Source organism: Pectobacterium hainanensis (assembly GCF_046237015.1).
GTDB lineage: Bacteria > Pseudomonadota > Gammaproteobacteria > Enterobacterales > Enterobacteriaceae > JBJYIN01.
Map to the genome: position 1 here is coordinate 57672 of NZ_JBJYIN010000004.1, position 57671 is coordinate 115342.

At 47.6% G+C, this 57671-nt stretch carries 48 protein-coding genes and 1 tRNA gene (2 of these 49 cut by a window edge); 30 read left to right on the plus strand and 19 right to left on the minus strand.

Annotated elements, in window-relative coordinates; translation table 11 throughout:
* The 6 genes from mukF to ACKPVM_RS05225 all read left to right on the plus strand — a co-directional run.
* Window positions 1-331 carry the final stretch of a chromosome partition protein MukF gene (gene mukF / locus ACKPVM_RS05200; RefSeq protein ID WP_409307488.1) on the plus strand. 995 nt of this gene lie to the left of the window's left edge, so only the last 331 of its 1326 coding nucleotides appear in the window; its start codon lies off the left edge, out of view; the stop codon is at window positions 329-331.
* Window positions 312-1040, plus strand: a complete 729-nt coding sequence (mukE, locus tag ACKPVM_RS05205; RefSeq protein ID WP_409307490.1) for a chromosome partition protein MukE — start codon at window positions 312-314, stop codon at window positions 1038-1040. The genes mukF and mukE overlap by 20 nt, the downstream gene beginning before the upstream one ends.
* On the plus strand, window positions 1037-5476 hold the full coding sequence (gene mukB / locus ACKPVM_RS05210; RefSeq protein ID WP_409307492.1) for a chromosome partition protein MukB: 4440 nt from the start codon (window positions 1037-1039) through the stop codon (window positions 5474-5476). The genes mukE and mukB overlap by 4 nt, the downstream gene beginning before the upstream one ends.
* Before the next feature lie 324 nt (window positions 5477-5800).
* Complete coding sequence (ldtD, locus tag ACKPVM_RS05215) at window positions 5801-7510, plus strand: L,D-transpeptidase (protein ID WP_409307493.1); 1710 nt, start codon at window positions 5801-5803, stop codon at window positions 7508-7510.
* A 181-nt stretch (window positions 7511-7691) separates the two neighbouring features.
* The gene (gene mepK, locus ACKPVM_RS05220) at window positions 7692-8240 is read left to right on the plus strand and encodes a peptidoglycan L,D-endopeptidase MepK (RefSeq protein WP_409307495.1); all 549 of its coding nucleotides are present in this window, start codon (window positions 7692-7694) and stop codon (window positions 8238-8240) included.
* A 266-nt stretch (window positions 8241-8506) separates the two neighbouring features.
* Window positions 8507-9154 (plus strand): MBL fold metallo-hydrolase, encoded by a 648-nt coding sequence (locus ACKPVM_RS05225; protein ID WP_409307497.1) that lies wholly within the window; start codon window positions 8507-8509, stop codon window positions 9152-9154.
* Window positions 9155-9237: 83 nt separating this feature from the next.
* On the opposite strand, the gene ACKPVM_RS05230 is transcribed toward ACKPVM_RS05225, so the two are convergent.
* The 4 genes from ACKPVM_RS05230 to pncB all read right to left on the minus strand — a co-directional run bounded on the left by ACKPVM_RS05230 (window position 9238) and on the right by pncB (window position 14962).
* Window positions 9238-10428, minus strand: coding sequence for an amino acid aminotransferase (locus ACKPVM_RS05230; RefSeq protein WP_409307499.1), 1191 nt, complete (start codon window positions 10426-10428; stop codon window positions 9238-9240).
* A gap of 236 nt (window positions 10429-10664) precedes the next feature.
* Window positions 10665-11738: a porin gene (locus ACKPVM_RS05235; protein ID WP_409307500.1), complete on the minus strand. Its 1074-nt coding sequence runs from the start codon at window positions 11736-11738 to the stop codon at window positions 10665-10667.
* 294 nt (window positions 11739-12032) lie between these two features.
* Window positions 12033-13433 (minus strand): asparagine--tRNA ligase, encoded by a 1401-nt coding sequence (gene asnS, locus ACKPVM_RS05240; RefSeq protein ID WP_409307502.1) that lies wholly within the window; start codon window positions 13431-13433, stop codon window positions 12033-12035.
* Window positions 13434-13756: 323 nt separating this feature from the next.
* Window positions 13757-14962, minus strand: coding sequence for a nicotinate phosphoribosyltransferase (gene pncB, locus ACKPVM_RS05245; RefSeq protein WP_409307504.1), 1206 nt, complete (start codon window positions 14960-14962; stop codon window positions 13757-13759).
* A 369-nt stretch (window positions 14963-15331) separates the two neighbouring features.
* Here pncB and pepN point away from each other — a divergent pair, with 369 nt between their 5' ends.
* The 3 genes from pepN (at window position 15332) to ACKPVM_RS05260 (ending at window position 19933) form a co-directional block, all read left to right on the plus strand.
* Window positions 15332-17947 (plus strand): aminopeptidase N, encoded by a 2616-nt coding sequence (gene pepN / locus ACKPVM_RS05250; RefSeq protein ID WP_409307505.1) that lies wholly within the window; start codon window positions 15332-15334, stop codon window positions 17945-17947.
* 185 nt (window positions 17948-18132) lie between these two features.
* Window positions 18133-19143 (plus strand): quinone-dependent dihydroorotate dehydrogenase, encoded by a 1011-nt coding sequence (gene pyrD, locus ACKPVM_RS05255; protein ID WP_409307507.1) that lies wholly within the window; start codon window positions 18133-18135, stop codon window positions 19141-19143.
* Window positions 19144-19345: 202 nt separating this feature from the next.
* Window positions 19346-19933: a cell division protein ZapC gene (locus ACKPVM_RS05260; RefSeq protein ID WP_409307509.1), complete on the plus strand. Its 588-nt coding sequence runs from the start codon at window positions 19346-19348 to the stop codon at window positions 19931-19933.
* Between the two features lie 59 nt (window positions 19934-19992).
* Here ACKPVM_RS05260 and ACKPVM_RS05265 read toward each other — a convergent pair whose 3' ends face one another.
* Window positions 19993-21096: a YcbX family protein gene (locus ACKPVM_RS05265; protein ID WP_409307510.1), complete on the minus strand. Its 1104-nt coding sequence runs from the start codon at window positions 21094-21096 to the stop codon at window positions 19993-19995.
* Between the two features lie 243 nt (window positions 21097-21339).
* On the opposite strand from ACKPVM_RS05265, the gene rlmKL reads away from it, so the two are divergent.
* The 6 genes from rlmKL (at window position 21340) to rmf (ending at window position 29528) form a co-directional block, all read left to right on the plus strand.
* Window positions 21340-23457 (plus strand): bifunctional 23S rRNA (guanine(2069)-N(7))-methyltransferase RlmK/23S rRNA (guanine(2445)-N(2))-methyltransferase RlmL, encoded by a 2118-nt coding sequence (gene rlmKL / locus ACKPVM_RS05270; RefSeq protein WP_409307512.1) that lies wholly within the window; start codon window positions 21340-21342, stop codon window positions 23455-23457.
* Window positions 23458-23460: 3 nt separating this feature from the next.
* Window positions 23461-25374 carry an ABC transporter ATP-binding protein gene (locus ACKPVM_RS05275; RefSeq protein WP_409307513.1) on the plus strand — a complete coding sequence of 638 codons (1914 nt, stop codon included), beginning with the start codon at window positions 23461-23463 and terminating at the stop codon, window positions 25372-25374.
* 156 nt (window positions 25375-25530) lie between these two features.
* A complete protein-coding gene (gene pqiA / locus ACKPVM_RS05280; RefSeq protein WP_409307515.1) occupies window positions 25531-26892 on the plus strand; it encodes a membrane integrity-associated transporter subunit PqiA in 1362 nt (453 codons plus the stop codon).
* Complete coding sequence (gene pqiB / locus ACKPVM_RS05285; protein WP_409307516.1) at window positions 26879-28519, plus strand: intermembrane transport protein PqiB; 1641 nt, start codon at window positions 26879-26881, stop codon at window positions 28517-28519. Before pqiA ends, pqiB begins: the two co-directional genes overlap by 14 nt.
* Window positions 28519-29085 (plus strand): membrane integrity-associated transporter subunit PqiC, encoded by a 567-nt coding sequence (gene pqiC, locus ACKPVM_RS05290; protein WP_409307517.1) that lies wholly within the window; start codon window positions 28519-28521, stop codon window positions 29083-29085. Before pqiB ends, pqiC begins: the two co-directional genes overlap by 1 nt.
* Window positions 29086-29360: 275 nt before the next feature.
* Entirely contained in the window at window positions 29361-29528 is a 168-nt protein-coding gene (gene rmf / locus ACKPVM_RS05295; protein WP_009113168.1) for a ribosome modulation factor, read from the plus strand.
* Window positions 29529-29586: 58 nt separating this feature from the next.
* Here the strand turns inward: rmf and ACKPVM_RS05300 are convergent, their stop codons facing one another.
* Entirely contained in the window at window positions 29587-30939 is a 1353-nt protein-coding gene (locus ACKPVM_RS05300) for a lysozyme inhibitor LprI family protein (protein WP_409307520.1), read from the minus strand.
* Window positions 30940-30954: 15 nt separating this feature from the next.
* Entirely contained in the window at window positions 30955-31737 is a 783-nt protein-coding gene (locus tag ACKPVM_RS05305; protein WP_409307522.1) for a lysozyme inhibitor LprI family protein, read from the minus strand.
* A 426-nt stretch (window positions 31738-32163) separates the two neighbouring features.
* Here ACKPVM_RS05305 and ACKPVM_RS05310 point away from each other — a divergent pair, with 426 nt between their 5' ends.
* Both ACKPVM_RS05310 and ACKPVM_RS05315 read left to right on the plus strand, forming a co-directional pair.
* A complete protein-coding gene (locus ACKPVM_RS05310; RefSeq protein WP_409307524.1) occupies window positions 32164-32706 on the plus strand; it encodes an SMI1/KNR4 family protein in 543 nt (180 codons plus the stop codon).
* 87 nt (window positions 32707-32793) lie between these two features.
* Window positions 32794-33120 (plus strand): hypothetical protein, encoded by a 327-nt coding sequence (locus tag ACKPVM_RS05315; protein ID WP_409307526.1) that lies wholly within the window; start codon window positions 32794-32796, stop codon window positions 33118-33120.
* A 495-nt stretch (window positions 33121-33615) separates the two neighbouring features.
* On the opposite strand, the gene ACKPVM_RS05320 is transcribed toward ACKPVM_RS05315, so the two are convergent.
* Window positions 33616-33705: transfer RNA gene (locus ACKPVM_RS05320), tRNA-Ser, on the minus strand.
* A gap of 274 nt (window positions 33706-33979) precedes the next feature.
* Between ACKPVM_RS05320 and ACKPVM_RS05325 the strand changes: the two genes are divergently transcribed.
* Together ACKPVM_RS05325 and ACKPVM_RS05330 are read left to right on the plus strand one after the other, a co-directional pair.
* A complete protein-coding gene (locus ACKPVM_RS05325) occupies window positions 33980-34717 on the plus strand; it encodes a phosphatase (protein ID WP_409307528.1) in 738 nt (245 codons plus the stop codon).
* Window positions 34718-34744: 27 nt separating this feature from the next.
* Window positions 34745-35314: a TorD/DmsD family molecular chaperone gene (locus ACKPVM_RS05330; protein WP_409307530.1), complete on the plus strand. Its 570-nt coding sequence runs from the start codon at window positions 34745-34747 to the stop codon at window positions 35312-35314.
* Between the two features lie 73 nt (window positions 35315-35387).
* On the opposite strand, the gene ACKPVM_RS05335 is transcribed toward ACKPVM_RS05330, so the two are convergent.
* The 3 genes from ACKPVM_RS05335 to mdtH all read right to left on the minus strand — a co-directional run bounded on the left by ACKPVM_RS05335 (window position 35388) and on the right by mdtH (window position 38320).
* Window positions 35388-35951, minus strand: a complete 564-nt coding sequence (locus ACKPVM_RS05335; protein WP_409307532.1) for a lipoprotein — start codon at window positions 35949-35951, stop codon at window positions 35388-35390.
* Window positions 35952-36137: 186 nt separating this feature from the next.
* Window positions 36138-36785, minus strand: coding sequence for a glutaredoxin 2 (gene grxB / locus ACKPVM_RS05340; protein WP_409307533.1), 648 nt, complete (start codon window positions 36783-36785; stop codon window positions 36138-36140).
* Between the two features lie 329 nt (window positions 36786-37114).
* Window positions 37115-38320, minus strand: coding sequence for a multidrug efflux MFS transporter MdtH (gene mdtH, locus ACKPVM_RS05345; RefSeq protein WP_409307535.1), 1206 nt, complete (start codon window positions 38318-38320; stop codon window positions 37115-37117).
* A 313-nt stretch (window positions 38321-38633) separates the two neighbouring features.
* Between mdtH and rimJ the strand changes: the two genes are divergently transcribed.
* From rimJ to murJ, 4 genes are all read left to right on the plus strand, one after another.
* Entirely contained in the window at window positions 38634-39218 is a 585-nt protein-coding gene (rimJ, locus tag ACKPVM_RS05350; protein WP_409307537.1) for a ribosomal protein S5-alanine N-acetyltransferase, read from the plus strand.
* A 9-nt stretch (window positions 39219-39227) separates the two neighbouring features.
* Window positions 39228-39866 (plus strand): YceH family protein, encoded by a 639-nt coding sequence (locus tag ACKPVM_RS05355; RefSeq protein ID WP_409307839.1) that lies wholly within the window; start codon window positions 39228-39230, stop codon window positions 39864-39866.
* Window positions 39867-39899: 33 nt separating this feature from the next.
* Window positions 39900-40862 (plus strand): Gfo/Idh/MocA family protein, encoded by a 963-nt coding sequence (locus ACKPVM_RS05360; RefSeq protein WP_409307538.1) that lies wholly within the window; start codon window positions 39900-39902, stop codon window positions 40860-40862.
* Window positions 40863-40995: 133 nt separating this feature from the next.
* A complete protein-coding gene (murJ, locus tag ACKPVM_RS05365) occupies window positions 40996-42534 on the plus strand; it encodes a murein biosynthesis integral membrane protein MurJ (RefSeq protein WP_409307540.1) in 1539 nt (512 codons plus the stop codon).
* 116 nt (window positions 42535-42650) lie between these two features.
* On the opposite strand, the gene argS is transcribed toward murJ, so the two are convergent.
* The gene (argS, locus tag ACKPVM_RS05370) at window positions 42651-44381 is read right to left on the minus strand and encodes an arginine--tRNA ligase (protein WP_409307541.1); all 1731 of its coding nucleotides are present in this window, start codon (window positions 44379-44381) and stop codon (window positions 42651-42653) included.
* A gap of 581 nt (window positions 44382-44962) precedes the next feature.
* On the opposite strand from argS, the gene ACKPVM_RS05375 reads away from it, so the two are divergent.
* Both ACKPVM_RS05375 and cutC read left to right on the plus strand, forming a co-directional pair.
* Window positions 44963-45508, plus strand: coding sequence for a VOC family protein (locus tag ACKPVM_RS05375; RefSeq protein WP_409307542.1), 546 nt, complete (start codon window positions 44963-44965; stop codon window positions 45506-45508).
* Between the two features lie 221 nt (window positions 45509-45729).
* Complete coding sequence (cutC, locus tag ACKPVM_RS05380) at window positions 45730-46491, plus strand: copper homeostasis protein CutC (protein ID WP_409307544.1); 762 nt, start codon at window positions 45730-45732, stop codon at window positions 46489-46491.
* 161 nt (window positions 46492-46652) lie between these two features.
* Here cutC and ACKPVM_RS05385 read toward each other — a convergent pair whose 3' ends face one another.
* A complete protein-coding gene (locus tag ACKPVM_RS05385; protein WP_409307546.1) occupies window positions 46653-47543 on the minus strand; it encodes an alpha/beta fold hydrolase in 891 nt (296 codons plus the stop codon).
* Window positions 47544-47628: 85 nt separating this feature from the next.
* Between ACKPVM_RS05385 and ACKPVM_RS05390 the strand changes: the two genes are divergently transcribed.
* Entirely contained in the window at window positions 47629-48213 is a 585-nt protein-coding gene (locus ACKPVM_RS05390; protein ID WP_409307548.1) for a CGNR zinc finger domain-containing protein, read from the plus strand.
* A 20-nt stretch (window positions 48214-48233) separates the two neighbouring features.
* On the opposite strand, the gene ACKPVM_RS05395 is transcribed toward ACKPVM_RS05390, so the two are convergent.
* Entirely contained in the window at window positions 48234-48656 is a 423-nt protein-coding gene (locus ACKPVM_RS05395; protein ID WP_409307550.1) for a winged helix-turn-helix transcriptional regulator, read from the minus strand.
* A 234-nt stretch (window positions 48657-48890) separates the two neighbouring features.
* On the opposite strand from ACKPVM_RS05395, the gene ACKPVM_RS05400 reads away from it, so the two are divergent.
* From ACKPVM_RS05400 to ACKPVM_RS05410, 3 genes are all read left to right on the plus strand, one after another.
* The gene (locus ACKPVM_RS05400; RefSeq protein ID WP_409307552.1) at window positions 48891-49652 is read left to right on the plus strand and encodes an SDR family oxidoreductase; all 762 of its coding nucleotides are present in this window, start codon (window positions 48891-48893) and stop codon (window positions 49650-49652) included.
* A gap of 171 nt (window positions 49653-49823) precedes the next feature.
* A complete protein-coding gene (locus ACKPVM_RS05405; RefSeq protein WP_409307554.1) occupies window positions 49824-50609 on the plus strand; it encodes an SDR family oxidoreductase in 786 nt (261 codons plus the stop codon).
* Between the two features lie 87 nt (window positions 50610-50696).
* Complete coding sequence (locus ACKPVM_RS05410) at window positions 50697-51593, plus strand: SDR family oxidoreductase (protein WP_409307556.1); 897 nt, start codon at window positions 50697-50699, stop codon at window positions 51591-51593.
* A gap of 129 nt (window positions 51594-51722) precedes the next feature.
* Here ACKPVM_RS05410 and cmoB read toward each other — a convergent pair whose 3' ends face one another.
* From cmoB to ACKPVM_RS05435, 5 genes are all read right to left on the minus strand, one after another.
* Window positions 51723-52694 carry a tRNA 5-methoxyuridine(34)/uridine 5-oxyacetic acid(34) synthase CmoB gene (cmoB, locus tag ACKPVM_RS05415; protein WP_409307557.1) on the minus strand — a complete coding sequence of 324 codons (972 nt, stop codon included), beginning with the start codon at window positions 52692-52694 and terminating at the stop codon, window positions 51723-51725.
* Window positions 52691-53434, minus strand: coding sequence for a carboxy-S-adenosyl-L-methionine synthase CmoA (gene cmoA / locus ACKPVM_RS05420; RefSeq protein WP_409307559.1), 744 nt, complete (start codon window positions 53432-53434; stop codon window positions 52691-52693). Before cmoA ends, cmoB begins: the two co-directional genes overlap by 4 nt.
* Before the next feature lie 191 nt (window positions 53435-53625).
* A complete protein-coding gene (locus ACKPVM_RS05425; RefSeq protein WP_409307560.1) occupies window positions 53626-54021 on the minus strand; it encodes an MAPEG family protein in 396 nt (131 codons plus the stop codon).
* 130 nt (window positions 54022-54151) lie between these two features.
* Window positions 54152-54967, minus strand: a complete 816-nt coding sequence (locus tag ACKPVM_RS05430) for a DUF72 domain-containing protein (RefSeq protein WP_409307562.1) — start codon at window positions 54965-54967, stop codon at window positions 54152-54154.
* Between the two features lie 55 nt (window positions 54968-55022).
* On the minus strand, window positions 55023-56240 hold the full coding sequence (locus ACKPVM_RS05435; RefSeq protein WP_409307563.1) for an EAL and HDOD domain-containing protein: 1218 nt from the start codon (window positions 56238-56240) through the stop codon (window positions 55023-55025).
* A 793-nt stretch (window positions 56241-57033) separates the two neighbouring features.
* On the opposite strand from ACKPVM_RS05435, the gene aspS reads away from it, so the two are divergent.
* A protein-coding gene (aspS, locus tag ACKPVM_RS05440) for an aspartate--tRNA ligase (protein ID WP_409307565.1) crosses the window boundary here: on the plus strand, window positions 57034-57671 show its beginning. Its footprint extends 1159 nt past the window's final position; 638 of the gene's 1797 nt are visible here — the first part of the coding sequence; the start codon lies at window positions 57034-57036; its stop codon lies off the right edge, out of view.

Genomic DNA, 57671 nt, shown 5'->3' on the forward strand with positions numbered 1-57671 from the left:
AGCTCTGCGTAGTGAAGAAGTGACGGGGGAATTGCCTCCCGATCTGGAATATGAAGAGTTTAGTGAGATACGCGAGCAGTTAATTGCATTAGTTGAACAGTCGCTACAAAAATACAAAGAGCAGCAAATTCCGCTTAATTTAGGCGATGTGATGCGTGAGTATCTTGCACAGTATCCTCGCTCCCGGCATTTTGACGTTGCACGAATCGTGGTCGACCAGGCTGTGCGCCTGGGCGTAGCCGAAGCAGATTTCACCGGATTGCCTGCATTGTGGCAGGTAATCAATGATTACGGAGCCAAGGTACAGGCCCATGTCATCGACAAATATTGAACATATCATGCCAGCCAAGCTGGTAACGGCGCTGTCTAATTTGCTATTTCCTGCGTTAGACAGCCAATTACGCTCAGGGCGTCATGTCGGCATTGAAGAACTGGAAAATCATGCTTTTCTGATGGATTTTCAGGAAGAGCTGGAATTATTTTATAGCCGTTACAACGTTGAATTGATCCGTGCGCCGGAAGGATTTTTTTATCTGCGTCCGCGTTCTACTACGTTGATTCCGCGTTCGGTTTTGTCTGAACTGGACATGATGGTCGGGAAAATTCTCTGTTACCTGTATCTCAGCCCGGAACGTTTGGCGCATGAAGGCATTTTCAGCCAACAAGAGTTATATGATGAGTTGCTCAGTTTAGCGGATGAAAACAAGCTGCTGAAGCTGGTTAACCAACGTTCCACGGGCTCCGATCTGGATCGCCAGAAATTACAGGAAAAAGTGAGAACATCGCTCAATCGCTTGCGGCGTTTGGGCATGATCTACTTTATGGGGAGTGATAGCAGCAAATTTCGTATTACTGAGTCTGTTTTTCGCTTTGGGGCTGATGTACGTAGCGGCGATGACGCACGTGAAGCGCAATTGCGGATGATTCGCGATGGTGAAGCGATGCCTGTTGACGGTAATCTGTCACTGAAAGATGAAAGTGACGAGAACGATCGTACAGACGATACCCCGCCTGAGAGTGTTGAGGATGAACAGGAATGATTGAACGCGGTAAATTTCGCTCACTGACGCTGGTTAACTGGAATGGTTTTTTCGCTCGCACGTTTGATCTGGATGAATTAGTGACGACGCTGTCGGGTGGCAATGGTGCGGGTAAGTCCACGACCATGGCGGCGTTCATTACGGCGTTGATCCCCGATCTGACGCTCTTGCACTTCAGGAATACGACGGAAGCGGGGGCGACCAGCGGATCTCGTGATAAAGGCCTGCACGGTAAATTACGCGCAGGGGTATGTTATTCGACGCTGGATGTGATCAACTCCCGGCACCAACGTGTGCTCGTTGGGGTGCGCCTCCAGCAGGTTGCCGGGCGAGACCGCAAAGTCGATATTAAACCGTTCACGATTCAGGGGTTGCCAACAGCAATCCAGCCAACGCAGCTGTTGACACAGGTTGTGGGAGAGCGCCAGGCGCGAGTGCTTTCCTTGCAGGAGTTAAAAGAACGTGTAGAAGAGATGGAAGGGGTTCAATTCAAACAGTTCAACTCCATCACGGATTACCATTCTTTAATGTTTGATTTAGGTGTGGTGCCCCGACGACTACGTTCCTCCGCCGATCGCAGTAAGTTTTACCGCCTGATCGAAGCCTCGTTGTATGGCGGTATTTCCAGTGCGATTACGCGCTCGCTACGTGATTATCTTTTGCCGGAAAATAGCGGCGTACGTAAAGCGTTTCAGGATATGGAAGCCGCCTTGCGTGAAAACCGCATGACACTGGAAGCGATTCGCGTTACCCAGTCCGATCGCGATTTATTTAAGCATTTGATATCTGAAGCAACCTCTTACGTGGCGGCAGACTATATGCGCCACGCCAATGAACGCCGTATTCATCTTGATAGCGCACTTGAATTACGTCGCGATCTGCTAGGGAGTCGCAAACAACTCGTCGCTGAACAATACCGTCATGTCGAAATGGCTCGTGAGTTGGAAGAGCAAAGCGGTGCAGAAAACGATCTGGAAACCGATTATCAGGCTGCCAGCGATCACCTTAATCTGGTGCAGACGGCCATGCGTCAGCAGGAAAAGATCGCGCGCTACAATGCCGATCTGGAAGAGCTGAGTTATCGTCTGGAAGAACAGAATGACGTCGTTGAAGAAGCTCGTGAGCTGCAAGCTGAAAACGAAACGCGCGCCGATGCCGCCGAATTAGAAGTGGATGAGCTGAAAAGCCAACTTGCGGACTATCAGCAGGCGCTGGATGTACAACAAACTCGCGCCATCCAATATCAGCAGGCGCAACAGGCGTTGGAGCGGGCCAGAACGCTGTGCCAACTCCCTGAACTGACGACGGAAAATGCCGATGAATGGCTGGACAGTTATCAGGCGAAAGAACAGGAAGCGACAGAAATCCTGTTGATGCTTGAGCAAAAGCTGAGCGTCGCTGATGCGGCGCATGGTCAGTTCGAACAGGCTTATGCGTTAGTTTCTCGTATTGCCGGTAATGTTAGCCGTAGTGATGCCTGGCAAGTTGCGCGTGATTTATTACGTGATAGTTCGTCGCAGCGCTATCAGGCTGAGCGAGTACAACCACTGCGTATGCGTTTATCGGAACTGGAACAGCGCTTGCGTGAGCAGCAGGATGCGGAGCGTTTGTTACAGGATTTCAACAAGCGCAACGGGCAAGATTGCCAGCCAGAAGCGCTGGATTCCCTCCAGCAGGAACTGGAGGCGCGTATTGAAACCCTATCGTCTCTGGTCGCAGAGGCGGGTGAGCGCCGAATGGCATTGCGGCAGGAATTGGAGCAGGTTCAGCAACGTATTCAACAACTGACGTCGCGAGCGCCGGTTTGGTTGGCGGCACAGGAAACACTGACGCAGCTAAGCGAGCAAAGCGGCGAAACATTTGAAGATAGCCGTCAAGTCACCGAGTTCATGCAGCAGTTGCTGGAACGTGAACGAGAAACGACCGTTGAACGTGATGAGATCGCCACGCGGAAACGGCATATCGAAGTGCAGATTGAAAAGCTGAGTCAGCCAGGTGGTTCTGAGGATCCGCGTCTTAATGCGCTGGCCGAACGGTTTGGCGGCGTGTTGTTGTCAGAGATTTATGACGATGTGACGCTGGACGATGCGCCTTACTTCTCTGCGCTCTATGGGCCGTCACGTCATGGGATTGTGGTCGCCGATCTTTCACTGGTTCGTGAGCAATTGGCTGGTTTGGAAGATTGCCCCGAAGATTTGTATTTGATTGAAGGGGATCCTCAGTCCTTTGATGACAGCGTATTTGCTGTAGAAGAATTAGAGCGTGCGGTGGTAGTAAAAGTCGCTGATCGCCAGTGGCGTTACTCTCGTTTTCCCGATGTGCCGCTATTTGGTCGCGCCGCACGTGAAATACGTTTGGAAAGCCTGCGTGATGAACGAGAGGCGCTGGCTGAGCAGTATGCGACGCTTTCTTTTGACGTACAAAAGACCCAGCGTTTACACCAGTCCTTCAGCCGTTTTATTGGTACACATTTGGCCGTGGCGTTTGACGATGATCCCGAGGTGGATATCCGAAGCCTACAGTCTCGCCGTGGTGAGCTCGAACGAGCCATCGCTAATTTTGATGGCGAAAATCAGCAGCAACGTCAGCAGTACGAGCAGGCTAAAGAACTTAGCACCATGCTGAACCGTTTGATCCCACGTGTAAGTTTACTGTGTGATGACAGTCTGTATGACCGGGTTGAAGAGATTAGAGCGGAACTGGATGAGACCGAAGAGTCAGCTCGTTTTATCCAACAGCATGGCGTTACGTTGGCCGCGTTGGAACCAATCGTGCCGGTACTACAAAGCGATCCGCAGCAGCATGAGCAATTACAGGAAGATTATACACAGGCGCAACATACGCAGCGTCATGCTAAGCAACAGGCGTTTGCGCTAACCGAAGTTGTTCAGCGCCGAGCGCACTTTAGCTATACGGACTCCGCCGGTATGTTGGGCGAAAATACCGATCTGAATGACAAGCTTCGTCAGCGTCTGGAACAGGCTGAAGTTGAGCGAACAAAAGCGCGCGAGCAATTGCGTCAACATCAGTCACAGTTGACGCAATATAGCCAATTACAAGCGTCGCTGAAAAGTGCCTACGATGCTAAACGCGATATGCTGAAAGAGTTGACACAAGAGCTTCAGGATATTGGTGTGCGCGCCGATGCTGATGCGGAATCTCGGGCTCGCCAGCGTCGTGATGAGCTACATGCCGCATTAAGTACCAATCGCTCTCGTCGAAATCAGTTGGAAAAACAAATTACGTTCTGTGAAGCCGAGATGGATAGCTTGCAAAAGAAATTACGCAAGTTAGAGCGCGATTATCACCAAATGCGCGAGCAGGTGGTGACGGCGAAGGCGGGCTGGTGTGCCGTCATGCGTCTGGTGAAAGATAACGGTGTGGAGCGTCGTTTGCATCGTCGCGAATTGGCTTACATGGATGGTGATGAGCTTCGTTCAATGTCGGATAAAGCCTTGGGGGCATTGCGTTTAGCGGTCGCGGATAACGAGCACCTACGAGATGTGCTGCGTCTGTCGGAAGATCCTAAACGCCCAGAACGTAAAATTCAGTTCTATATTGCTGTCTATCAGCACCTGCGTGAGCGTATTCGTCAGGATATCATCCGTACTGATGATCCGGTTGAAGCGATTGAACAGATGGAAATTGAGCTTAATCGTCTGACTGAAGAGCTGACCGCGCGTGAGCAGATGTTGGCGATAAGCTCGAAGAGTGTGGCGAATATCATTCGTAAGACGATCCAACGTGAGCAAAACCGTATTCGTATGCTGAATCAGGGGTTGCAATCCGTGGCGTTTGGTCAGGTAAAAAGCGTACGTCTGAATGTCAATGTACGTGAAACACACACAACGTTGTTGAATGTGTTGTCTGAACAACAGGAAATGCATCAGGATCTGTTTAATAGCAATCGTCTGACGTTCTCTGAAGCATTGGCAAAACTGTACCAGCGACTGAATCCAGAAATCGATATGGGGCAACGGACGCCGCAGACTATCGGTGAAGAGCTATTGGATTACCGTAACTACCTGGAAATGGAAGTTGAGGTGAACCGTGGTGCGGATGGATGGCTGCGAGCGGAAAGTGGTGCGTTGTCTACCGGAGAGGCGATCGGTACGGGCATGTCTATTCTGGTTATGGTCGTTCAAAGCTGGGAAGAGGAGTCTAAACGGTTACGCGGTAAGGATATTTCACCATGCCGCCTCCTGTTCCTGGATGAAGCGGCACGACTGGATGCTAAGTCAATCGCGACGCTGTTTGAACTCTGCGATCGTCTGGAAATGCAGCTAATTATCGCCGCACCGGAAAATATTAGCCCTGAAAAAGGAACGACCTATAAGCTGGTGCGTAAGGTGCATCAGAATCATGAACATGTCCATGTTGTCGGTTTGCGTGGCTTTGCGAGTGAGTCGCCGGAAATTCAGGAGCAGGCTTCCTAGGAATATTTTGATTTGGATTGAATGATAAAGTCGCTTTTTTAAGCGACTTTATTTTTATGACAATCGTAGAAATCACACCCGAAAATTTAAGGTGATAACGTCAAATAATACATGTGACTTGCCGGACCAGTGAGATTATTGTGTGATGGATAGAGCAAAATTATTTTTCTCTTTATATACTGACAGTCAGGTATAAGACGGTATTTGCATGATCGCAATACGTAAAAAGATAATTTTTCTTAGTCCTATTTGGTAATGTTATTTCCGCTAGCAAAATCGTTTGTAGTGGAAGAAGTGAGTGCTATGTGTACAGGGGATAAATGGATGTTGTTATATAAGCGAAAAATGCAGAGGCTATTGTGGAGTGCTGGGTGTGTCTGGGTATGTAGTCTGTCACCTTCTTTTTCGGTGCAGGCAGCATTGCCCCCAGCGTTGTCTAATGCATCGCAACAAAATGCAGGAGCAATCTCGGTTGAACATAGCAGGGCATCAATATTAGCGGCATTGCCAAAATCAATCACGCTGAAATATCTATCTGATTTATCATCACTTTATGCTACTCATCATATGCAGCCGATGTGGGCTGATAATCTTGCGGTTCAGCAATTTCAACAACAGCTGGCAGAGTTAGCGATTTCAGGTATACAACCACAGTTTACCACTTGGGTCACTTGGCTAACCGATCCGCAAGTTACCGGTCTGGCTCGGGATATTATCCTCTCTGATGCGATGCTCGGTTATTTGCAGTTTGTTTCTGATGTTGAGCGTAATGGCAATAATTGGCTATACAGTAGCGTTCCTTATCGTCTGCAATCTCCGTCACCTAATGTTGTCAGCCAATGGCAGCAATCAGTGGTATCCGGTACGAGCGCAACCTATCTGGCGTCGCTGGTTCCTCAACATTCGCAATATGCCAAGATGCACGATGCATTGAAAAATATGCTGATGGATAACCGTCCCTGGCCGAAATTGAATTTATCGGAAACCCTGCGACCAGGGCAGCAAACGCAGGAATTGGCTGTATTGCGTGAAATGCTGCACCGTACCGGTATGCTCGTCGATGAAAATGTGACGTCGCCACTCGTTGAAGGAAGTACGACTGAACATCCCGTGGTGGATTCAGAGAATCTTTATACCGGGGCGTTGGTTGATGCGGTTAAGCGTTTCCAGCATTGGCAAGGGTTAGAAGCTGATGGCATCATCGGTAAACGGACTCGTGACTGGTTGAATGTTTCGCCACAAACGAGAGCAACGTTGTTGGCGCTAAATATCCAACGGTTACGTATTCTGCCGGATAACGTTAACACGGGTATCATGGTGAATATCCCCAATTATTCACTGATCTATTATCAGGACGGCGCAGAGCGTTTGTCATCGCGGGTCATTGTGGGGCAACCTCGGCGTAAAACACCGCTAATGAGCAGTTCATTGAATAATGTAGTGGTTAATCCGCCATGGAATGTGCCCACCACACTGACGAGACAGGACATTATTCCGAAGGTTGTACGCGATCCAGGGTATTTGCAGCGTCATGGTTATACCGTGCTGTCTGGCTGGAGCCAAGATTCTGAAGCCATTGATCCTGCTATGATAGATTGGCCGCTGGTCGCGCCAGAGCGTTTCCCATATCGGTTGCGTCAGGCACCGGGAGCCAATAACTCTTTGGGGCGTTATAAGTTCAATATGCCAAATTCGGAAGCCATCTATCTGCATGACACGCCGAATCATAACTTGTTCCAGCGAGACATTCGCGCACTGAGCTCTGGTTGTGTTCGCGTGAATAAAGCATCTGAATTGGCGGGGATGTTGCTACAAGACGCGGGCTGGAATAATGCGCGTATCTCTTCAACGTTAGATCAGGGGAATACCACGTATGTATCAATGAAGCACCGGATTCCCGTCAGCCTGTATTACCTGACGGCCTGGGTGGCTGAAGATGGTAAACCTCAGTTCAGAACAGATATTTACAATTATGATGATTCGGCAGGATTGGGAACGCATATCTTGCCTAAAGCGGGATTATTACTGCTGTAAGTCTTGAAAATAGCGCGACTTAGCGAAACTAACCAAGATTCTTATCCTGAGGGGATCATTGCGATCCCCTTCAAACCCATGAGTAAAGCGGGTTGACTCACTTTTCATAGGCGGTTAAGGTTCAATACGGTGCAATTTATGTATCCCGTCGACACCGTTTTTATCCAGGATAACCCGTTCTATGGATCACATTGACAATCATCGCCGCAAATGGCTTGCGCTAGGTGGCGTCGCATTAGGAATGGCGCTGCTCCCCGGTCAAGCGTTTGCGACATTATCAACACCGCGTCCACGTATTTTAACGCTTGATAACCTGAATACTGGGGAACGCCTTAAAACAGAATTTTTTGATGGTAGGCGTTATAACAAAGAAGAGCTGTCTCGCCTTAATCATTTTTTCCGTGATTACCGCGCAAATAAAATCAAAACGATTGATCCGCTCTTGTTTGATCAATTGTTCCGTTTGCAGGTGATGCTGGGAACGAATAAACCGATACAGCTTATTTCTGGGTATCGGGCGGTTGACACGAATAATGAACTTCGAGCACATCGTAAAGGCGTCGCCAAACAAAGCTATCATACTAAAGGTCAGGCGATGGATTTTCATATTGATGGTGTTCAACTGGCTAACCTGAGAAAAGCAGCCGTAAAGATGCGGGCAGGTGGGGTCGGTTATTATCCCCGTAGTAACTTTGTTCATATTGATACTGGCCCGGTTCGAACCTGGTAATTTTTTTAGATATTGGTATATACACTAAATAATTCGAGTTGCGTGAAGGCGGCAAGCGAAGGACAAATTCGTCGGGAACGAATTTGACCAGCCAACGGCTGGCCTTTGGTGAGAGACAGGATGTCTCTCATTTAATCCCGATGAGCTTACTTGAGTAAGTGATTCGGGTGACTGAACGTAGCCAACGCACAGGCGACTTGAAGTATGACGGGTATACCTGTTTTTATGGCAGTGAAACTGTCAGGATGCTTTAAAAATGGAGCAGTATGAAATATCAAATAGTCCCTGTTACGGCGTTTAGCCAAAATTGTACGTTGTTGTGGTGTGAGGTCACGAACGAAGCCGCCATTATCGATCCTGGTGGTGATGTGGATAAAATTAAACGTGCAGTAACGAGTGCGGGGATTACGGTAAAGCAAATCTTACTGACCCATGGGCATTTAGATCATGTCGGCGCGGCCACGGAGGTTGCTGAGTTTTATCACGCCCCGATTATTGGCCCGCATAATCAAGATGCTTTCTGGTTGGATGGACTACCTGCACAAAGCCGGATGTTCGGGCTAGATGAATGTAAACCGCTAGTTCCATCGCGTTGGTTGCAGGAAGGCGATAAGGTTAACGTCGGGAAGAGCGTACTGACGGTGTTTCACTGTCCTGGTCATACTCCGGGCCATGTTGTTTTCTTTGATAATGTTGCCCGCTTGGCGTTAGTTGGGGATGTTATTTTTAATGGTGGAGTAGGGCGTACTGATTTCCCACAGGGCGATCATCAGGCATTGATTGATTCGATCAAAAATAAACTTTTTCCGCTGGGGGATGATGTCACATTTATTCCCGGACATGGGCCGATATCAACATTTGGTCAGGAGCGGAAAACGAATCCTTTTGTGCGTGATGAGCCGGCGATCTGGTAGTTTATCTCTTATTACTCTTCTCGTTTCAGCCTGTCATGCCCGCTTAGGGCAGGCATGACGGAATCATCTAACTGATATTAACTCTACAGAACGGCAACGATGGCTTCACACAGGGGAGCCATATTTTCTGGCGTCATACCTGCAACATTGATACGACCAGAATTAACGGCATACACGCCAAATTCACTGCGTAAGCGTAGCACCTGATCTTTATTCAGCCCGCTGAATGAGAACATACCATTCTGGTTGATAATAAAAGAAAAGTCCTGTTGGGCACCTTTTTCCTGCAACGTATTGACGAACAATTGGCGCATGCGTTGGATGCGTTCACGCATTGAGGTCAGTTCTTGTTCCCAAATTGCTCGCAGGGCATCGTTGCCTAAAATGGTTGCAACGACAGTCGCGCCATGTGCTGGCGGATTCGAATAGTTGGCACGAATAGCAGCTTTCACCTGACTGAACGCGTTATCAGCGGTTTCTTTATCGGCTGCAACCACCGTACATGCGCCAACGCGCTCGTTATACAGACCGAAGTTCTTAGAGTAAGAACTGCAAACGATCAGTTCTTTATGTTTGGCGGCAAAAATGCGTAATCCTTCAGCATCTTCTTCCAAACCACGGGCAAACCCCTGATAGGCAAAATCAAACAATGGTAACCAACCTTTTTGTACAGAAAGATCGGCTAGTTTGGCCCACTGTTCCGCCGTAGGGTCGATACCAGTAGGGTTATGACAGCAACCATGAAAGAGAACGACATCGCCAGCCTGAGCGGCGTTGAGGCTGTTCAGCAAGCCATCGAAATCTAATGAGTGGTTGGCTGAATCGTAGTAATCATATTCGCTAACTTCCAGACCGACGGCTGAAAATACATTTTTATGATTTGGCCAGGTTGGGTTACTGATCCAGATGCGCTTTGCCGACGTTTGGTTGGCAATAAAATCGGCAGCAACACGCAGCCCACCAGTACCACCCGGTGTTTGTGCGGTGCGTGCACGCTTGTCAGCAATAATACTATTTTGTTTACCAAACAACAGTTCTTGTGTGCACTGAGCAAAAGCAGGTAGCCCATCAATACCTAAATAGTTTTTTGTCGTTTCATTTTCTAACAGAAACTGCTCAGCTTTTTTAACGCTGGTAAGTACGGGGGTTTTACCTGTTTCATCTTTATAAACCCCAATGCCTAAATTGATTTTACTCGGACGATCATCGGCACGAAAAAGATCGGTAAGACCAAGAATAGGATCGGCTGGTGCGGCGGAGATATGTTCAAACATTGATAGGGCATTCCATAACAGAGAGATTAAGCAAGAATTTCAGATTACCGCCAGTAAAAGGCTTTGCCAACCATTGAAGTCAAAAAGAAAGGGAAATAATAAAGGGTGTAGAGGAAACAAAATAAAAGACTGGTTGGAAAGCGATAATTAAGATTTAAACATAAAAAAGACAGAGCCTTGGCTCTGCCTTTTCTGCACGATAAACGGTGTTAAACCGTCATACGATGCGTATCAACTTAGAACTGGTAAGTCAGACCAACAGCAACGGTATCGTCATCGTTGATGCCGTATACGTTGTCATCTTTGATCAGGTTGATCTGATAATCAACATAGGTAGACATGTTCTTGTTGAATGCATAAGTTGCACCAACGCTGACATATTTGGTCAGGTAATCGTTCTCTGAAACACCGTTAGAAGACAATTTACCTTTAGATTGAACATAAGCCAGTGATGGAGTCAAACCGAAATCAAAGTTGTATTGAGCAACAGCTTCGAAGAATTTGGTCTTATCAACAAAACCAGCATAAGTTTCATCAACATAGCTCAAATTACGGTATTCACCGTAAGTAGTTGCTAAATAAACGTTATTTGCTTCGTATTTAGCAGTGGTTGCCCAAGCTTCAGCTTTTTGACCTAAACCATCAGCCTGTTGGCTATCAGTACGATCAGACGCGCTATAAGCAGCGGCAAAACCTAAACCGATGTCAGATTCATAAGATGCTGACAAGCCCCAGCCATCGCCGTTTGACTTCTTCATTTCACGTTTATTGATGGAGTTACTGTCGTTTTTGCCTTGATATTGCAAAGCAAAGTTCAAACCATCAACCAAACCAAAGAAATCACTGTTACGGTAGGTAGCAACACCAGAGGTACGCTGAGTCATGAACCCATCGGTATAAGCGGAATCACCACCAAATTCTGGCAACACGTCGGTCCATGCCAGTGCATCGTAAACAACACCATAGTTACGGCCGTAGTCAAAAGAACCTGCATCACCGAATTTCAGACCAGCGAAAGCCAAACGAGTTTTACCATTCGCGCCATCTGATTCAGCTTTGTTACCGGAAAATTCATATTCAAAACGACCAAAACCAGTTAATTCGCTATTGATCTGAGTTTCGCCTTTGAAGCCCAGACGAGCATAAGTTTTATCACCGTCATCGCCACCATCAGAGAAATAGTGCAGACCGTTTAATTTACCGTACAGGTCCAGCTTGTTGCCGTCTTTGTTATAAACTTCTGCAGCGTTGGCTGCGCCAGCGACTAACAGAGCTGGGATTACTACTGCAAGAATATTGCGTTTCATCATTATTACCCTCATTGGTGTTATGTAGACACCTGCCACTGCCATAAATAATTCTTTGGGGAACTATTCCTGAAAGTTTGGTGTCTTCCTGTGTCTGAACGCAGTTTTCCATTCACTCGCCCGTTAATCCACCCTAAAGATGCTACTAACTTCGTAATCGAGTAACAAATGGAAAATATGTATTTCAAAATGTAAATTTTAGGGAACTTTGTGAAGCATAACCAAAATTAAAAAAAAAGAGCCGGAAAGCCCGACTCTTTTTTCTACATATTTGTTTTACTTATATTAAATTTTTATTTAAAAGCTCGCGTTCCTTGGAGTGCGTGGGAAGGGGATGACATCGCGCACGTTTTGTACACCGGTAACATAGGCAATCAGGCGTTCAAATCCCAAACCGAAACCAGAATGTGGGATCGTGCCGTAGCGACGCAAATCGCGATACCACCAATAGTCTTCCTTGCTTAGCCCCATTTCTTCCAGACGAATATCCAACTGGTCAAGACGCTCTTCACGCTGGGAACCACCGATAATTTCACCAATACCCGGTGCTAATACATCCATTGCAGCAACGGTTTTACCATCGCTGTTCATGCGCATATAAAATGCTTTGATGTCTTTCGGGTAGTTTTTAACGACAACCGGTGCTTTGAAGTGTTGCTCTGCAAGGTAACGTTCATGTTCAGAAGAGAGGTCAACACCCCAGTAAACCGGGTTCTCAAACTGCTTCCCGCAGTTCAGCAGGATTTCAACGGCATCGGTGTAATCCACCTGAGCGAAATCGGAATTGACGAATTTCTCCAGTCGAGTGATCGCCTCTTTATCGACGCGCTCAGCAAAGAATGCCATATCATCGGCACGTTCGTTCAGTACGGCTTGGAAAACATATTTCAGAAGATTTTCAGCCAGACCAGCAATATCATCCAGCGAAGCGAAAGCAACTTCTGGTTCAATCATCCAGAACTCGGCCAAATGGCGGCTGGTATTGGAGTTCTCAGCGCGGAATGTAGGCCCGAAAGTGTACACTTTCGACAGGGCACAGGCGTAAGTTTCACCGTTCAATTGTCCGGATACGGTCAGAAACGCTTCTTTGCCGAAAAAGTCTTCACTGAAATCGACCTTACCCTGTTCAGTTCGCGGTAAGTTTTCCAGATCGAGGGTAGAAACACGGAACATTTCACCAGCGCCTTCCGTATCAGAAGCGGTGATCAGCGGTGTTGATACCCAGAAGTAACCATTTTCATGGAAGAAACGGTGGATAGCCTGCGCCAGAGTGTGGCGAACACGGGCAACGGCGCCAATCAAATTGGTACGTGGCCGCAAATGCGCAACTTCTCGCAGGTATTCAATACTGTGCCGTTTGGCCGCCATCGGGTAAGTATCAGGATCGTCTACCCAGCCAACCACCTTAATTTCAGAGGCTTGTAATTCGAAGCTCTGTCCCTCGCCTGGTGAGGCGACGACTTTACCTGTGACTTCCACGGAACAGCCGGTAGTCAAGTGCAACACGTCATTCTGGTAATTGGAAAGATTATTATTGATGACGGCCTGTAATGGATTAAAGCAGGAACCGTCATAAACGGCGATAAAAGAAATACCGGCTTTAGAATCTCTCCGGGTCCGTACCCAGCCGCGCACGGTGACTTCGCTGTCAACGGCAACACGGCCTTGCAGTACGTCGACTACAGGCACTACGCTCATAAAATTCTCTCTTCAATTAATCTGTTTAAAAGTAATGGATATACCCAATAGATTTCGAGTGAGCAAGGGTTGATCGCCAGCGAGCGACGGGATGTCGCTCATTTCATCCCGATTGGCTTACCAAAGTAAGTGAGTCGGGTAACCGAACGTAACCAACGTGCCTGCAACTTGAAAGGTGAAGGGTACAACCCTGAAATGGGTAATTTGCTATGTTACTTGCCGCCCGGCAGGACACAAGCAGAAATCACCGGAATGCAATAAGTTTTCTGCATTCCGGCTTATCTGGGCTAAAAGTTAGTCAGCGAGGAGCCTAACGAACGATATTAACTGGCTTTTCTGATGCGGGGCAGATCGAAGGCTTTACGTAACTCGGATACAAACGCCTGATCCTGACAAATTGTTTTACCTGGGCTATCGGACAATTTCGCAACAGGTTTACCATTGCACTCCACCAGCTTGATAACAATATTCAACGGTGTTACACCCGGAATATCGCAGGTTAAGCGTGTGCCAATACCAAATACCAGATTAATCCGTTGCCAGAAATGCCGATAAAGCCTGAGCGCTTTGTCAAGATTCAGGTTATCGGAAAACACCAACGTTTTACTCATCGGATCAATATTCAAACGTTGATAATGCGCAATGGCCTTTTCTCCCCAATCAACCGGATCGCCTGAATCATGACGCAACCCCTGATAAGATTCGGCAAATTGGCTATCGAAATCGCGCAGGAAAGCATCCATGGTAATGCAATCGGTAAGCGCAATACCCAATTGATTGGGATATTCGTTTAACCACATTTGCAATGCTGCCCGCTGGCTATTAGCAAGCACCGGACTAATCTGCTGATGAGCCTGAAACCATTCATGCGCCTGCGTTCCCACGGGTGTCAGTTTTAAGCGGCGAGCCAGATCGTAATTGCTGGTGCCGATTAAGCAGGGAAACTCGGATTGCAATGTGCTCACGATCGTAGATTGGACGTCACGAGAAAAGCGGCGACGGGTTCCGAAATCCATGAGTTTAAACTGGCTGATGTCCACATCGGTGCTGATCTGCCGGAAATGGGCCAGCGTTTCATTAAGCCGTTCAACCGCCTGCCCTGCATCAATCTGCGGGGTACGGTTACGGTGAACCACTTCGCTGATAACTGCCAGCAAGGGAACTTCCCACAGAATGACTTCGCGCCATGGTCCAGTAATCCGAATATCCAGCTTACCCTGGTTGTTTTTAATGCTGACTTGCTGTGGGTTAAAGCGAAACGCTTTTAGCCAGTTCAAGTAATCCTGCTTGAAGAAGGGTAGCGCAGACAGATAGGCAAACTCTTCGTCACTCAGCGACAAAAAATGCATAAGAGCAACCTGCTCGGTTATCTCTTCAGCGTAGATTCCCAACAACTCATCACCGCGACAGCGGAACTCGGCCGCAACATCGACATCGTAATAATGATGATACACCGCTTGCTGCATATGCAGCTTGTAAGCATCCGTATCCAGTAATGACGTTAGAATCGGGGAAGTGTGTAAAGTCATAATGCGTTACAGCATCCTCGTTAGACGCATATCCACTTTCAGGACAATCGGCAAGGTTCGGTCAGTATACATTGATTCCCATTGCTTTACTCTATACCCGTCATACTTCAAGTTGTCTGTGCGTTGGCTGCGTTCAGTCACCCGAATCACTTACCTGGGTAAGTTCATCGGGATTCCCTCACTTGCCGCCTTCATCCAACTCGAATTATTTAGGGTATATCAGAGCACAATGGGGTGTTAGACACGAGATTCAAATGTGCTATACCAGAATTTATCATACTATTGCTTGAGTAACAGATTATCTTGATAACATTGGTGTAACAGGAATAGGCTTCATTTCTGACGCCTACGAGGAGATGGAAACGTTATATGAATCAACAGCCGCAAGTAAAATATCGCCATGACTATCGTGCACCGGATTATACCATTACGGATATTGCCCTGGATTTTGATCTGCATGCGGAGAAAACGCGTGTAAAAGCGGTAAGTCAGGTTGTATTACAAGGGGATGTAGGCGCGCCACTCTGGTTGGATGGGGAAGGTCTGACGCTGGTAAGCCTCCATGTAGATGGCGTGGCATGGCCGCATTACGAACAACAGGATAATGGTTTGTTGCTGACAATGTTGCCAGCAACATTCACGCTTAGTATTGAAACAGACATTCATCCGGCAGCGAATAGTGCGCTGGAAGGCTTGTATCAGTCAGGTGACGCACTGTGTACCCAATGTGAAGCTGAAGGTTTCCGTCATATTACGTACTACCTCGATCGCCCAGACGTATTAGCTAAATTTACGACGCGCATTACCGCCGATAAAACCCGCTACCCTTACTTGTTATCCAATGGTAATCGCCTTGCTCAAGGTGAATTGGAAGGCGGGCGACACTGGATTGAGTGGCAGGATCCGTTCCCCAAACCCTGTTATCTTTTTGCACTGGTCGCCGGTGATTTTGATGTGTTGCAAGACAGCTTTACGACACGTTCTGGTCGGGATGTTGCGCTGGAGTTGTATGTTGACCGTGGCAATCTCGATCGTGCGGATTGGGCGATGACGTCGCTGAAAAATGCGATGAAGTGGGACGAAGAACGCTTTGGTCTGGAATACGATCTCGACATCTATATGATCGTCGCCGTTGATTTCTTCAACATGGGGGCGATGGAAAATAAAGGGCTGAACGTTTTCAACTCCAAATATGTCCTGGCGAAAGCGGAAACCGCCACAGATAAAGATTACCTGAATATTGAAGCCGTTATTGGTCACGAATATTTCCACAACTGGACCGGCAATCGCGTGACCTGTCGTGACTGGTTCCAGCTTAGCCTGAAAGAAGGATTAACGGTGTTCCGCGATCAGGAGTTTAGTTCTGATTTGGGGTCGCGCCCGGTGAACCGTATTGATAATGTTCGTGTGATGCGCGGTGCCCAATTTGCCGAAGATGCTGGCCCGATGTCTCATCCGATTCGTCCCGATCAGGTCATAGAGATGAACAATTTCTATACCCTGACCGTGTATGAAAAAGGATCAGAAGTGATCAGGATGATGCATACCTTATTGGGTGAAGAAAAATTTCAGAGCGGAATGCGGCTTTATTTTGAGCGCCATGATGGCAGCGCGGCAACCTGTGATGACTTTGTGCAGGCGATGGAAGACGCGTCTGGTGTTGATCTCACGCAGTTCCGCCGCTGGTATAGCCAATCGGGTACGCCAGTGTTAACCGTCCATGATGATTATGATCCGCAAACGCAGCAATATTTATTGAGCGTTAGCCAGGCAACGCCAGTCGGTGCCGATAAGCAACCTAAGTTGCCGTTGCATATTCCATTGGATATTGAGCTGTACGATCAGCAAGGGCAGGTGATTCCGTTACAGAAAGAGGAGCAGTTGCTTTCCTCGGTATTAAATATCACGGAATCTGAGCAGACGTTCATTTTCGATCAGGTGCCTTGCCGTCCCGTTCCTTCTTTATTACGCGAGTTTTCTGCGCCGGTAAAATTGAATTATGTCTGGAGTGATGCTCAACTGACATTCCTTATGCGTCACGCCAGTAATGCATTTTCGCGTTGGGATGCGGCACAAAGCCTTTTAGCGAATTACATTCGTCTGAATGTTTCTCGCTATCAGCAAAAACAGCCGCTTTCTGTACCGATGCATGTTGTGGATGCGTTTAGGGGAATTGTGTTGGATGAAACACTGGATCCAATGCTGGCATCCCAAATTCTGACATTGCCTAGTGAAAATGAGATCGCGGAATGGTTCGATATTATCGATCCTACGGCAATCGCTGCGGTACGGGATGGTATCGTGCGAGCGATGGCGAAAGAAATGGCGGATGAATGGCTAGCGGTTTATCACGCGAATCATGCAACTCACTATCAGATCGAACATGCAGATATGGGAAAACGTGCGCTGCGTAATGTGTGCTTATACTATCTGGCATTTGGCGATGAGGTCCAGGCCAATAAGCTGGTGACTACGCAGTTCGCTCAGGCTGATAACATGACCGACTCTTTGGCGGCGCTGTCTGCGGCGGTGAGTGCCCAGTTAACGTGTTATGAAGCACTGTTATCTGAATTTGACGAGCGATGGCATCAGGATGGGCTGGTGATGGACAAGTGGTTTATGTTGCAGGCGACCAGTCCGGCAGTGGATGTCATGGAGCGCGTTCGTTCTCTCCTACACCACCGTTCGTTTAGTCTCAATAACCCTAATCGCCTGCGTGCGCTAGTAGGGGCGTTTGCGTCATCGAACCCTTCGGCTTTTCATGCAGAAGACGGAAGTGGTTACCGTTTCTTGACGGAGATCCTAATCGATCTGAATACGCGCAATCCACAGGTTGCCGCCCGGTTGATCGAACCATTAATTCGTCTGAAACGTTATGATGTGAAGCGTCAGGGATTGATGCGAGAAGCATTGGAACAGTTAAAGGCACTGAAGGACCTATCTGGCGATCTATTCGAAAAGATCGGTAAAGCGTTGCAAGATTAAAGAAACGTTTAACTGTTTTCTTACATTAAGCACAATGCTCGCTTGCGGGCATTGTGCTTATTTACCTTGTGATTTCAGGCGCAGACAAACGTTTTACTTTCCGTCGCGATAGAATTACCATCACCGCCGTGCGCGAAACCGTATTCTGACTTTGTTTATTTGCGATTGGGATCCCAGGAGACGATATGTTCTATCCCGTTATCAGGAAGGCGTTATTTCAGCTCGATCCAGAACGAGCACATGAATTCACTTTTCAGCAATTACGCCGCATCACCAACACGCCATTTGAATTCCTCGTTCGTCAGTCTGTTCCTACCAAACCCGTCAACTGCATGGGGTTGTCATTTAAAAATCCACTTGGGTTAGCTGCCGGTCTTGATAAAGATGGTGAATGCATCGATGCCCTTGGCGCAATGGGTTTTGGATTTATAGAAGTAGGGACCGTTACGCCGCGCCCGCAACCAGGCAATGACCAACCAAGGCTATTTAGGATTGTTGAAGCTGAAGGGCTAATTAACCGAATGGGTTTCAATAATAAGGGTGTGGATTACCTGGTTGAGAATGTCAAAAAGACGCGTTTCGGTGGCGTATTAGGGATTAATATTGGTAAGAATAAAGATACGCCAGTCGAACAAGGCAAGGACGATTATTTGATCTGTATGGACAAGGTTTATCCACACGCCGGTTATATTGCGATCAATATATCTTCACCCAATACGCCAGGATTACGTAGCCTGCAATATGGGGATGCGCTGGACGATCTTTTACAATCAATAAAGAATAAACAAACTGAATTACAGAATAAGTATCAGAAGTATGTGCCTGTTGCCGTGAAGATCGCGCCGGATCTTACCGAGGCTGAATTGATCCAGATTGCTGATAGTTTAGTTCGCCATCATATTGATGGTGTGATTGCGACGAATACCACGCTCGATAGAAAATTGATCCAGGGATTAAATCATTGTGGGCAAACTGGTGGATTAAGCGGTCGACCTTTACAACTGCACAGCACGGAAATTATTCGTCGTTTATCTCAGGAATTGTCCGGTCGTCTGCCTATTATTGGTGTCGGTGGTATTGATTCGTTGATGGCGGCTCGTGAAAAATTAGATGCAGGTGCAACGTTGATTCAGATCTATTCCGGTTTCATTTTTCGTGGACCGGGTCTGATAAAGGATATCGTTACACATATTTAATCTTTTCTGCCTTTCATTTATCTCCGGGGGTTTATTTATTCCCCCGGCTAGTCTATATTTTATTCGTTTGCATAAATAATCTATCAATAGACAGCCTTACTTTGATGGTGTCTAAGTTTATACCGATACGCATTATCGCAATATGCGAAAACACAATCAACCATTTCTGATATTTCTATGATGAAAGCGAAGGGTAAATAATATGAAGTTAAAACCTGACGATAACTGGCGCTGGTATTTTGATACCGAACACGATCGCCTGATGTTAGATCTGGCTAATGGCATGTTATTCCGTTCTCGCTTTCCGTCTAAAATGTTAACGCCGGATGCGTTCAATGAATGTGCATTTTGTGTTGATGACGCCGCGTTATTTTTTACCTATAACGATAAATGCCAGAAGGTAGCATTACATCGTGACCTTCAAGGCGAATTGGTGTTGAACGCATTAGTAGCGAGTCGCTTCCTTAAACCGTTGATGCCGAAAAGCTGGCATTTCATCCAACAGCCGAACGCCGTGGCGTATTTACCTCAGACGGGAGATATCGTTCAGGTGCAGTTAACCGAAACCCATGAAACGGCCTGTTTTCTGGTAGCGGAAGCAGGGGATAAAGCCTGTCTCTGTCTGCTGGCGCAAGAACAGCTTTCACTGAGCGGGAAAACGATGGTGCTGGGTGACGCCATAAAAATCATGCACGACAGGTTAATGCCTGCTGCTATTCAGAATAGCGCTGAGTGGGAAAATGCATTAGGTGAAGGCACGTCGGCATTTGAGTATGCCAAGGTCGTCTAAATCCCAATATATACCCGTCATACATCAAGTCGCACGTGTGTGTGGTGGCTTGTTTTCGACTACTGCAAATGAAGATCACTCTGCGGAATACAGCTACAGCTAAGAATTTCACCGTTTTCTCTGATAGCACTTTGCTTCAATGCGGAAACCTCTCCGCTGACTAGCGTCAACTTACAGCAACCACACAGTCCTGCACGACAAGAGTAGGGGACGCGAATGCCTTGTTGCTCCAACTGTTCTAGTAAAATCTGCTGATTGTTCCCTTGTAATACTTTTCCCTGATAGTGGAGGGTGACGGCCTGTTCGCTTTTTTCGGGAACGGTAAGACTTTCGACTACCTGACCAGAACCGTAAGGGCGTGGCGGTTTGGTTGCCAACACTTCCAGTGTATCGCCTACGCGAATGATGCCCGTATTTCTGGCGACCAGATTTTGCCCAAAATCAACGTCGCCGTTTTCGGCAGTACGGAACGATTGCAGCGTTGCCAGTGGCTCCCCTGACGGATGTTTACGGCCACGTTCGATGCTGACCGTGGTGAAAATACAGCGACTACAAGGTTTGACGACGTCAAAAATAATCTCGCCAATACGAATGGTCTTCCAGCTATCTTCGGCAAAGGCTTCCGCCCCCGTCACCACTAGATTGGGGCGAAACTGTTCGATTTTAATGCCGGCAGGGCAGCGCTGGCGTAATGCCTGAAATGACGCGTCATTAATTAACAGGAACGGATAGCCGTCAGCAAATGCCAAAGGCACGTCTGGATAATGCTTCACCCGTCGAGATGGTTCATTGCTCACCCAGCGCAGTTGGACGGTGCGCTGAAAATAGTGGCTCAGCCAGATATTGATAGCATCTGGGGCGACAAGCGCCGTAAAATGTGTTCCCCACACTTCTGTCGGCTGCGGTGCTGCGGTGAAGTCGGCAAAACGAATGGTGGTGGTTTGGCCATCCGGTGCGGCAATAAACAATCCATCCGGTAGCAATGCCGGTGTAAACAGCACCATTTGAGGGTACTGGCGAGCGGTAATAAAGGTTCCATCAGGTTCGGTAACCATGAAGGCGCGATCGTTCGCCAAACCGCTGGCAGATGCCATAGCATAGGACAATTGCAAACCCCGCATCGATTTTATCGGATGAATATAAAGCCGCGTTACGCCAATCACTGACCTGTTTCTCGCCAAAGTAAAACGGCAACTTTATGACAAGCGTCTGGGATTAGCTATAATGCGCCTCAATTTCTTTTTCTATACCCGTCATACTTCAAGTTGCTTGTGCGTTGACTGCCCTTACTCACCCCAGTCACTTACTTATGTAAGCTCCTGGGGATTCCTGCGGTTGTCGCCTTCACGCAACGTGAATTATTTAGGGTATAGTCCGTTTTTACATTTTTTGGTGATAGTGACAACATGAATGCTTTGTTTGCCAGCACGGCGCGGGGACTGGAAGAGTTATTAAAAAGCGAACTCGAATCATTGGGTGCGCAGTCCTGTACAGTGGTGCAGGGTGGTGTCCATTTTGAGGGTGATAACCGCCTGATGTACCAGAGCCTGCTGTGGAGCCGTCTGGCGTCGCGCATTCTGCTGCCGTTGAATGAATTCAAGGTACACAGCGATCTGGATTTGTATCTGGGCGTGCAGGCGATTGACTGGTCGACGGTCTTCAGCACCGATAAAACCTTTGCCGTGCATTTTACCGGCACCAATGAAGATATCCGCAACAGCCAGTACGGCGCGTTAAAAGTCAAAGATGCGATTGTGGATAGCTTCACGCGCAAAACCGGACAGCGGCCCGATGTGGCAAAGCAGCAGCCGGATATTCGTATTAACGTCTTTTTACAGCGTGACACGGCGAGTGTCTCGCTGGATTTAAGCGGCGAAGGGTTGCATCAACGCGGTTACCGCGATCTGGCAGGGTTGGCACCGCTGAAAGAAAATCTGGCGGCAGCGATTGTATTACGCTCCGGCTGGCAAAACGGCACGCCGCTGGTCGATCCTATGTGTGGTTCCGGAACGTTGCTGATCGAAGCGGCGATGATGGCAGCCGATCGCGCACCCGGTTTGCATCGTACGCACTGGGGATTTAACGCCTGGTTAAAACACGACGCCGAACTGTGGCGCGAGGTGACGGCGGAAGCACAAGTGCGTGCCCGTCAAGGCTTGCAGGCAACGACCTCTCGCTTCTTCGGATCGGATAATGACCGCCGGGTGATTGACATTGCCAAAGCCAACGCACGTCGTGCAGGCGTGGCCGAACTGATTTCTTTCGGCGTAAAGGATGCGGCACAGCTCCAGAATCCCTTGCCGGAAGGTCCGAAAGGTACGGTCATCAGCAACCCGCCTTATGGCGAACGTTTGGAAAGCGAGCCTGCGCTGATTGCCCTGCATAATATGCTGGGGCGCAAGATGAAAAGTGATTTTGGCGGCTGGCAACTCTCCCTGTTTAGTGCGTCGCCGGAACTGCTGAGCTGTCTGCAATTGCGTGCTGAACGTCAATTTAAGGCGAAAAATGGCCCATTGGACTGCGTCCAGAAGAATTACCAACTGGCAGAAACGCAGAGTGAATCCGCAGGACAAATCGCGGAAGACTTTGCTAACCGACTGCGTAAAAACTTACGCAAGCTGGAGAAATGGGCGAAGCAGCAAGGCATTGAATGTTACCGCCTCTATGATGCCGATCTGCCTGAATATAATGTCGCGGTCGATCGCTACGGCAGTTGGGTGGTTGTACAAGAGTACGCACCGCCGAAAACCGTCGATGCCCAGAAGGCGCGTCAGCGCTTGTTTGATGTGATTAATGCGACGCTGAGCGTGCTGGAATTACCCTCGAATCGCTTGGTGCTGAAAACGCGCGAGCGTCAGAAAGGCAAAAACCAGTATGAAAAACTGGCGCAGAAAGGCGACTTCCTGCTGATGGAAGAGTTTGGCGCCAAGCTGTGGGTCAACCTGACCGACTACCTCGATACCGGTTTGTTCCTCGATCACCGTATCGCCCGTAAAATGCTAGGTGAGATGAGCCGTGGCAAAGATTTTCTCAATCTGTTTGCCTATACCGGTACAGCGAGTGTTCATGCCGGGTTGGGTGGCGCACGTTCTACGACCACCGTTGATATGTCACGTACCTATCTGGAATGGGCGGAGAAAAACCTGCGGGTGAATGGCCTGACCGGACGTCAACATCGTCTGATTCAAGCGGATTGCCTGTCATGGATGCATAATGCGAATGAACAGTTCGATGTGATCTTCATCGACCCACCGACCTTCTCTAACTCAAAACGGATGGAAGACTCGTTTGATGTCCAGCGCGATCATCTGGCGCTGATGAAAGATCTTAAGCGTCTGCTGCGTCGTGGCGGCACCATCATGTTCTCGAATAACAAACGCGGCTTCCAGATGGATAGCGCTGGTCTGGCCGCGCTGGGGCTGAACACGAAAGAAGTTACCGCACAGACTCAATCACAGGATTTTGCTCGTAATCGTCAAATTCATAACTGCTGGCTGCTGACACATGCCGGTGAGGAAAAGTAACCGATGTCTTTAATCAGTGTTTCAGGTGCGTGGCTGTCGTTCAGCGACGCGCCGCTGTTGGATAACACCGAACTTCATATCGAAGAGAATGAACGCGTTTGTTTGGTTGGACGTAACGGCGCGGGTAAATCGACCCTGCTGAAAATTTTGGCCAAAGAGATCCCGCTGGATGATGGCCGCATTACCTATGAACAGGATCTGATTGTTGCTCGTTTACAACAGGATCCTCCCCGTGACGTGGCGGGCAGCGTCTTTGATTTTGTCGCCGAAGGGGTCGCCGCACAAGCGGGTTATCTGAAGGATTACCATGCCATGTTGCGTCTGGTAGAGAGTGATCCCTGTGAAAAGAATCTGAACCAGTTAGCTAAGTTGCAGGATGTTCTGGAGCATCAGGGGTTGTGGCAACTGGAGAGTCGCATTCACGAAGTGCTGGAACAGCTTGAATTGAATGCCGACGCGCCGCTGGCTTCATTATCGGGTGGCTGGTTACGTAAGGCTGCCTTGGGGCGCGCATTGGTTAGCGCCCCGAAAGTCTTACTGCTGGATGAACCGACCAACCATCTGGATATTGAGACGATCGACTGGCTGGAAACCTTCCTGAAAACTTTTCAGGGCAGCATTGTCTTTATTTCTCATGACCGTTCATTTATTCGCAACATGGCGACGCGTATTGTCGATCTCGACCGCGGAAAGCTCGTGTCCTGGCCTGGAAATTACGATAAATATTTGGAAGGAAAAGAAGAGGCTTTACGAGTAGAAGAATTACAAAATGCGGAGTTTGACCGGAAACTGGCGCAGGAGGAAGTTTGGATCCGTCAAGGGATCAAGGCGCGTCGAACCCGTAATGAAGGTCGAGTGCGGGCACTAAAAGCGATGCGGCATGAACGTTCGCAGCGTCGTGAGGTCATGGGATCGGCCAAAATGCAGGTAGAAGAAGCCGCCCGATCCGGCAAGATCGTATTCGAACTGGAAGAGGTTAACTATCAGATCGATAATAAGGTGCTGGCACGCAATTTCTCTGCTCAAGTACAGCGTGGCGATAAAATCGCATTAGTCGGGCCGAATGGCTGTGGTAAGACCACGTTATTGAAATTGATGCTGGGTGAGCTGACGCCAACAAGTGGACGAGTACACTGCGGGACGAAGCTGGAAGTCGCCTATTTCGATCAGCATCGTGCCGAACTCGATCCAGAACGCACGGTGATGGATAACCTGGCGGAAGGCAAACAGGAAGTCATGGTGAATGGTCGTCCACGCCATGTGCTTGGCTATCTGCAAGATTTTCTGTTTCATCCGAAACGCGCCATGACACCGGTGAAGGCGTTATCGGGAGGAGAACGTAACCGTTTATTGTTGGCTCGATTATTCCTGAAACCCAGTAACCTGTTGATTCTTGATGAGCCAACTAACGATCTGGATGTAGAAACGCTGGAATTACTGGAAGAACTCATTGATGGTTACCAGGGAACGGTGCTGCTGGTCAGTCACGATCGTCAATTTGTTGATAATTCAGTCACCGAGTGCTGGATTTTTTCTGGCAACGGTGAAATAACCCGTTATGTCGGTGGGTATTATGATGCGCAGCAGCAACGGGCGGAATCCATACCGTTACGCACGTCATCTTCCTCTGCAACGACGGTGGCAGCGGCACCATCGGCTCACACCGCACAGCACGCTAAAAAGAATACAGGTAAACTAAGCTATAACCAGCAGCGCGAATTGGAACAGTTGCCGTTAAAGATCGAGCAATTGGAGCAGGAGATCAATAACCTGCAAGCGCAAATGAGTGACGCCGGGTTTTTCAGTCGCCCACATGAAGAGACACAGCGAGTTTTGAATGCGTTAGCAGAAGCGGAAAAAACGTTGGAATCTGATTTTGAACGCTGGGAAGCACTGGAAGCACAGAGGAATGGCTGATTATATGCCGCTTCCTATTTAAGGGAAAAATTGACGGTAACGTGCAGGTGTTTTTTATATCGGCATGTTACCTCGGTTTTAAACCACGATGAGTATCGTCTAGATGGCCCGGTGTTGCCATTGATGTAGCGTCAGATGCGCTCTACAAGGAGGCTGTTGGTGTGTGCTCATAACGATATTCATAAAGGCCATGCTCATAACCATCATGCTCATAACCATCATGCTCATAAACAACAGAGTTGTGGCGCTGAGTGTCGTGAGCATCAGCATGATGATTACATGCTCTGTCCGCAGTGTGACCTGTTGGTGGCGTTACCTACATTGTCGCGTGGACAAAAAGCGGTGTGCCCACAATGCAAAACGACACTAACCAGTCACCAGACTGAACCCCGTAAGCGTCCTATTGGATATGCGCTGAGTGCATTATTTATGCTGGTGCTATCGAATTTGTTTCCATTCGTATACATGCGCGTTGCGGGTATTACCAGTGAGATCAGTCTGTCTGAAATCCCTAAAGTGATGGTAACGGATAATTACGTCAGCGTTGCCAGTCTGTTTATGTTATTCGTCCAACTTGTTCCCGCTTTCTGCATGGTGACAGTGGTTCTGCTGTGTTGGCCTATTTCTCTGCCACTCGCGCTGAAGAAAGCGATGGGAAAAATGCTTTTCCACCTTAAAAGCTGGGGAATGGCTGAGATTTTCCTGGCTGGCGTTCTCGTTAGTTTTGTTAAACTCATGGCGTATGGCGACATTGGTATTGGCAGTAGTTTTGTCCCGTTTGTGTTGTTCTGTCTCTTACAGCTACTGACATTTCAAAGCCTTGAACGTCGTTGGTTATGGAATGATATTGTCTCTCCACCAGTGTTACCGGCAGTGCCTCAACCCGGGATTAGTGGGTTGTCGCAAGGTTTTCGATCATGCTCGTGCTGCACCGCCATTTTGCCTGAGCATCAACGAATCTGCCCACGCTGCCATAGCCGTGGGCATGCTCGGCGCAAGCACAGTCTGCAATGGACAATGGCCTTGCTGATTACGTCTATTTTTCTCTATATCCCCTCAAATCTCATGCCAATCATGGTGACGGAAGCGCTGGGCGATCGCATGGGATCGACCATTATGTCTGGCGTTATCCTACTATGGAGTAGTGGTTCGTATCCCGTCGCAATGGTGATTTTCGTTGCCAGTATTATGGTGCCGTCATTGAAAATGTTGGCGTTGGGTTGGTTATGCTGGGAGGCCAATGGTAACGGTAAACGCGATAGCGAACGGATGCATGTCGTATACGAAATTGTCGAATTTGTCGGGCGTTGGTCAATGATTGACGTGTTCGTTATCGCTGTACTTTCTGCGTTAGTCAGAATCGGTCAGTTAATGAGTATTTATCCCGCCGTGGGAGCAGTATTGTTTGCTGCTGTCGTGATCTTGACCATGTTCGCGGCGATGGCTTTCGATCCCCGTTTATTGTGGGATCGTCGTGGTGATGCATTGAATAAGGAGTCTTCCGTTGACGAAAGATAAATACGCCGTAGCGGATGTAGAAACGATTAAACGCTGGTCGCCAGTCTGGATTGTGCCGATCGTGACGGTACTGATTGGCGCATGGATATTATTTTATCATTTCAGTCATCAAGGCCCGCAAATCACACTGGTGACCAGTAATGCAGAGGGCATTGAGGCGGGGAAAACGCTGATAAAGAGCCGCAGTGTTGATGTCGGTATTGTTGAGAGTGTCGTGTTGAGTGACGATCTGCATCAGGTTGAAATCAAAGCTCGAATGCATGATGGCATGGATAAGTTGTTAAAGCAGGATTCGGCTTTCTGGGTTGTGAAACCGCAGATTGGTCGTGAGGGCGTTTCCGGGTTGGGAACGCTGTTATCCGGTGCTTATATTGAGCTTCAACCGGGTTCTCATAAAGAGGAAAAGAGGGAGTTTGCGTTACTGGATTCCCCACCTTTGGCGTCGCCGGATGCAAAGGGAATGCGGGTTATTCTGGATAGTGAACAGTCTGGTCAACTGAATGCGGGTGATCCTGTCTTGTTCCGGGGATATCGGGTGGGGTCGGTTGAAACCAGCGAATTTGATCCGAAAGCGCGCAAAATGCGTTATCAGCTTTTTATCGCCGCACCTTATGACAGTCTGGTTACCTCAAATGTTCGTTTCTGGAAAGATAGCGGTGTTGCGTTTGATATGTCTGCACAGGGAATGCGGGTAGAAATGGGATCGCTGGCGACCTTGTTCAGTGGTGGCGTCAGTTTTGATGTGCCTGCGGGTTGGGAACTGGGGAGTCCGGTGGAGCAACATGCGCAGTATCGACTGTTTGATAGCCAACGTAGTATTCAGGATTCGCTCTATACCGAATACAAGGAATATCTCGTCTTCTTTAGTGAATCAATTCGTGGGTTGCAGGTCGGTGCGCCGGTTGAATTTCGTGGTATTCGTTTAGGGACTGTGGCGGAAGCGCCATTTTTTCCTAAGAACTTACAGCAAGATCTTGATGATGATTACCGCATTCCTGTTTTAATCCGTATTGAGCCCGATCGATTTGAGAAAAAAGTAGGTGGAAATTTCGATTTCGAACAGCATCTAAGAGAAGCGCAACCGCTTGGTTTGAGGGCAGCATTAAAATCGGCCAACTTGTTGACTGGCGCGTTATATATTGACCTCGACTTTTACCCCAAGGAAAAAAGGAACCAAAGATTGGTCAGCGTCGATGGTTATCCGGTTTTGCCTACGATCGATGGTGGCCTTTCTCAGATTCAGCAAAAGTTGATGGCCGTGCTTGATAAGGTTAATGATTTACCGCTCAATCCTATGATAACCGAAGCTACGCAGACGTTGGCAGAAAGTCAGGCGACGTTGCGTGAAATGCAAAAAACACTGGCATCGCTTAATCAGATTACGTCCAGCAAAGCCATGCAGAATTTACCGCAGGATATGCAGCAGACCTTACGTGAGTTAAATCGCAGTATGAAAGGATTCCAGCCTGGATCGCCAGCGTACAATAAAATGGTGGCGGATATGCAGCGTTTGGATCAGGTCTTGCGTGAACTACAGCCTGTGCTCAGAACGTTAAATGAGAAGAGTAATGCATTGATTTTTGAAGCACCGACTGGCAACGATCCCCAGCCGAAGAGGGCGAAATAATGATGAAAATATGGACTTTGAGCATGGTGCTGTTGCTGAGTGCTTGTAGCAGCAGCCCGCAAAAATCTTACTATCAGCTACCGGTCATACCAGCAACGGAAACATCACATACGGCAGTTTCACCCTCGGGGCAATTATGGCTTGAGCATGTTGGTGTCGCGGATTATCTGGGAAATCAAGGCGTGGTTTATCAAACCAGTGATGTTCAATACGCTATTGCCAGCGATAATTTATGGGCAAGCCCGCTTGATCAGCAACTCCAACAAGCGCTGGTCACCGAGTTGGGGAACAACATGGCTGGTTGGATCGTCACAACCCAACCTCATGGCGGCGAACAGGCCGTACTTAATGTGACCATAACCGCGTTTCATGGGCGCTATGATGGAAAAGTAGTAATACGTGGGGAGTGGGTGCTAAGCCGCGCTGATAAGGTGATAAAGCGTCCTTTCAACGTGGTGTTACCGCAAACGGAAGATGGCTATGAAGCGTTAGTGAAAACGTTGGCACAGGGTTGGCAACAGGTGGGCGTCGCTATCGCGCAATCTGTTACTCGGTCCGGTTTGTAGTCGTCTGATTAACCATTAATGGTTTAATCATCATCGCGTTATCGACATTGACCTCTGAAAGTTATGCTTCTTTCAGAGGTTTTTTATTTTTCAAGGCGTTAGTTCTTGCTTCATTTTTTTCTGAAGAAAACTCTCATTTATAGATCACAAATATGACATTGGCGTGAATTTTGCGGCTTGACCTTTGGTTGCAGAATGGTTATTGATAGTCTGTGATTGCTTATAAAGTAATCATTGTTTTCTTTCCACCAGATAAATAATGAGGGAAATAAGGCATGAAGAGACAGAAACGCGATCGCCTCGAAAGAGCCCATTCACGCGGTTATCAAGCAGGTATTTCCGGCAGGCCGAGGGAACTTTGTCCCTATCAATCAATAAACGCCCGGTCCTACTGGTTGGGAGGTTGGCGACAAGCCATGGAGGACAAGGCGGTTACCGCTTAACGCGCTTTGTCACAATGAGGGAACGCCTCCGCGTATGCGGAGGCTTTTGTACTCCTAGTTATTCATCTTCCGACATGCTATCCTCTGTCGCGACATAGATTGTATCTGTTGAATCAAAGAGCATAAAAATATAATCTTTCTCATTCTGGCGAGTTGCCGCTATTTCCTCTATTCGGCTTAGCGATGTAATATGTGTTAACATTTTTTCTTGTTGATTAATTTGCCAAACACCAGCCATACCATGATGATTAATAAAATAACATCCGTTGTTTTCTGTACATGTTGGTTCAGAAAATAAATACCACGTGTTTCTGTTATTGTTATTTTCTTTTAATATGGTATGAACGCCGCCGTCTGGTTTTATATAAAATAAACTGTCTGCAAAGTCAGCACCATAACTAGTGTAGTTATCCTTTGGATTTTTTCTTACCGTCCCCGGATAGTGTAATGCAAAATGCGCCGAACCATTTTTCCCCATTCTGCTTTTGCATTTGACATCCTCACATTCACCTTCCCATGACCATGTTCCTTTTTTGATATTATTGTTCTGGTATTCAGTCAGTTCTTCATCGGAGAGTGTTTCAAGTTTTTGTTGCGTTGCTGACCACCTTTTTAAGGTTGGACGTGCATTCGTGTTGTTGATGAAATGTATATTTCCTTCGGTATCCATATTGAAGGTATTAAGCCGATAGTTAGCCTCCGATCCTTTCGGTTTATTTTCATCATTGCTGCTATCTACAATTTTAACGTCACCTTGTTCTGATATCTGGACTAATTGCCAGGTACGGAAAGATTTTCTCTCTCTGGCGTCATTATAATGAACACCGTTATAATGGAGAAAATAGAAATAAAAAGTATTATTAGCAGAAAAACCGCCGATAAGTTTTTCTATTCGAGTTTCGTTACTGGCTCCCTGATCGATTTCTTTTAGTTTCTTTAGCAGTTTTAGACGTTCTTCTTGTGTATAAAACGGTTTGTATATCCACTCTTTTGCCTGAAGGGAATATTCAGAGCCCGTGACAGAGATAGCATTTCCCTCTGATGAGTATGGCAGGCTCTGCGTCTTTACGACGTATTCTATACTGCTTGCTACCGTTTTGGCACTGCTGTAACGTTCGATCTCCCTTAACTGAGAAAGCCTTAACTTGTATGAAGCGATCAAACAGGATTCGTCAGTACATTGATTTCTTTGTTGCAACCAGATTTTTTCTTCAGAATGAAGTGCACTAGGGATGATTTGTGATTTCTCTACTTCGCTATACCATTTGTTTAATGCCGTATCCAATTGCATCAACGGTGTTGACGAACATATCATTTTCTCAACATTGCTACTCGCTGTTGAGCAAACAATAGCTTGTGCACTATTTGATAGTATAAATAGAAATGACAATATAATTTTATTTATGCTCATTGGTTTTCCAACTCATTAGTATCCTGGTTTCACACAGTCGCTTCTATTTACAAGGAACTGTAATTTGTTTCCTGTATATTGAAAGAAATATATTTCTTCGGCTCTATATTTGGGGAACTTACAGGGAATGGTGAGATATATATTGCCATCTTTCTCTTTATTAAAGATAGCTGTTTGACTATTATTGTATGAATCTGGATTATACCCAACAGACGCTTTGTGTACACTAGTATGATCTGTAGAAACAAAGGCATGTGGCAAGTAAATTACTTGGGTAATTAATTCTGTTACGGGATCTTTAACGATAAGATAACCATCAGACTCACACCACGATCCTGAGTCACAGCCTTTGGTTCTCATATGAACTTCGGTAAGATAGGGCCAATCAGGGTGGGTTATATCCAATCTGAAATAAATCTTTTTAATGTGAGTATTAAACTCGAATTCATTAACATCCACACTTTTGGGTATTTTGTGATATACGTCGATAATATTGAGATAGCTGTCTAATAGGCATTCTGACAGATCTTTGTCACGTACACATGCATTTCTTTTTTTTAGAAACGCTTTTTGCATGACGATAAATTCATCAGTAGCGATAGCGGGATCTTTTTTGAGGTTAAAATATAAACTGCTCATTTCCTCATCTAGCGAGGATAACTCATCATTATTGCATATTGCATTAGTGATTTTATCATTCGCGTTATCACAGTCGAAACTTGCTGCATAACCTGTACCGCTGAAAACAAGACTACATATTAGACAAGCGCAATAACCATAAAACTTAGCATGATGCATGATGTTATCCTTTGATAAGTAGCGCATCGTTAATTAATTCCATTTGTGTTGTATAAAACAAATGCCTTATAACAATATTTATCAATAGATGCAATTAGTTATGAGAGTCATGAATGCTGTTATGACCATCAGGTTCGAGCACTATATGAAGATATCGGTATCTCATCTACGAGTGATGGTGATGGAACAGAGGATTTTCGGTATCGTGACGATGCATTTAGTCGTAGAATTCGCAGGGGCGTGAGGGGCTTCTGTCATCTTCGCAGGCAGTACCGTTCGGAAGGAATAGCGGTGTGGAGAACAGCGTGGAGCAAAACGAAAAAATTTACGACCGCTGGTGCAGTGGGTAGAGACGCACAGAACCCCTATTCTAGGGAAGATGTATTAGTCAGTAGGGCAACTTGGTATACGAATAAGGAAATTACTATGCTACTGGAATTATCAGAAATAGCGTTTAAATTACATGAAAAATTCTCGCCATTTGATGGGGAAATGGAGAGCTTTATCATGAAAAGTGGCGGAGCGTCAGTTGACGAAATTTCTGATTTAGAAAATAAGCTAAATGTTAAATTACATAACAAGTTTAAGGATTTTATTTTAAAGTATAATTTGAATGATTTTTCTCTTGGCAGTTTTGTTTTTGGTAATGGTGGTAGTTATTTAGAAAAGATTTTTGAATTAAACAATGAGAATGATTTAACACAGTGGTGGGGGGCTGGTAAACGGCCTGATAATTTTCTTCTTGTGACGTACAACGATCCCTATTCTATTTTGTTAGACCTGAAAAATGGAAAGGTTTACGCGATGACAAGTGAGTCTGATTTGAACAATATTGAATGCATATCATCGGATTTCTGTCTTTTTTGTAGAGGTGTCGGAACGCTGTTTTTAAATAACCAAAAAACTCGTCCTGGCAATCTGGAACGATTTGTAGGGAGTAAAAATGATGTTTTTTGGTCCAGTTTATAATTGTTATTCGAAAATGGAAAAAATTTTACTGAGGGATTCCAGGGTGAAAAGTAATACTGTATCAACTAAAATATGTAAAATAATAGAATGAAGAGTGACTTTAATTCACAGCTTATTTATTTATCTGACGAACTGAGTTCATCTTATGATAAGCCTACTTTTTCTGATGAAGATAACTATATTGAGAATAAGAGGATAAAATCAAAAATTATTGATTTTATCTTGGATGCTCATTCTTGTGGGGAAATATTATTTGTCGAGAATGCATTAAAGCTTCTTTTGAATAATACTGGATGCCAAGAAGATTTTGAGATTTTGGAAGAAATACTACGTCCGGTTATTGAGAAAGATATCATCGATAAAGAGTTATTAAATAAATATCTAAAAGAGAGCCCGTTATCTCGATGGTTATAGATATACCCAAAATAATTCAAGTTTCAGGAAGGCGGCAAGCGAAGGACAAATTCGTCGGGAACGAATTTGACCAGCCTTTGGCTGGCCTCCGGTGAGAGACAGGATGTCTCTCATCTAATCCCGATGAGCTTACTTGAGTAAGTGATTCGGGTGAGTGAGCGCAGCCAACGCACATGTAACTTGAAGTATGACGGGTATAAACTGAATGATGGTAGAGTATATCAAGGTGATAAGACGAATAAGCATGCACGTAATCATCGTTATTTTGAAAACATGTGAGAATTTCGGAATGCCCTATTCAATTTTTTCTCAACCACTCAGCCAGAAATAGCCGTCGTCACAATCTAGTTGGTTTGGCTACGGTTCAGAAAAAATTAGCTTAATGCAAGAGATGCCGGATTTCACAAAAAAGTCCGCCGAAGCGAACTTTTGATGTATTCCGTTATGCAAGATAAAATCAAAAAACGAACCAGTTGATCGATCTTATCAAAAATATGGCGGTGAGGGAGGGATTCGAACCCTCGATACGTTTTCACGTATACACACTTTCCAGGCGTGCTCCTTCAGCCTCTCGGACACCTCACCGTGGTCGCCAGCATCTTGTGTTGGGACGGCGCTAATGTAGGAAAATTGTGCCACAGCGTCAACAAACTTCTGCCCCGATTTGTACGTTTAGTTAAACTTAATGCAATTTGATGCTTTACTCGCCATTTATCCCTTTTTACGTACTGAAGCATCCTTCTTTTTACGAAAGTAATATTTCTATTTTGTTAACCTTTGATTGTACGTTACGTACGGTTGCTGTGTGCTATTCCCAGAGATGTTATGCTATCGGTTACATGCTGACTCAGGAGAAATTATGTATCCCGTCGATTTACATATGCACACCGTCGCCAGTACTCACGCATACAGCACTCTGCATGACTATATCGCGGAGGCAAAGAAAAAAAGTATCCGTCTGTTTGCCATCACGGATCATGGTCCGGATATGGCGGATGCGCCGCACTATTGGCATTTTATGAATATGCGCGTTTGGCCAAGATTGGTCGATGGCGTGGGGATTTTACGTGGAATTGAAGCGAACATTAAAAACAGACAAGGTGAGATTGATTGCACTGGCCCTATGCTAGATCAGGTCGATTTAATTATCGCTGGATTTCATGAACCGGTTTTTCCACCCCAGGACAAAGATATTCATACTGAAGCGATGATTGCTACGATGGCGAAGGGTGACGCACATATTATTAGCCATCCCGGCAACCCAAAATTCCCTGTTGATATTTGTGCTATCGCTGAAGCGGCTGCTAAATATCATGTTGCGCTGGAACTGAATAACTCATCTTTTATGCATTCTCGTAAAGGGAGTGAGCCAAACTGCCGTGCGATTGCGGAAGCTGTACGTGATGCTGGAGGGATGCTTTCTTTAGGTTCTGATTCGCATATCGCTTTTTCTTTGGGTGATTTTACCCACTGCGAACGTATTCTGCAGGAAGTAAATTTTCCGCCGGAGAGAATTTTAAACGTAACACCTCGACGAGTTCTGGATTTTTTGGAACAAAGAGGAAAGCCCGCCATTACTGAATTGGCTAATTTGTGACGTTGTCACTAATTTAATGAGAGCTAAATGAACGAATTTTCTATCGTATGCCGCATATTAGGCACGTTGTTTTACCGCCATCCGCAAGATCCGGTTTTAGCGCCAGTGTTTACCCTCATCAAAAAGGGAGATTTCCAACAACACTGGCCACTGGAGCAAGATGCGTTGCTGGAAAGATTACAAAAGAATGTTGATCTGTCAGCAATGGAAGCTGACTATCAGTCGTTGTTTGGTGGTGATGATTGTGCGGTATCACCATGGCGTTCAACCTATATCGATGCTGAAGACACAGATATTCGTACTTTTTTGCAAACACGGGGCATGCCGTTGAAGGCGGGGCCAGTAGATCATTTTGGTCTGTTACTGTTGTCGGCTTCCTGGTTGGAGGATCAGTCGCAGGAAGACGAAACCGCTGCACAAATTGCGCTGTTTGATCACTATCTGCTCCCCTGGAGCAATCAGTTTTTAGGCAAAGTTGAAAGCCATGCCACAACGGTGTTTTATCGTACTCTGGCGATCATTTGTCGTGAAGCACTGGAAGCAATGCGTGATGAGTTGGATGAGGGTGCTGATGATATGGCAGATGCAGAAGAATAAAAATAAAGAGAGCTAAACCACATAAGCGTTTGCGATGGCGTTTTTGCACACGCTTATGTGCTGAAAACAGGTATTAATCAGTCAACAAGATGACAATTTGCCCCGGTTTGATCTCAATACCTTTTGCCATTTTCTTCGCCAATGCTTCAGTTTTGCTCTTGTCTGCATTCAGAACATAAACTGGTTTTTGGTTAAAATAACTTTTCAGGGATTGGTCTAGGTAAGGGCTAAGTGTCTTGATCACCGTCTGCATTTTTTCAGGTTGAACGGCGTAATCGATCAGTTCCATGTCTTTTAGGTAGATGGCTCCCTGTGCCTTATCGAACACCGGCTGTGCCTTTAACGTGAGATTCATGTCGGCCGTCTGGTTACCAAGTAGTGAGGTGATGTCTACCTTGGCATGGCCTGATAGGGTGACTTTCCCCGGCTCACTTCTGCCGATCTGGCTGGCAAGTTCGGTCAGAACAATATTGGCATCAACCACGCCCGGTACGCCAAGCTGTTTTTTATAATCGTTATGCTGTTGCAGGTATTCGTTAACTTCTTGTTCACTGAGGGTATATTGCGTCAGTTTATTGCAAGCGCTTAGCGTAAAAACAATCAGCAGGGCTGTGGCTGCCAATCCTAATTTCTTCATTACATTAACCTCAATCGGTTTTTCCACGAGTGTTATCCAATCAGCAATATGCTGGTACAGAGTGTATGCTTGTGCCGATCATCCCAATCAGATAGCACTGAAATAATAGATAAAACATCCCCAGCCGTATGAGCGTTCCGGCAATAACATGCCGCTTCCTTGAGAAGCGGCCGGGGGATCAGTCTATTACTGGGCCAGACTGCTTAACAAGGTAACCTGAGTCTGCTTAGCCATATTGTCACGATAGTTAGCAACACGCGAAGGTGGCGTGACCCCCATGACGATCGACAAGGACCGTAACAACGGGAACAAATGAATGTCATCGGTCGATAATTCTCCATTGCAGGCATTCGGTTGAACGATCAATGAATCCAGTTCCGTCAGGTCATTGTTCAGCTTTTTGATTAGCCCCTGAGAGTGCTTAAGGTGTTCGGCAAAACTGCCTAACTGAGCCTCTTTTTTATTAATGAAATACTGACGGGCCGACGCTAAAGCAAACTCTTCAAATGCCGCTTGTGCAAAGCGTGGAATAATCAAACGAGGGGTATAGTCAGATACTTTGCGTAACCATGCTGCGATGGCAGGGTTGGTTGGGCCAGTCAGGAGCGGTTTCCGATCATAGTTATCAATGAAATGAACGATGTCCATACTTTCTGGCATATGGCTGCCGTCCTCTTTTTGGAGGATGGGGACCATTTTCTGACCGATCAACCGCGTTGGCGTTTCTTCATCATCATTGGCTAAGATTTGCAGTTCAACAGGGATATTCTTCAGGCCAAAAATCATACGTGCTTTCACACAGTAGGGGCAATGATCGTAAATATATAACTTCATACTAGTTATCCTCTGGTTCACTGATTTACCCGCGGTCTGATGTGGTTGGCGCATCCTTATTGCTCATTTACGCTGTCCATTTGGCTTAGATCGGCTATCAGCTAGCGACCCCCATTGTTAGCCACATCATAACGCCGGGTATAGGACAATGGCCGCGTGAGCGGTCCAAGCATACGACAAATAATCGATAACAAAGCAATTGATAACAATCATTTGAATGTATTGGGAAAGTATGAGGCGCTTTGGCGGGGAGATCAACTCAGACACAAACGTGGTACAGAAACGCCAAGCTGCGGGTTGTAATATGCCCGCAGCTTGGATAAGAGCGGTTAATGCCCGCCGAGCATGGCGGGTTCAATACGCCGTTGATTAAACTGCCAATAGAGCGCGGCTAGCGTTAAGAAGCCGATACTGCCTAGCATGAACCAAGGCAGTTCTGGCTGATTTAACGCGTGACCGGTATCGAATAACCAGCCGCCGCCGCTGTAACCAATTGCGCCGCCCAGTGCAAGCCCGAGACGGCTGAATCCCATGTAACTGCCTCTGGCCCGGGCATCCGCTAATGATGCACTGAGTGTTTCACGGGCGGGTTCTGCAATGATGGAACCGATATAAAACAAGCTAATCAGAATCAACAAGGATTGCAGCGTGGTCGTCAGGCCAATCGGGAACATGCTGACCGACATAATAAACAGACCTGCCATCAGCCGTTGTTCCAGCCGGAAACGTTTTTCACTCCAGCGCGCGATGGGATAAAGCAACGTCAGAGACAGCGATGCCTCAATCGCATACATCCATTTAACCGCTGAAGGGGTACCGGCAATTTCATTCACCATGATGGGCAACATCAATAACACCTGAACCGCCAGCATGTAATAACCGGTTAGTGTTAAAACGTAAGTCAGAAAACGACGGTCACGGATCACGCGGGTTAATCCTTCTCGTATCGGTGTTCTCACCGTCGAGATACGGTACGCGGGCAACAACCACATGTTCAGCGCTGCGGCTAAAACGAAGATCACTGCGCCTGCCCAGCAGACGATTTCAAAGTCATATTGCAGCAACCAACTGCCGATAAGGGCACCAATGACGGCACCAGCACTGTCCTGCATCATCAACAATGAATAGAAACGCCCCCGTTCCTGCGGACGAACCAGTTTGATAACCAGCGCGGTTCTTGGGGGATCAAAAAGCGTGCCGCCTAAACCAGAGAGTGCGCAGGAGAGCCATAGAAGCCAGGGTTCATCTGCAATCGCCATGAAAACAAAGCCGGAGGCACGCAACAACATGCCAGTGATAATCATCGGTTTGGCGCCGAAGCGGTCAGCAATCGCACCGCCGAAAATCCCCAACCCTTGCTGAATAAACTGACGTAATCCCAGAGCAATACCAACGAGCAATGCCGCCCAGCCAAGCTGATCGACAAAGCGGATGGAAATAAGAGGGAATACGACGAAAAATCCCAGAACCACCAGCATATTATCTAATAATAAAAAATACTTGCCCAGGCTCCGAGCTTGCGACATCAGAGGCATGCTTCACCACAAAAAAAGAGGAAAAATAACAGACGTTGCTATTTTGTACTCTATTTCCTTTTTGGGATAGCCCGTTAGTGGATAATATTTTTTTATCGACTTAACGTTATCGGCGTAGCATTTTTTGCATAAAAAATAAAATAATTGATTCGATCGGACAATAACTCGGCGAAGTGGATTTTACGCCAGAGAATTTATGCGGTTATAGTAAGTGTTATCGGCAACGTACGGTATTTTCTGCTTACAGAGAATATCTATTTTTTTTACCCCGATGAATTTTACTTATCGAGCAAACAGAAATTTGGGGGGAGGGATGTTTGGTTATCGTTCTACGCCTGCAAAAGTTCATTTAACAACCGATCGGTTAGTGGTGCGTTTGGCCCATGAGCGTGACGCATGGCGTTTGGCGGAATACTATTCGGAAAATCGTGATTTTCTTAAGCCCTGGGAACCTGTGCGGGACGCCAGCCATTGCTATCCTTCGGGTTGGCAGGCGCGATTGAGTGTGATCAGTGATATGCACAAGCAAGGCAGCGCCTACTATTTTTTGCTGCTGGATCACAACGAAAATGAAGTCCTTGGTGTCGCCAATTTCAGTAATGTGCTGCGCGGTGCTTTTCATGCCTGTTACCTTGGTTATTCGCTGGGGGAAAAGTGGCAGGGGCAAGGCCTGATGTATGAAGCATTGCAGCCAGCGTTGCGCTATATGCAACGCCAGCAGCATATGCATCGAATTATGGCTAACCATATGCCGCATAATCATCGCAGCGGGGATTTATTAATGAGATTAGGGTTTGAACGCGAGGGCTATGCGAAAGATTATTTATTGATTGATGGCAAATGGCAGGATCACGTTTTAACGGTATTGACCAACCATGACTGGAAACCACAGCGCTGAGGAATCATGATGAAATATCAGTTAACGGCCCGCGAAGCCAGAGTGATTGGCTGTATGTTGGAAAAACAAATTACCACGCCAGAACAATATCCTATGTCATTAAATGGGGTCACGACTGCGTGTAATCAAAAAACAAATCGTGAACCCGTAATGGATCTGAGCGAAATTGACGTTCAGCAAACGTTGGACCTCTTGGTGAAAAAACACTTTTTACGTACGCTGAGTGGATTTGGCAACCGAGTCGTGAAATATGAGCATCGCTTCTGTAATTCGGAATTTGGCGATCTTAAGTTTTCCCCCGCAGAAGTGGCCGTCGTCGCAACGTTGTTGTTGCGTGGTGCTCAGACACCAGGTGAATTGAGAACGCGCGCCACTCGGTTACATGAGTTTGCCGATGTGGGAGAAGTGGAAAACGTTTTGGCTGGTCTGCAACAGCGGGATGATGGTCCCTTTGTGGCGCGTCTGGCGCGAGAACCAGGCAAACGTGAAAGTCGTTACAGCCATTTGTTCAGCGGTGAGCCTAGTGAACTATTGGCGACGGCGGATGATGCGGTGCCTGACGCCCCACCAGCTTTGGTTGAACGCGTTGCATCGTTAGAAAAAGAGGTTGCGGAGCTAAAGCGTCAGCTAGCTGAATTATTATCATAACTATATTCATCATTCATCGTTGCCGGAGAGGTCATGCAAACGCCCATCGGATTATCAGCAAACGCCATCGAAAAGGATCGTGCGCTATTGCGCGTGGGGATTGTGGGGCTAGGGTCCATCGCCCAGAAGGCCTATTTACCCATATTAAGTCAGGCGGTGCGGTGGCAACTGGTTGGGGCGTATTCACCCGGCAAAGAAAAAGCATTGCGACTTTGCCTGCAATATCGGATACATCACTTTAGTGACATTAACGCACTGGCTGCCCAGTGTGATGCCGTGTTTGTGCACAGCAGTACCGAGACACATTTTTCTGTTGTCAGTGCGTTATTGCAGGCAGGCGTGCATGTTTATGTTGATAAACCGCTGGCTGAAACGATAGAACAGGCCGAGATTCTGATTGCGTTGGCGGAGCAACGACAAAAAAATTTAATGGTGGGCTTTAATCGTCGTTTTGCCCCGTTGTATCAGCGTTTAAAACATCAGGTTACACATCTCGCTTCGCTCCGTATGGATAAACACCGTATGGCGAGTATTGGCCCTCAGCCGATGCGCTTCACGCTGCTGGACGATTATTTACATGTGATCGATACCGCACTGTGGCTGGCTGGGGAAGTGACGCAGTTGAAAGGGGGAATATTGCAATGCAATGCTCAAGGACAGCTACAGTATGCGGAGCATCATTTTCAATCGGCCAATAGTAGTCTGATTACCACCAGTATGCATCGTCATGCGGGAAGCCAATGTGAGCGGATATACGCAATAACGGATGGGGCGCAGTATCAGGTGGATGAGATGCGCGAATGGCGTCAGGAACAGCAGGGGGGTATCACCTGTACTCCGGTCGCTTCTTGGCAAACTACGCTGGAGCAGCGCGGTTTTGTTGGCGCGGTTAATCATTTTATTGATTCCATTGAGCAGCAGAAACCAGCGGAAACATCAGGTAAACAAGCATTACGCGCGCAATATATTATTGAAGAACTCTTGGGAAAAAGCTGAAAAAAACGGCAGTCATGATATTGCCGGGTAGCTATTAAGCGAGCAATGCGTAGACTAGGCGCACCCCGCAATCAGATGGCCAATAATCTCTGATGGTCAATAATCGTCCCTGGACGTTTCAGAATATAATCGGATGAATCTACTTAAATCACTGGCAGCCGTCAGTTCTATGACCATGCTTTCCCGCATTTTGGGTTTTGTTCGTGACGCGATCGTTGCGCGAATTTTTGGTGCCGGTATGGCAACCGATGCGTTTTTCGTGGCGTTTAAATTACCCAATTTGCTGCGTCGTATCTTTGCTGAAGGGGCGTTTTCTCAGGCGTTTGTCCCCATTTTGGCTGAATATAAAAGTCAGCAGGGAGAGGAAGCGACTCGCACTTTTCTGGCCTATGTCTCAGGGATGTTGACGCTGATTCTGGCGTTGGTGACGGTGGCGGGCATGGTCGCGGCACCGTGGGTCATTATGGTGACGGCTCCCGGTTTTGCGGCGACACCAGACCGATTTGAACTGACATCGGCGCTGTTGCGGGTGACGTTTCCCTATATCTTGCTGATTTCGCTGACATCCATGGTGGGATCGGTGTTAAACACCTGGAACCGTTTCTCTGTTCCCGCGTTTGCACCCACGCTGTTAAATGTCAGTATGATCGGTTTTGCCTTATTTGCGGCACCGTATTTTAATCCGCCGGTGATGTCACTGGCCTGGGCGGTTCTGGTTGGCGGTCTGCTTCAACTCGGTTACCAATTACCGCATCTGAAGAAGATTGGTATGTTGGTGTTACCGCGTGTTAAATGGCGTGATCCCAGCGTTTGGCGGGTGATGAAACTGATGGGACCGGCGATTCTTGGTGTGTCCGTTAGCCAAATATCCTTGATCATCAATACTATCTTTGCGTCCTTCCTGAGTGAAGGCGCGGTATCGTGGATGTATTATGCCGATCGCCTGATGGAGTTCCCTTCTGGTGTGTTGGGCGTGGCGTTAGGTACGATCCTTCTGCCTTCATTAGCAAAAAGTTTTGCCAGCGGTAATCATGATGAATATTCGCGTCTGATGGATTGGGGGCTGCGACTGTGTTTCCTGTTGGCCTTACCGAGTGCGGTTGCCTTAGGCATTTTGGCTCAGCCGCTGACTGTTTCTCTATTCCAGTACGGCAAGTTCAGTGCATTTGACGCGGTAATGACACAGCGTGCGTTGATAGCCTATTCGGTGGGATTAATGGGATTGATCGTCGTTAAGGTATTGGTTCCAGGATTCTATTCTCGTCAGGATATTAAAACGCCGGTAAAAATCGCGATAGTCACGCTGATTCTGACACAGATAATGAACCTGATATTCATTGGTCCCTTGCAGCATGCTGGGTTGGCATTATCGATTGGGCTGGCGTCTTGTTTGAATGCCAGTTTGCTGTTTTGGCAACTGCGCAAACAGGATATTTTCCACCCCTTGCCGGGCTGGCGCGTATTTTTGGTAAAATTGCTGGCTGCTGTCATTGTGATGGCGTTGGTTCTGGTCGGCTTATTATGGTGGATGCCCGCCTGGGATGTTGGCAACATGGCGTATCGAATCGGGCGTCTGATGGTGGTGGTAGTGGTAGGGGCCGGAGCCTATTTTGCTATGTTGGCCCTGTTAGGATTTCGTCCGCGAGATTTCGCCCGTCGCATTGCCAATTAGTGTGCTAGCTCAGCGTGGTCGGTGAAGCATCATTCGAATAGCAAACGGATAGCAAAACGCCATGGAGACATCCATGGCGTTTATCTCATTCTCCGATCGTAGATTTCAATACGGGATTACATTTTTTCCACGGTATCGATCCCCAGCGTATCCAAACCTTGCTTCAACGTTTTTGCTGTTAGCAGTGCCAGTTTCAGACGGCTCTGGCGAACATCTTCATTTTCTGCATTCAGAATCGGGCAATGTTCGTAGAACCCGGAGAATGAACCCGCTAAATCGTAAAGGTATGAACACATCACATGTGGCGTACCGTCACGAGCGACAGTGGTAAGCGTTTCTTCAAATTGTAATAGTCGGGTCGCCAGCGCCAATTCACGGTCTTCGGTGAGGTTGATAGGCTGAGTTAGCGAATCCTCCTGAATACCCGCACGTTTGAAGATCGATGCCACGCGGGTATACGCATATTGCATATACGGCGCGGTGTTGCCCTCGAATGCCAACATGTTATCCCAATCAAACACATAATCGGTGGTTCGACTTTTTGACAGGTCGGCATATTTTATTGCGCCGATAGAAACGACCTTTGCCAGTTCGCTCAGTTCATCCGCAGGCATGTCCGGGTTTTTTGCTGCAATAAGGGTGATCGCGCGTTCGTAAGCTTCATCTAAGAGATCGGCGAGTTTAATCGTCCCTCCCGCGCGAGTTTTAAAGGGCTTGCCATCTTTACCCAACATCATGCCGAACATGTGATGTTCCAGACTCACAGAATCGGGGACATAACCGGCTTTGCGAACAATCGTCCATGCCTGCATTAAATGTTGATGCTGTCGGGAATCGATATAATAGAGCACTCGGTCGGCATTCAGCGTTTCATAGCGGTATTTCGCGCAGGCAATATCGGTAGTGGTATAGAGATAGCCGCCATCTTTTTTCTGGATGATGACGCCCATCGGTTCGCCTTCCTTGTTTTTAAATTCGTCAAGGAAAACGACCGTCGCCCCTTCGCTTTCAACTGCCAGTCCCTTTGCCCGAAGATCGGCGACTATGCCGGGCAGCATGCTGTTGTAAAGGCTTTCTCCCATCACGTCATCTTTGCTTAACGTGACGTTCAGACGCTCATAGTTGAGCTGGTTTTGCGCCATGGTGATATCAACGAGTTTGCGCCACATCTGGCGACAATATTCATCCCCGCCTTGAAGTTTCACCACATAACCGCGAGCACGCTCGGCAAATAAGGCATCTTCGTCATAGTGCTTTTTCGCTTCACGATAAAATGCTTCGAGGTCGGATAGCTCCATTTCGCTGGCGCTTTCATTCTGCACTTTTTCAAGGTAGGCGATCAGCATGCCAAACTGTGTGCCCCAATCCCCGACGTGGTTGGCGCGAATCACGTTATGACCGAGAAATGATAAGGTACGGACGGCGGCGTCGCCAATGATGGTGGATCGCAAATGGCCAACGTGCATTTCTTTCGCTACGTTGGGTGCCGAGTAATCGATCACGATGGTCTGTGGATCAACTGGTGCGATCCCCAGTTTGGGGGCGTTCAGTGCTTTCTCTACCTGGTTCGCAACCCATCGATTATCAAGGAAAATATTGATAAAACCTGGGCCCGCAATTTCTGTTTTAGCGGCAATGCCATTCAGATCCAAATGTTGGATGACCTTTTCCGCCAACTGGCGCGGGGGGATGCCAAGATGCTTTGCAACGGCCATAACACCATTTACTTGATAATCGCCAAACTGTATTTTTGCCGACTGACGAACCTGCGCTTCGCTATTAAGTGGCGCACCCGCTGCGGCCAATGCCTGGCTGACTTTTTCGGAGAGAAGAGCCTGAATATTCACCGGTTTACCTTAAATAAAAAATCAAGCCCTGCTTATACCATATTTGCCTTTGTGAGTCAGCAAACAGGCTTGTCGGCAGCAGAAAATGGTGTACTGACATGAAAACAGAAAGGGGAATCGCAAGATGAAAGGAAAATGGTTGTTATTATGAGGATGTTAGGGATACAGAATAATTATTTATTTACCGCTTTTTAGTGCGGTGATTTCCACCAATTTTTAGTTCATTTCTGGTTTTAAAATGGCGAAAAATAGCATACGCCGCGATAATAACGAGCAGAATTGAAATGGCTAATAAGATCATATTATTGGCTCTGTTTGCATATTTACTGAGCAGGTTATACTGTTTTTTTTCGCCATACAATGGGGCGATTTTTATTTAAGACAACTCCCAAACACTGACAATAAGCATCGAAATTGTCTGGTTTAATAATGATGCCAGTTTATTTAATTTACCGTTTGTTTTTTACTTTATTGAATTTAAACGTTATTGTCTTTTCTTAATACAGTACATTTTGGATATAAATCAGACTCGGGTTTCATCAGAGGATCTGATATCGTCGCGATCCAGTGAGGATTTTTACATGTTTTCTGAAGCACTGACTCAGGATTTGCTCCGTTTTGAGCATGATATTACTGCATTGGTCAATACTCTTGAGCTTGATGTGTCACTATTTCGAGCCGATCATATTGCTCTTCGCTGTCATCAGAACAGTACTGCGGAGCGTTGGTATCGGGAACTGTCAGATAAAGGGCAGTTGCTTTGTAATAATATGATCAACGGACGAAACATTAGTCTTTTTATATTAGATACTGTCATCAACATTGGGCAATGGGAAATTGATTGTGTTGAGTTGCCTTGGCCTGGTGAAAGGTATTATCCACATGAAGGTTGGGAGCATATAGAGTTGGTTCTGCCTGGGGAGGTGGACACATTCCATCAGCGGGCGCTAGCGTGTTTATCTGATGAAGCATTGCTTACGCCAGGGGTAAAACTTAAATTCAGTTCTCCGCAAGGAGAGAAAGAACGACTTCCCAATCCGACATTAGCGGTGACCAATGGGAAAGTGACAATAAAATTTCATCCTTATGATATACGAGATGTTGTTGCCAGTGAAAATGACGAATAAATAGCAAGAAGGATGGCGATTTTGTTAATCAGAACTGCCCGCTATTGAGTTGTACGATAAGTTCATTAACAGAATTGTGGTTTATGTCATGTTTATTTTGCTGGAGTGAGTATTCATTGTGACGGTCGTCTCCTCGCAATATGAGCCTGGATGCCATAGTTAGTTATTCCCTTACTTATGGGGATCTATTGGGCGTTCTATTGGAGTGATTGGGAGGGGGTATGCCGAAATTGGAGGTATGTTGTTACAGCGTTGACTGTGCCGTGACAGCGGCTCAATCTGGTGCGGATCGCGTTGAACTTTGCGCCGGACAACGGGAAGGGGGATTAACACCCGGATATGGCGTGCTATGCCTCGCTCGTGACAACGTAACGATTCCCGTTCATCCGATTGTACGGCCTCGGGGCGGTGATTTTTGTTATAGCGACACAGAGTTTAAAATCATTAAATACGAGGTTGAACAAATTAAGGCGATGGGATTCCCCGGTATCGTGGTGGGGATATTAGATGCCGAAGGCCATATTGATTTACCCCGAATGGAGCAAATCATGTCGTTGGCTCAAGGCATGTCGGTGACATTTCATCGGGCTTTTGATATGTGCCTTAATCCCCGTTTAGCGTTAGAGCAATTAACGGATTTGGGCGTGTCACGGATCCTGACTTCCGGGCAGCAACAGACGGCAGAAAATGGATTGATGTTGTTACGTGAACTCACTAAGGCCAGTCGTGGTCCAATCATTATGGCGGGTTCTGGTGTCCGCTTGACTAATCTGCATAAGTTTCAGCAAAGCGGTATTAAGGAACTACATAGCTCTGCCGGACAATGGACGTCATCGGTGATGCGTTATCGGAAAATTGGCGTATCAATGTGCGGCGATAATTCAGAGATGGATGAATTTAGCCAGTATAGCGTCGACGGCGATGTCGTGGCTGCAATGAAACGAGCGTTGAGCCCAGACAGAGAAACGTTATCTGTTTCATAATGCGTGTTTTTGAATCCGATTAATTATTGAATTGATGTTTTGGGGGAGAGATGTCAGAACCTGTACCCCCTTACCGCGCAACATGCCATCTGGTGTGTTTGCGAGTACCAAGCCCCGGGGTGTTGCCGGGGCTTTTTTTATTGCTAACTAAACGCTCTTTTCTAGATATGTCGTCCCAAGAACTCACGGATGACCGCGATTATCTCTGCCCCGTGTGTTTCCAGCGCGAAATGCCCGGTATCGTAGAAGCGGATGTCGGCAGAGGGAATGTCACGTTTCCAAGCCTCGGCACCCGTCGGTAGGAAGAACGGATCATGCTGGCCCCACACAGCCAGCAACGGTGGTTGCTGTTGACTGAAATAGGCTTGGAACTGAGGGTACATCTTCACATTGGACGCGTAGTCGAGCACCAGATCCAACTGAATGTCGGCATTACCCTCACGCGTTACCTGCAGTCCTTCCAGCGTATAGCCGTCGGGCGAGACTAGGCTCGCATCCTTGACGCCTTCCAGATACTGCCATTTGACCGATTCGGGTGTCGGAAAATCCTGCAGCGCAGCCCGATTTTCCGCCGTTGGTGATTGCCAGTACCGTTTGATGGCGTCCCAGCCCTGGCCCAGCCCTTCTTCATACGCATTGCCATTTTGGGAAATGATGGCCGTGACTTGCTCAGGTCTTTCGCTCGCCAAGCGCCACCCCACTGGCGCGCCGTAGTCGTGCACCATCAGCGCGTAGCGATCCAGTTTCAATTGGTCGATGAACAGGCGCATGGTTGCTGCGAGATTGGCGAATGTATAGACGTAATCTGTCCGCGCTGGCGATTGGGTGAAGCCAAAGGAGGGCAGGTCAGGAGCAATGACGTGGTAACGATCGGCCAATGCGGCAATCACGTCGCGGTACATGTACGACGAGGCAGCAAACCCATGCAACAGTAGCACGGTTGGTGCTGTGGGCAAGCCTGCTTCACGGTAGAAGAGATTGACGGGGCCGACGTGCTCATAGCGATAGTGGACGGCGGTTGAAGCATATGCGGAGGTTTGGAGTGAGTTCATATTGATTGGTAACCTTTAAAAGTGGTTATTGAAGGTTACGAATGTTTTTGGTAACCTGTCAATATTATTTTTAAGGGTTACAAAGATGAACGATATACACCAACCTCCTCATTTCGTGGGCAACAATCTCGGGCTGGACTTCATCAACAGTGCTTTTGGTGTTGGCGTACAGCGCCACGACTGCTTTGTGGATGATAAAAGCGTTTTGGCATGGCTGGGTGCTGCAGGTGTGGTGTCTGAAGATGTCGTTTCAGTGCCTGTTGGATTGCTGCAATTGGCCCAGTCGCTGCGCGAGCAAATGTCGCAATGCTTGAGCGCGGCCAAGCAGGGAGAGGCCGCTGATGTGCGTGTAATCAATCAAATTTTTGCGCAAGGCCTGCCAGTTCCACAACTGAGTTGGGACGTTGAGACGGCGCGTTTCACGCAGGTCGATCGCCCGCGCGACGGTAGCGCGGCCAGCCTGCTGTACCCCGTGGTCGCATCTCTGGCTTCGCTGCTGACGCAAGGGACTTTGCAGCATGTTCATCAATGCGAGGCTCACGACTGCACACTGACTTTTCTTGACACCACCAAGTCGAAGCGCCGCCGTTGGTGCAGCATGGCGCTGTGCGGCAACCGGATGAAGGTAGCTTCGTTTCGCCAGCGCAAGCAAGCCGAAAATCCTGAATAAAGGCTGGGTTCAGCCTTGAATTATTTTCCCGTCTGATTGCGCGCGTCATAGACGGCACGCGCCTGCTCGATGCTATCCAGATTTTGCTCGGCCCATACCCACACACCACAAAACGCTGCGCCCAGACCAAGGCCTAGATCCGTGAGCTGGTATTCCACTTTGGGCGGCACCACCGGATAGACGGTACGGGTAACCAGCCCCTCGCGCTCCATGTCACGTAGCGTTTGAGTCAGCATCTTCTGGCTGATGCCAGCGACCTTGTTCGCCAGTTGGGTGAAGCGCAGTGCGCCATGCTCGGCCAGCACGTCGATGACGATCATCGTCCACTTGTCGGCAACACGGGCGATCACCTCGTTGACTAGAACTTGTACTCGGGGGTCTTGAGGAGACTGTACTGACAACTTGGCTTGCACTTGGGCGTGTTTGACTAAATCTACTTTCATGCGGATTCCTGTTGGTGTCTGGCTCGTGCCACGCAACTGGCAGTGATGGCGCGCGCGTGGCGATACATACATTTATTACCAATTGGTTAGTATAGAACTTTTAGGTGCCTTCTTACAAAAAGAGAGTTTAGGTTTTATAGTGCGTTTTGTCCATCGACTAACGGTGTCAACACCCAGTTAATCGCAGGAGATTGCATCCGACATCCGTCTTCTCAATTTTTAGGAGTTAAGAACATGCAAACCACAGCAAACACTATTCTTGTGACCGGCGGCGGCTCCGGTATTGGCCGTGAGCTGGCCCTGCGCTTGCACGCTCAAGGCAACACTGTCATCGTGACCGGGCGCCGTCTGGATGCCCTGCAATCTACTATCGACGCTCACGCTCGCATGCATGCGATGGTGTTGAATGTGGATGATCCACAGGCCATCACGGCATTTGCGCAGCAAGTCCTGGAACAGTTCCCGCAACTGAACGTGTTGATCAATAACGCTGGAATCATGCGCTATGAGGATCTGAGCACGCATGGCGATTTGCACGATGCCGAGGCGCAGATCAGCACCAATCTGCTGGGCACCATCCGTGTAACCAATGCCTTGATTGACCAACTCAAACAACAGCCGCATGCGGCTGTGGTGACGGTGTCATCCGGGTTGGCCTTTGTCCCGCGTGCGGATGCCGCTGTGTACAGCGCCAGCAAAGCCGCCGTGCATGTCTATACGCAGTGTCTGCGTCAGCAGCTGGCAGGTCAGGTGGAAGTGATCGAGTTGGTCCCGCCTGCGGTGCAAACCGAGTTGACGCCCGGCCAATCCGAGCGCGAAGGTTATTTGCCGTTGCACGCCTTCATGGACGAAGTCATGGCGCTGTTCAACCAGCAGCCGACACCTTCTGAGATTGTGGTTGAGCGTGCCTGCCTGCAACGTCTGGCCGAGCGCGAAGGCCGCTTTGAACAAGTTTTCGACCGCATCAATGCCAATGCAGCGCAACAGCGTCGCTGATGGCACCGCAGCAAGGTGCGATCGCAACCTGCACTTTATGTGAGCTCAATCTTTCTGGAGGAATCCATGCCCAATAACGACCTCAATCCACGTGGCTCCGCAAGCCCACAAGATACTGATTTGGTGCGCCGCAAATTGCTGCACGCCGCCTCTTTGGCCGCTCCAGTTGCGTTGCTAGGGAGCACAGTGAATGCCGCAGCACCGAACCCTACAGCCACTGACGTTGGCCAAGCTCGGTCTGCCTTGGTGACCGGTTCTTCACGTGGCATTGGTGCAGCCACCGCCAGGCGTTTGGCGCAAGATGGCTATGCGGTGACGATCAACTACCTTAACAGCCGGGATCTGGCTGAACAGCTGGCTCGCGAGATCACTGAAGCAGGCGGAAAAGCCATCAGCGTGCAGGCTGATGTCAGTGACCCACAGGCGGTGCGTCGTCTGTTCGATGCCCACCACGAGGCCTTCGGATCATTGCATGTCGCAGTGGCGAATGCTGGCATTCAGCGGTTGGGGGCGTTCTCACAGATGAGTGATGCTGATTACGACCGAGTGATCGACGTGAACATGAAAGGCTGCTTTCACACCCTGCGTGAAGCATCTCGGCGGGTGGTCGATGGCGGACGCATCATCGCACTGTCTTCGGGTACGGTGACGTTGCGTCCGCCTACCTACGGCCCTTATGCCGCCAGCAAGGCAGCAGTTGATGTGTTTGTGAACATTCTGGCCAAGGAACTGTCAGGCCGAATGATCTCCGTCAACGCTGTTGCGCCGGGAACCACCAACACCACACTGTTCACCGATGGCAAGACGAACGAACAGATCGCTGGTTTTGCCCGCCAAACTCCGTATCGACGCCTGGGCGAACCGAAGGATATTGCCAACGTTATTTCGATGCTGGTCAGTGGGCGAGGTGCATGGGTCAACGGTCAGGTGGTCAACGCCAATGGCGGCTTGGTCTGAGGCCGCACTAATCAGCGATAGGCCGGCCACGCACCTCTTGAATGATTTTCCAACCCTTTGCAACTACAGAAACGACGAGGAACTGACATGTCCAACGACAAAATCTCTACTCCTGGAATTGATCAAGCTGGTCAATCGCGCCGCAAGCTGCTGTGTGCTGCGGCCTTAGCTACGCCAGCGGTCATGTTGATGGCCGCCGGGCAGACAGCCGTGGCTGCCGAACGGGCCAATGTCACTGGCGCGGGAGCATCGGCCAATGGCAAAGTCGCGATTGTCACCGGCTCTTCGCGCGGCATTGGCGCAGCAACGGCCAAGCGACTGGCGCTGGATGGTTACAGCATCACTGTCAACTACCTGCGCAATCAGGATCTGGCGCAAAAGAATGTTGTGGAGATTGAAAAAGCCGGCGGCAAAGCCATCAGCGTTCAGGCTGATGTCAGTGATCCGGCAGCCGTTCGCAGATTGTTTGACGCCACGCAAGAAGCCTTCGGCGGGGTGGATGTGGTAGTCAGCAATGCGGGTGTCATGCGGCTTTCGCCCTTTTCCAACATGACTGATGAGGATTTTGACCGCATGATGATGGTCAATTTCAAGGGGAGCTTCAATGTATTACGCTTGGCTGCACAGCGCGTGCGCGATGGCGGGCGCATCATCAGCTTGTCCTCCAGTATCACTCAGTTGCGCAGCCCCACGTATGGCCCGTACGCCGCCACCAAAGCTGCCCAAGAGTTGTTTGCAAACGTGCTAGCCAAAGAGTTGGCGGGCCGCCAAATTTCTGTCAATGCGATGGCACCAGGTTTGGTCAACACCACACTCTTCACCGATGGCAAAACACCCGAGCAAATTGCTGGTTTTGCCCAGCGCACGCCACACCAACGGATTGGTGAGCCGGAGGATATTGCCAACGTTATCTCTGCTCTGTGCAGCAGCGACGGTATGTGGATCAACGGGCAAACCGTTTTTGCCAATGGTGGGGTGGTTTGAAGCTAGGCGTACAAGCTAGCCTGGTAAGGCGGCATTAGCAACGTGGGCTTACTTTGGTCAGCCAGAAATCGACCTCGCCCGCCGATGGCGAGGCGGTTGAAACCGCCTTTCAGCTATTTTTCTTGTACGTTAAGGTTTATGGGCGATCAATACCGCGCGACGGGGAGCAGGATAACCCTCTACGGTTTTATCTGGGTCTGAAGAATCGAGAAAATCGGCCAGTGATTCGCTGACCATCCAGTCGGTACGACGTTGTTCCTGAACAGTGGTGGTGCAAACATCGACGACGCGAATGTCAGCAAATCCGCATTTCTCCAACCATTTAGTCAGTGCCGCAACGGAAGGGATAAAATAGACATTACGCATCTGTGCGTAGCGTTCTCCTGGCACCAGAACCTGATGCTCATCGCCTTCAATGACCAGCGTTTCCAATACCAACTCTCCCCCAGAGACCAACTGGTTTTTTAATTGCCACAAATGATCGAGTGGAGATCGACGATGGTATAACACGCCCATGGAAAATACGGTATCAAACGCTGCAAGCTCAGGTAATTGTTCGATACCTAGGGGTAAAACATGTGCCCGCTGATCGTCACCAAGTAGCTTACGAACGGCTTCGAATTGACACAAAAATAGCTGCATAGGGTCGATGCCGACCGCCATGTGAGCACCTTCGCCCACCATGCGCCATAAGTGGTAACCACTACCGCAACCCACATCAAGTATTAACCGATCTTTTAATGGACTGATGTGTGGCAGCACGCGCTCCCATTTCCAATCGGAGCGCCACTCGGTATTGATGTCTACGCCATACAGGGAAAATGGCCCTTTGCGCCAGGGCATCAGGTTACGCAGTAGCATTTCAATGCCTTCACGTTGCCCGATGGAAATATCGGGTTCCATCTGTGCGCTTACACTATGTATAAGATCCAGCGATGTTGGCGTCAGCGAAGGGAGATGTTCGAGAGTGTTAAACCACAGTTTGAATTTCCCATGGAGTGACTCCTGCTGCCAATGGCTCAACTGTGGCGGCAGCGTATTCAGCCAGTGGCTTAACGGACCTTTGGCAATCAGCTGATAAAAGTTACCGAAATCAATCATACTGGGTTCCCCGTTTTGACGGCCAGTAAAGAGCCAAAATTAAAACATTGGAACCAAACTTCACGATGTTCGAAACCGGCTTGCATCAGACGATCCTTGTGTATTTCTACAGAATCAGTCCGCATCACGTTTTCCAACATGCTCCGTTTTTGACTGATTTCCAATTCGCTATAGCCATTGGCGCGTTTGAAATCGAGATGCATGTTGAATAATAGCTCGTCAATTTCTGCATCGGAAAAGCTGAATTTCTCAGAAAGGACCAGGACGCCGCCGGGGTTAAGACCCTGATAGATGCGATTGAGCAATAATTGTCGATTATCCGGCTCTAAAAATTGCAGTGTGAAATTCAATACAACCATTGAAGCATTCTCTATTTCGATATTTAAAATATCGGATTCAATGATGTCTACCGGCGTATCTGAACGAAAAGCATCAATATGGTTACGACAACGTTTGATCATGGCCGGGGAATTATCCACCGCGATAATTTTGCAACCTGATGCACGAATATTGCGTCTTATTGACAGGGTAGCGGCACCCAAAGAGCAGCCCAGATCGTAAATCTGACTTTCAGGCTGAGCAAATCGTTCGGCAAGCATGCCAATCATTGAAATAATGTTGGAATAGCCTGGAACTGAGCGTTGAATCATGTCGGGAAAAACATCGGCAACACGTTCGTCAAAGGTCCAGTCGCCCAGATTCGCTATTGGGGCGGAAAAAAGCATATCGCGATTTGGCATGGCGGAGATAGAACTGCGCTAAATAATTGAAGGGCGATATTCTAGCAGAATGCGTCAAGAAAGCATGTGCTGATATGATGCGTAGCAACGTAAGGCAATTACCATTTACTGGTAATTGCATGCGGAGAAGGGCGTTGAAGCAAGCCGTTACTTTCCTAGAAACCAATGTTCCGTGCGGCGTTAGGCTTTGATTAGTAAAGTGTAAATACGAGTTCCCAGGGCAAATAGTAGAGGTTAAACAATGCCATTAGCACAAGCGATACATATGTTCCTGCCATGCCCGCCCGGCGCCAGCGAAACTCGCGATGGTGCAGGCCATAATAGTGCAATACACGCCCGACAATCAGCATCAGCCCGCAAACATGTACCATAACCATCATTGCGCCATTCATTTCCATCAGAACCAACAGAATGGCACCGATAGGAATGTATTCAACGGCATTACCATGTACGCGAATCGCCGTCTGGAGCTCGTAAAACCCCCCATCTCCGTAGGCAACACGGTATTGCATTCTGAGTTTTACTACATCAAGAGACAGCTTTATCAATAACAATGCGCCGAGCACTACGTAAAGCGCGCTTACCATTTTTAACTCCATAACCTGACCGAAAACGGCTGGCAGAATAATAGCTTCCCCCGGACGAACTGTCGCCTGCCAAGTCAATTATTTTTGTTTGAAATCTATTGGTAGGGCTAAGGAGGGCAAATAACACTCGTTAAAAAAGTGATGCCTGTTGCGGCCAATCCGGCATCGGTGGGAACGAGGGGAGCACGTCCGCCAACAACGGCCAAAGCTGTTGGGCCAGCAAGGGAGCATCACCAATATCTGGCGTATGAATAAATAAAAATGGCTGAGCGGAGGACCATTGCGGTAGCTTTTTCAACCAAGGCTGAAACCAGTGATGGTTTTCCTGCGTATTCTCACAGCCGATAAAACGAATAATAGGCTGTGTTGACGTGAGTACGGCGTGCACGGGCAATCGCGGCTTCTTGCGTTGTGCTTCCCGCATGGCGACGCTGTCGGGCATTGCGTGGTGGACGGGGCGACTATCAAGGATAACGCGATTCATTCCGCGCTGCTGCAATCCCTGGTTCAGATGGCGTTCTTCGTCTCCTTTGGCGAAAAATTGCGGGTGCCTGACTTCAACGCCGTAATTAAAGCCTTGTGGTAGCGCGTCAAGAAACTGCCATAATACGGGAAGTTGTGCGGGACTAAATGCAGCCGGTAGTTGAATCCAAAGTTGCCCAATGCGCTCGGTTAACGGCTCCAGACACTGATAGAAACTTTTAACTTCATTTTCACAGTGTTGCAAAGCAGCTTGATGACTGATCGCTGAAGGAAATTTAAAACAAAACCGGAAATTGTCATCTGTCATATCTCTCCATCGCATCACGATCTCGCGAGCGGGCAACGCGTAGAATGTGGTATTTCCTTCAACACAGTTAAAATAACGCGAATAATCAGCCAGATTATACAACCCTAATCGTCCCCAGGCGGCATGTTGCCACTGTGGTAAACCAACATAAAACATAATCATCCGTCTTTTTCAGGCATATCGGCCAGCGAGGCTGTTAACGGTAAAAGGGCTACAAAATGTCATCTGCCCAACGTGTCGCATCGATTATCATGCGGATAAAATCTGTTTCAGAGAGTTCCATATATAAGAGGTCGATTTCAAGCTTTTCCCAATGATGTTGTTCGTAATCGGAAATGAGCGTGAGGTAGGGGGCGAATTTACCCGTATTATGTACTAGCGTCTGGTTGATACTTTCGGGTAAGACAATCTGAGAAAGTAATAATGGCAATTGTGAATCCAGAACGGCGTCAAGCAGTGACAGCAATCCACATAAGAACGCTTCGGTTGTATCTTCATGACGAGTAAAATGTTCGTGCAACAACTCAAAAAAACGAGCCCGAATTAAACTCATTCGATAAAGTTCACTTGGTTTGTTTGCATTCCCGTTTGTGATGCTGACTAATGAAACGAAACGTTTTAGCTCTTTTTGTCCAAGAAGTATTGCCATGGTCCGAAAAGACATGGTGGATGAATTGATACCAAAACGGGTATGGTATTTAATATTGGTAATATAACGCATCAACTTATAATACAGCGAGAGATCGCCACAGATAAGCTCTTCAATCCGGTTATAGTCTATTTCCGGTTTGTTGACCTCCTTCAGCAATTTAATTGTCGTGCTGGTGTTATTTATCAACTTTTTTGATTTTATAATCTCAGGGACACTGAAAAAATAGCCTTGAAAAAGTGAAATGCCGATTCTCTTCCCTTGCTGATATTGCTCGTGTGTTTCGACTTTTTCCGCGAGGTAAGTCAGGTGCTTGTGAGAGAGGTTATTGATAAAATTTTCGATTTCCTCGAATGTCGACTGCATCAGGTCGAACTTGATGATATCGATATAAGGGAGGAATCGGTTCCACTGTGGTTCCATCATAAAGTCGTCAAGGGCAAATTTAAATCCCTTTCGCTTCATCGCCTTTATGGCATCGAATAGAAGGTCATCGGGGGTCGCGCTTTCCAGAACTTCAATCACCACTTTTTCTGGCGGTAATATTTCTGCATGACCATCAATGAGCATTTGATAAGGGAAATTGACGTAATAAAGTTGTTCCCCATCCAATTTGGCAAGCGAGTTTGTTAAAAACTGATCGGCAATGAGTTGTGCTGTAGCAAATTCAGCACTGACATCTGGAAATTTATTGGTGATATCGTTGCGAAAGAAAAGTTCATAGGCAACTGTCCTGAGATGCAGATTTAAAATGGGCTGGCGGGCAACAAATGAATACATGATGTGACTCCATGCAAAATATGTCTATACCCGTCATACTTCAAGTTGCTTGTGCGTTGGCTACGTTCAGTCACCCGAATCACTTACTCAAGTAAGCTCATCGGGATTAAATGAGAGACATCCTGTCTCTCACCAGAGGCCAGCCAAAGGCTGGTCAAATTCGTTCCCGACGAATTTGTCCTTCGCTTGCCGCCTTCACGCAACTCGAATTATTTAGGGTATACATCAGCTAATAATTTTGTTTTATCCCCGTGATACTTCGAGTTGCATGTGAGTTGGTCTCGCCCTAAAGGCGCTAAGCATCGCGTTGTTTAAAGCGATAACGTTTTGTCACGCAACTCGAATTATTTGGGGTATAAGTATGATTTTAGCAGGTTCCATTCAAAGCGTTATCGCGGTGTTCCGCAAATTTACCCGCTCTTTTTAACATGCGTCCAGACAGGCCATCACTTCGCATAATCTCTTCATTTTTCCCTCAGTGGCACGACGGTATGGTGTGGCGTGTAGAGAAAAAACTGACGGATAACCTTGCTATTCTGGTAACAAATTTACGCCATATTGATGATCATTTCATTAACCAATAAAGAAATTTATCAAAAAGAGTGTGCAGGTGTGCGGTAGCGCGTTACCTTCATACTTATCGTGCGGGCTAATTTCCTTTATAATGCTCGCCTTTTTTCATCGGACACTAATCCAGAAAAACTATGTCGTTTAGCAACAATCTCACTGTTTTTTCGGGTGTTGATCACAGTGAAAAGGTGTGGGCTGTGCGGCTGAGTAAAAGGACATCGTAATGCGTACTATATATTGCGGGCAGTTGAATTCGTCCCATGTGGGCCAGGAAGTGACATTGTGCGGTTGGGTTAACCGCCGCCGCGATCTGGGTGGTTTGATTTTTATTGATATGCGCGACCGAGAAGGGCTGGTTCAGGTGTTCTTTGACCCGGACCGTCAGGACGCGTTTAAACAGGCATCCGAGTTACGCAACGAATTTTGCATTCAGCTTACGGGTGTGGTTCGTGCCCGTCCTGACAGCCAAATCAACAAAGAAATGGCAACAGGTGAAATTGAAGTATTTGCCAGTGGGTTGAACATTATTAATCGATCCGAACCTTTGCCGCTGGATGCTAATCAGACGAATACTGAAGAAGCTCGTCTGAAATACCGTTATCTGGATTTGCGTCGTCCTGAAATGGCGCAGCGTTTGAAAACTCGCGCCCGGATCACCAGTTTTGTTCGCCGCTTTATGGATGAGCACGGTTTTCTGGATATAGAAACGCCGATGCTGACGAAAGCGACGCCGGAAGGGGCGCGAGACTATCTGGTGCCGAGCCGCGTGCACAAAGGCAAATTCTATGCGTTGCCGCAATCACCGCAGCTATTCAAACAGTTGCTCATGATGTCCGGTTTTGATCGCTACTACCAAATTGT

What these genes read in the sequence shown, in the direction of transcription:
- mukE (WP_409307490.1), top strand. Translation starts at nt 312, where the DNA reads ATGTCATCGACAAATATTGAACATATCATGCCAGCCAAGCTGGTAACG.
- mukB (WP_409307492.1), top strand. Translation starts at nt 1,037, where the DNA reads ATGATTGAACGCGGTAAATTTCGCTCACTGACGCTGGTTAACTGGAAT.
- ldtD (WP_409307493.1), top strand. Translation starts at nt 5,801, where the DNA reads ATGTTGTTATATAAGCGAAAAATGCAGAGGCTATTGTGGAGTGCTGGG.
- mepK (WP_409307495.1), top strand. Translation starts at nt 7,692, where the DNA reads ATGGATCACATTGACAATCATCGCCGCAAATGGCTTGCGCTAGGTGGC.
- ACKPVM_RS05225 (WP_409307497.1), top strand. Translation starts at nt 8,507, where the DNA reads ATGAAATATCAAATAGTCCCTGTTACGGCGTTTAGCCAAAATTGTACG.
- ACKPVM_RS05230 (WP_409307499.1), bottom strand. Translation starts at nt 10,428, where the DNA reads ATGTTTGAACATATCTCCGCCGCACCAGCCGATCCTATTCTTGGTCTT.
- ACKPVM_RS05235 (WP_409307500.1), bottom strand. Translation starts at nt 11,738, where the DNA reads ATGATGAAACGCAATATTCTTGCAGTAGTAATCCCAGCTCTGTTAGTC.
- asnS (WP_409307502.1), bottom strand. Translation starts at nt 13,433, where the DNA reads ATGAGCGTAGTGCCTGTAGTCGACGTACTGCAAGGCCGTGTTGCCGTT.
- pncB (WP_409307504.1), bottom strand. Translation starts at nt 14,962, where the DNA reads ATGACTTTACACACTTCCCCGATTCTAACGTCATTACTGGATACGGAT.
- pepN (WP_409307505.1), top strand. Translation starts at nt 15,332, where the DNA reads ATGAATCAACAGCCGCAAGTAAAATATCGCCATGACTATCGTGCACCG.
- pyrD (WP_409307507.1), top strand. Translation starts at nt 18,133, where the DNA reads ATGTTCTATCCCGTTATCAGGAAGGCGTTATTTCAGCTCGATCCAGAA.
- ACKPVM_RS05260 (WP_409307509.1), top strand. Translation starts at nt 19,346, where the DNA reads ATGAAGTTAAAACCTGACGATAACTGGCGCTGGTATTTTGATACCGAA.
- rlmKL (WP_409307512.1), top strand. Translation starts at nt 21,340, where the DNA reads ATGAATGCTTTGTTTGCCAGCACGGCGCGGGGACTGGAAGAGTTATTA.
- ACKPVM_RS05275 (WP_409307513.1), top strand. Translation starts at nt 23,461, where the DNA reads ATGTCTTTAATCAGTGTTTCAGGTGCGTGGCTGTCGTTCAGCGACGCG.
- pqiC (WP_409307517.1), top strand. Translation starts at nt 28,519, where the DNA reads ATGATGAAAATATGGACTTTGAGCATGGTGCTGTTGCTGAGTGCTTGT.
- rmf (WP_009113168.1), top strand. Translation starts at nt 29,361, where the DNA reads ATGAAGAGACAGAAACGCGATCGCCTCGAAAGAGCCCATTCACGCGGT.
- ACKPVM_RS05300 (WP_409307520.1), bottom strand. Translation starts at nt 30,939, where the DNA reads ATGAGCATAAATAAAATTATATTGTCATTTCTATTTATACTATCAAAT.
- ACKPVM_RS05305 (WP_409307522.1), bottom strand. Translation starts at nt 31,737, where the DNA reads ATGCATCATGCTAAGTTTTATGGTTATTGCGCTTGTCTAATATGTAGT.
- ACKPVM_RS05310 (WP_409307524.1), top strand. Translation starts at nt 32,164, where the DNA reads ATGCTACTGGAATTATCAGAAATAGCGTTTAAATTACATGAAAAATTC.
- ACKPVM_RS05315 (WP_409307526.1), top strand. Translation starts at nt 32,794, where the DNA reads ATGAAGAGTGACTTTAATTCACAGCTTATTTATTTATCTGACGAACTG.
- ACKPVM_RS05325 (WP_409307528.1), top strand. Translation starts at nt 33,980, where the DNA reads ATGTATCCCGTCGATTTACATATGCACACCGTCGCCAGTACTCACGCA.
- ACKPVM_RS05330 (WP_409307530.1), top strand. Translation starts at nt 34,745, where the DNA reads ATGAACGAATTTTCTATCGTATGCCGCATATTAGGCACGTTGTTTTAC.
- ACKPVM_RS05335 (WP_409307532.1), bottom strand. Translation starts at nt 35,951, where the DNA reads ATGAAGAAATTAGGATTGGCAGCCACAGCCCTGCTGATTGTTTTTACG.
- grxB (WP_409307533.1), bottom strand. Translation starts at nt 36,785, where the DNA reads ATGAAGTTATATATTTACGATCATTGCCCCTACTGTGTGAAAGCACGT.
- mdtH (WP_409307535.1), bottom strand. Translation starts at nt 38,320, where the DNA reads ATGCCTCTGATGTCGCAAGCTCGGAGCCTGGGCAAGTATTTTTTATTA.
- rimJ (WP_409307537.1), top strand. Translation starts at nt 38,634, where the DNA reads ATGTTTGGTTATCGTTCTACGCCTGCAAAAGTTCATTTAACAACCGAT.
- ACKPVM_RS05355 (WP_409307839.1), top strand. Translation starts at nt 39,228, where the DNA reads ATGAAATATCAGTTAACGGCCCGCGAAGCCAGAGTGATTGGCTGTATG.
- ACKPVM_RS05360 (WP_409307538.1), top strand. Translation starts at nt 39,900, where the DNA reads ATGCAAACGCCCATCGGATTATCAGCAAACGCCATCGAAAAGGATCGT.
- murJ (WP_409307540.1), top strand. Translation starts at nt 40,996, where the DNA reads ATGAATCTACTTAAATCACTGGCAGCCGTCAGTTCTATGACCATGCTT.
- ACKPVM_RS05375 (WP_409307542.1), top strand. Translation starts at nt 44,963, where the DNA reads ATGTTTTCTGAAGCACTGACTCAGGATTTGCTCCGTTTTGAGCATGAT.
- cutC (WP_409307544.1), top strand. Translation starts at nt 45,730, where the DNA reads ATGCCGAAATTGGAGGTATGTTGTTACAGCGTTGACTGTGCCGTGACA.
- ACKPVM_RS05385 (WP_409307546.1), bottom strand. Translation starts at nt 47,543, where the DNA reads ATGAACTCACTCCAAACCTCCGCATATGCTTCAACCGCCGTCCACTAT.
- ACKPVM_RS05390 (WP_409307548.1), top strand. Translation starts at nt 47,629, where the DNA reads ATGAACGATATACACCAACCTCCTCATTTCGTGGGCAACAATCTCGGG.
- ACKPVM_RS05395 (WP_409307550.1), bottom strand. Translation starts at nt 48,656, where the DNA reads ATGAAAGTAGATTTAGTCAAACACGCCCAAGTGCAAGCCAAGTTGTCA.
- ACKPVM_RS05400 (WP_409307552.1), top strand. Translation starts at nt 48,891, where the DNA reads ATGCAAACCACAGCAAACACTATTCTTGTGACCGGCGGCGGCTCCGGT.
- ACKPVM_RS05410 (WP_409307556.1), top strand. Translation starts at nt 50,697, where the DNA reads ATGTCCAACGACAAAATCTCTACTCCTGGAATTGATCAAGCTGGTCAA.
- cmoB (WP_409307557.1), bottom strand. Translation starts at nt 52,694, where the DNA reads ATGATTGATTTCGGTAACTTTTATCAGCTGATTGCCAAAGGTCCGTTA.
- cmoA (WP_409307559.1), bottom strand. Translation starts at nt 53,434, where the DNA reads ATGCCAAATCGCGATATGCTTTTTTCCGCCCCAATAGCGAATCTGGGC.
- ACKPVM_RS05425 (WP_409307560.1), bottom strand. Translation starts at nt 54,021, where the DNA reads ATGGTAAGCGCGCTTTACGTAGTGCTCGGCGCATTGTTATTGATAAAG.
- ACKPVM_RS05430 (WP_409307562.1), bottom strand. Translation starts at nt 54,967, where the DNA reads ATGTTTTATGTTGGTTTACCACAGTGGCAACATGCCGCCTGGGGACGA.
- ACKPVM_RS05435 (WP_409307563.1), bottom strand. Translation starts at nt 56,240, where the DNA reads ATGTATTCATTTGTTGCCCGCCAGCCCATTTTAAATCTGCATCTCAGG.